Source organism: Enhygromyxa salina, from assembly GCF_002994635.1.
Classification (GTDB): Bacteria; Myxococcota_A; Polyangia; order Nannocystales; family Nannocystaceae; genus Plesiocystis; species Plesiocystis salina_B.
This window is the reverse complement of the sequence record NZ_PVNL01000118.1, coordinates 1-57,671: the sequence shown is the minus strand read 5'-3', so window position 1 is coordinate 57,671 and position 57,671 is coordinate 1. Positions and strand designations below refer to the sequence as shown.

43 protein-coding genes and 1 pseudogene (1 of these 44 running past the window's edge) are annotated in these 57,671 nt (G+C 68.2%); 23 read left to right on the top strand and 21 right to left on the bottom strand.

Annotation, left to right across the window (positions count from 1 at the left end):
• Positions 1-5,019: the 5' portion of a condensation domain-containing protein gene (locus ENSA7_RS30000; RefSeq protein ID WP_181234254.1), read on the bottom strand. Its footprint begins 2,124 nt before the window's first position; only the first 5,019 of its 7,143 coding nucleotides appear in the window; it begins with the start codon at positions 5,017-5,019; its stop codon lies off the left edge, out of view.
• Positions 5,020-5,117: 98 nt separating this feature from the next.
• Here ENSA7_RS30000 and ENSA7_RS29995 point away from each other — a divergent pair, with 98 nt between their 5' ends.
• On the top strand, positions 5,118-6,941 hold the full coding sequence (locus tag ENSA7_RS29995; RefSeq protein WP_106092813.1) for a DUF6798 domain-containing protein: 1,824 nt from the start codon (positions 5,118-5,120) through the stop codon (positions 6,939-6,941).
• Here ENSA7_RS29995 and ENSA7_RS29990 read toward each other — a convergent pair.
• Positions 6,911-7,633, bottom strand: a complete 723-nt coding sequence (locus ENSA7_RS29990; RefSeq protein WP_181234253.1) for a PrsW family glutamic-type intramembrane protease — start codon at positions 7,631-7,633, stop codon at positions 6,911-6,913. The genes ENSA7_RS29995 and ENSA7_RS29990 overlap by 31 nt on opposite strands.
• Positions 7,634-7,755: 122 nt before the next feature.
• On the opposite strand from ENSA7_RS29990, the gene rfbB reads away from it, so the two are divergent.
• Genes rfbB through ENSA7_RS29975 form a run of 3 tightly spaced genes read left to right on the top strand, consistent with a single transcriptional unit; the run spans position 7,756 to position 10,399 of the window.
• The gene (gene rfbB / locus ENSA7_RS29985) at positions 7,756-8,772 is read left to right on the top strand and encodes a dTDP-glucose 4,6-dehydratase (RefSeq protein WP_106092811.1); all 1,017 of its coding nucleotides are present in this window, start codon (positions 7,756-7,758) and stop codon (positions 8,770-8,772) included.
• Between the two features lie 50 nt (positions 8,773-8,822).
• Positions 8,823-9,356 (top strand): MbtH family protein, encoded by a 534-nt coding sequence (locus tag ENSA7_RS46365; RefSeq protein WP_106092810.1) that lies wholly within the window; start codon positions 8,823-8,825, stop codon positions 9,354-9,356.
• A 47-nt stretch (positions 9,357-9,403) separates the two neighbouring features.
• Positions 9,404-10,399: an FkbM family methyltransferase gene (locus ENSA7_RS29975; protein ID WP_106092809.1), complete on the top strand. Its 996-nt coding sequence runs from the start codon at positions 9,404-9,406 to the stop codon at positions 10,397-10,399.
• 4 nt (positions 10,400-10,403) lie between these two features.
• On the opposite strand, the gene ENSA7_RS29970 is transcribed toward ENSA7_RS29975, so the two are convergent.
• Entirely contained in the window at positions 10,404-11,336 is a 933-nt protein-coding gene (locus tag ENSA7_RS29970; RefSeq protein ID WP_181234252.1) for a M28 family peptidase, read from the bottom strand.
• An 87-nt stretch (positions 11,337-11,423) separates the two neighbouring features.
• On the opposite strand from ENSA7_RS29970, the gene ENSA7_RS29965 reads away from it, so the two are divergent.
• Entirely contained in the window at positions 11,424-12,161 is a 738-nt protein-coding gene (locus ENSA7_RS29965) for an FkbM family methyltransferase (protein WP_181234251.1), read from the top strand.
• Positions 12,154-14,472, top strand: a complete 2,319-nt coding sequence (locus ENSA7_RS29960) for a hypothetical protein (RefSeq protein WP_106092806.1) — start codon at positions 12,154-12,156, stop codon at positions 14,470-14,472. Before ENSA7_RS29965 ends, ENSA7_RS29960 begins: the two co-directional genes overlap by 8 nt.
• A gap of 12 nt (positions 14,473-14,484) precedes the next feature.
• On the opposite strand, the gene ENSA7_RS29955 is transcribed toward ENSA7_RS29960, so the two are convergent.
• Positions 14,485-14,904 (bottom strand): hypothetical protein, encoded by a 420-nt coding sequence (locus ENSA7_RS29955; protein WP_146158279.1) that lies wholly within the window; start codon positions 14,902-14,904, stop codon positions 14,485-14,487.
• A gap of 79 nt (positions 14,905-14,983) precedes the next feature.
• Positions 14,984-15,757: a PrsW family intramembrane metalloprotease gene (locus ENSA7_RS29950; RefSeq protein WP_106092804.1), complete on the bottom strand. Its 774-nt coding sequence runs from the start codon at positions 15,755-15,757 to the stop codon at positions 14,984-14,986.
• A gap of 120 nt (positions 15,758-15,877) precedes the next feature.
• Here ENSA7_RS29950 and ENSA7_RS29945 point away from each other — a divergent pair, with 120 nt between their 5' ends.
• The 6 genes from ENSA7_RS29945 to ENSA7_RS29920 all read left to right on the top strand — a co-directional run bounded on the left by ENSA7_RS29945 (position 15,878) and on the right by ENSA7_RS29920 (position 24,388).
• The gene (locus ENSA7_RS29945; RefSeq protein WP_146158278.1) at positions 15,878-16,879 is read left to right on the top strand and encodes a hypothetical protein; all 1,002 of its coding nucleotides are present in this window, start codon (positions 15,878-15,880) and stop codon (positions 16,877-16,879) included.
• Positions 16,876-18,774: a 2OG-Fe(II) oxygenase family protein gene (locus tag ENSA7_RS29940; RefSeq protein ID WP_106092802.1), complete on the top strand. Its 1,899-nt coding sequence runs from the start codon at positions 16,876-16,878 to the stop codon at positions 18,772-18,774. The genes ENSA7_RS29945 and ENSA7_RS29940 overlap by 4 nt, the downstream gene beginning before the upstream one ends.
• A 3-nt stretch (positions 18,775-18,777) precedes the next feature.
• Entirely contained in the window at positions 18,778-19,845 is a 1,068-nt protein-coding gene (locus ENSA7_RS29935) for a cupin-like domain-containing protein (RefSeq protein WP_106092801.1), read from the top strand.
• A complete protein-coding gene (locus ENSA7_RS29930) occupies positions 19,842-21,266 on the top strand; it encodes a DUF885 family protein (protein ID WP_181234250.1) in 1,425 nt (474 codons plus the stop codon). Before ENSA7_RS29935 ends, ENSA7_RS29930 begins: the two co-directional genes overlap by 4 nt.
• A gap of 229 nt (positions 21,267-21,495) precedes the next feature.
• The gene (locus tag ENSA7_RS29925; RefSeq protein WP_106092799.1) at positions 21,496-22,998 is read left to right on the top strand and encodes a hypothetical protein; all 1,503 of its coding nucleotides are present in this window, start codon (positions 21,496-21,498) and stop codon (positions 22,996-22,998) included.
• Positions 22,999-23,155: 157 nt separating this feature from the next.
• The gene (locus ENSA7_RS29920) at positions 23,156-24,388 is read left to right on the top strand and encodes a cytochrome P450 family protein (protein WP_106092798.1); all 1,233 of its coding nucleotides are present in this window, start codon (positions 23,156-23,158) and stop codon (positions 24,386-24,388) included.
• 60 nt (positions 24,389-24,448) lie between these two features.
• On the opposite strand, the gene ENSA7_RS29915 is transcribed toward ENSA7_RS29920, so the two are convergent.
• Positions 24,449-25,333 (bottom strand): LysR family transcriptional regulator, encoded by an 885-nt coding sequence (locus ENSA7_RS29915; protein ID WP_106092797.1) that lies wholly within the window; start codon positions 25,331-25,333, stop codon positions 24,449-24,451.
• 75 nt (positions 25,334-25,408) lie between these two features.
• On the opposite strand from ENSA7_RS29915, the gene ENSA7_RS29910 reads away from it, so the two are divergent.
• The 3 genes from ENSA7_RS29910 to ENSA7_RS29900 all read left to right on the top strand — a co-directional run bounded on the left by ENSA7_RS29910 (position 25,409) and on the right by ENSA7_RS29900 (position 29,136).
• Positions 25,409-25,825 carry a VOC family protein gene (locus ENSA7_RS29910; RefSeq protein WP_106092796.1) on the top strand — a complete coding sequence of 139 codons (417 nt, stop codon included), beginning with the start codon at positions 25,409-25,411 and terminating at the stop codon, positions 25,823-25,825.
• Entirely contained in the window at positions 25,822-26,394 is a 573-nt protein-coding gene (locus tag ENSA7_RS29905; protein WP_106092795.1) for a pyridoxamine 5'-phosphate oxidase family protein, read from the top strand. The genes ENSA7_RS29910 and ENSA7_RS29905 overlap by 4 nt, the downstream gene beginning before the upstream one ends.
• 327 nt (positions 26,395-26,721) lie before the next feature.
• On the top strand, positions 26,722-29,136 hold the full coding sequence (locus ENSA7_RS29900) for an EF-hand domain-containing protein (protein ID WP_106092794.1): 2,415 nt from the start codon (positions 26,722-26,724) through the stop codon (positions 29,134-29,136).
• 169 nt (positions 29,137-29,305) lie between these two features.
• Here the strand turns inward: ENSA7_RS29900 and ENSA7_RS29895 are convergent, their stop codons facing one another.
• Together ENSA7_RS29895 and ENSA7_RS29890 are read right to left on the bottom strand one after the other, a co-directional pair.
• Entirely contained in the window at positions 29,306-29,692 is a 387-nt protein-coding gene (locus ENSA7_RS29895) for a hypothetical protein (protein ID WP_181234249.1), read from the bottom strand.
• Positions 29,693-29,827: 135 nt separating this feature from the next.
• Complete coding sequence (locus tag ENSA7_RS29890) at positions 29,828-30,793, bottom strand: hypothetical protein (protein WP_146158276.1); 966 nt, start codon at positions 30,791-30,793, stop codon at positions 29,828-29,830.
• A 330-nt stretch (positions 30,794-31,123) separates the two neighbouring features.
• On the opposite strand from ENSA7_RS29890, the gene ENSA7_RS29885 reads away from it, so the two are divergent.
• The gene (locus ENSA7_RS29885; RefSeq protein WP_106092791.1) at positions 31,124-31,624 is read left to right on the top strand and encodes a hypothetical protein; all 501 of its coding nucleotides are present in this window, start codon (positions 31,124-31,126) and stop codon (positions 31,622-31,624) included.
• Positions 31,625-32,480: 856 nt separating this feature from the next.
• Positions 32,481-33,572, top strand: a complete 1,092-nt coding sequence (locus ENSA7_RS29875) for a serine hydrolase domain-containing protein (RefSeq protein WP_106092789.1) — start codon at positions 32,481-32,483, stop codon at positions 33,570-33,572.
• Between the two features lie 247 nt (positions 33,573-33,819).
• On the opposite strand, the gene ENSA7_RS29870 is transcribed toward ENSA7_RS29875, so the two are convergent.
• The 5 genes from ENSA7_RS29870 to ENSA7_RS29855 form a co-directional block, all read right to left on the bottom strand.
• Positions 33,820-34,986: a PQQ-binding-like beta-propeller repeat protein gene (locus ENSA7_RS29870; RefSeq protein ID WP_146158275.1), complete on the bottom strand. Its 1,167-nt coding sequence runs from the start codon at positions 34,984-34,986 to the stop codon at positions 33,820-33,822.
• Complete coding sequence (locus ENSA7_RS42630; RefSeq protein WP_146158274.1) at positions 34,983-35,489, bottom strand: hypothetical protein; 507 nt, start codon at positions 35,487-35,489, stop codon at positions 34,983-34,985. Before ENSA7_RS42630 ends, ENSA7_RS29870 begins: the two co-directional genes overlap by 4 nt.
• A gap of 365 nt (positions 35,490-35,854) precedes the next feature.
• Positions 35,855-38,782 (bottom strand): hypothetical protein, encoded by a 2,928-nt coding sequence (locus ENSA7_RS29865; RefSeq protein ID WP_106092787.1) that lies wholly within the window; start codon positions 38,780-38,782, stop codon positions 35,855-35,857.
• A 20-nt stretch (positions 38,783-38,802) separates the two neighbouring features.
• Positions 38,803-40,836, bottom strand: coding sequence for an OmpA family protein (locus ENSA7_RS29860; protein ID WP_106092786.1), 2,034 nt, complete (start codon positions 40,834-40,836; stop codon positions 38,803-38,805).
• A gap of 228 nt (positions 40,837-41,064) precedes the next feature.
• Positions 41,065-41,967: an SDR family NAD(P)-dependent oxidoreductase gene (locus ENSA7_RS29855; RefSeq protein WP_106092785.1), complete on the bottom strand. Its 903-nt coding sequence runs from the start codon at positions 41,965-41,967 to the stop codon at positions 41,065-41,067.
• A 395-nt stretch (positions 41,968-42,362) separates the two neighbouring features.
• Here ENSA7_RS29855 and ENSA7_RS29850 point away from each other — a divergent pair, with 395 nt between their 5' ends.
• Together ENSA7_RS29850 and ENSA7_RS29845 are read left to right on the top strand one after the other, a co-directional pair.
• On the top strand, positions 42,363-43,682 hold the full coding sequence (locus ENSA7_RS29850) for a hypothetical protein (RefSeq protein WP_106092784.1): 1,320 nt from the start codon (positions 42,363-42,365) through the stop codon (positions 43,680-43,682).
• 5 nt (positions 43,683-43,687) lie between these two features.
• Positions 43,688-44,764, top strand: a complete 1,077-nt coding sequence (locus ENSA7_RS29845) for a hypothetical protein (protein ID WP_106092783.1) — start codon at positions 43,688-43,690, stop codon at positions 44,762-44,764.
• Positions 44,765-44,887: 123 nt separating this feature from the next.
• Here the strand turns inward: ENSA7_RS29845 and ENSA7_RS29840 are convergent, their stop codons facing one another.
• From ENSA7_RS29840 to ENSA7_RS29830, 3 genes are all read right to left on the bottom strand, one after another.
• Complete coding sequence (locus tag ENSA7_RS29840) at positions 44,888-45,379, bottom strand: hypothetical protein (protein WP_146158273.1); 492 nt, start codon at positions 45,377-45,379, stop codon at positions 44,888-44,890.
• A 344-nt stretch (positions 45,380-45,723) separates the two neighbouring features.
• Positions 45,724-46,335: a class I SAM-dependent methyltransferase gene (locus ENSA7_RS29835; RefSeq protein WP_106092781.1), complete on the bottom strand. Its 612-nt coding sequence runs from the start codon at positions 46,333-46,335 to the stop codon at positions 45,724-45,726.
• A gap of 13 nt (positions 46,336-46,348) precedes the next feature.
• The gene (locus ENSA7_RS29830; RefSeq protein WP_106092780.1) at positions 46,349-47,443 is read right to left on the bottom strand and encodes a glycosyltransferase family 2 protein; all 1,095 of its coding nucleotides are present in this window, start codon (positions 47,441-47,443) and stop codon (positions 46,349-46,351) included.
• 293 nt (positions 47,444-47,736) lie between these two features.
• On the opposite strand from ENSA7_RS29830, the gene ENSA7_RS29825 reads away from it, so the two are divergent.
• Positions 47,737-48,696 (top strand): calcium/sodium antiporter, encoded by a 960-nt coding sequence (locus ENSA7_RS29825; protein WP_106092779.1) that lies wholly within the window; start codon positions 47,737-47,739, stop codon positions 48,694-48,696.
• Positions 48,697-48,699: 3 nt separating this feature from the next.
• Here the strand turns inward: ENSA7_RS29825 and ENSA7_RS29820 are convergent, their stop codons facing one another.
• A complete protein-coding gene (locus ENSA7_RS29820) occupies positions 48,700-49,368 on the bottom strand; it encodes a hypothetical protein (protein ID WP_106092778.1) in 669 nt (222 codons plus the stop codon).
• Positions 49,369-49,465: 97 nt separating this feature from the next.
• On the opposite strand from ENSA7_RS29820, the gene ENSA7_RS29815 reads away from it, so the two are divergent.
• Positions 49,466-51,469: a hypothetical protein gene (locus ENSA7_RS29815; RefSeq protein ID WP_106092777.1), complete on the top strand. Its 2,004-nt coding sequence runs from the start codon at positions 49,466-49,468 to the stop codon at positions 51,467-51,469.
• Between the two features lie 162 nt (positions 51,470-51,631).
• Positions 51,632-53,449 carry an acyl-CoA dehydrogenase family protein gene (locus ENSA7_RS29810; protein ID WP_106092776.1) on the top strand — a complete coding sequence of 606 codons (1,818 nt, stop codon included), beginning with the start codon at positions 51,632-51,634 and terminating at the stop codon, positions 53,447-53,449.
• Here the strand turns inward: ENSA7_RS29810 and ENSA7_RS29805 are convergent.
• The 3 genes from ENSA7_RS29805 to ENSA7_RS29795 all read right to left on the bottom strand — a co-directional run bounded on the left by ENSA7_RS29805 (position 53,436) and on the right by ENSA7_RS29795 (position 56,054).
• Positions 53,436-54,353 (bottom strand): Dickkopf N-terminal cysteine-rich domain-containing protein, encoded by a 918-nt coding sequence (locus ENSA7_RS29805; protein ID WP_146158272.1) that lies wholly within the window; start codon positions 54,351-54,353, stop codon positions 53,436-53,438. The two genes, ENSA7_RS29810 and ENSA7_RS29805, sit on opposite strands and share 14 nt — an antisense overlap.
• Positions 54,354-54,463: 110 nt before the next feature.
• On the bottom strand, positions 54,464-55,483 hold the full coding sequence (locus ENSA7_RS29800; protein WP_181234248.1) for a succinylglutamate desuccinylase/aspartoacylase family protein: 1,020 nt from the start codon (positions 55,481-55,483) through the stop codon (positions 54,464-54,466).
• A 103-nt stretch (positions 55,484-55,586) separates the two neighbouring features.
• Positions 55,587-56,054: a hypothetical protein gene (locus tag ENSA7_RS29795; protein WP_146158271.1), complete on the bottom strand. Its 468-nt coding sequence runs from the start codon at positions 56,052-56,054 to the stop codon at positions 55,587-55,589.
• Between the two features lie 197 nt (positions 56,055-56,251).
• On the opposite strand from ENSA7_RS29795, the gene ENSA7_RS29790 reads away from it, so the two are divergent.
• A complete protein-coding gene (locus ENSA7_RS29790; RefSeq protein WP_106092772.1) occupies positions 56,252-56,884 on the top strand; it encodes a peroxiredoxin in 633 nt (210 codons plus the stop codon).
• Between the two features lie 77 nt (positions 56,885-56,961).
• Here ENSA7_RS29790 and ENSA7_RS44350 read toward each other — a convergent pair.
• Positions 56,962-57,671 (bottom strand): annotated as a pseudogene (locus ENSA7_RS44350) (hypothetical protein); the annotation flags it as partial.

Genomic DNA, 57,671 nt, shown 5'->3' with positions numbered 1-57,671 from the left:
GTGGCTGGCGTGGGCCTGGATCCGCGCGTCGATCGCTTGTTCGAGCGTCGCCTGTTCGAGCTCGTCGAGCGCGACGACGGGCAGGGGCACGGGCGCAGGCGGAGCGATGCGCTGCTCGGGGCCGAGCTCGCCGATCACGAAGGTCGTGCGCAGGATCTCGTGGCGCTCGACGAGCGCCGAGAAGGCCTGTCGAAGCGCCGCGACGTCGAGCGCCCCCCGCAGCTCCACGGCCGCGGGGATGTTGTAGGTTGGATTGCCGGGGTCGAGCTGGTCGAGGAACCACAGCCGCTCTTGCGTCGACGAGAGCGGGGCCCTGGCTGGTTGGGGCCGCGGGCCGATGGCGTCGTCGTTGGCCGCCGCGCCCGGCCCAGTGCCCGCGCGAGCGTCGACCAGCGCGCGGGCGAGGTCGCCGAGCCGCGGCGCCTCGAACAGCGCGCGCAGTGGCAGCGCGACGCCGAGCCGTCGCTCGATCCTGGCGATGAGCATCGCCCCGAGCAGCGAGTGACCGCCCAGGGCGAAGAAGTCGGCCTCGGGGGTGAGCGCCGCGGCGTCACGCTCGAGCAGCTCGGCCCACAGCCCGCGCAGCTCGGCCAGCGCGTCGCCGTCACCGTCACTGCCACCGTCACCTGCACTGGAGTCGGGGTCGGGGGCCTCGGTGATCGTCGACGCGAGCAGCTGCTCGGCCTGGACCCGCAGCTGCGCGCGGTCGAGCTTGTCGCGGGCCGTCAGCGGGAGGCGCTCGAGCCAGACCCCGCGCAGCGGCACCCCGGGCGGCGCCAGTCGGGCCGCGAGCTCCGGGGCCGGAGGCGGAGGCAGGTCGTCCTCGGCGGCGACCATGAACAGCCACAGCAGCGCCCCGGCCGGCTGCGCCGCGCCCGTCACGACGAGCGCGGCGGCGCGGACCTGGGGGAGCGCGACGGCGCGCGCCTCGATCGCGTCGGGCTCGACCCGAACTCCTCGGATCTTGAGCTGGCGATCGGCGCGGCCGCGGTAGATCAGCTGATCATCGTCGTCGAGGCTGACTCGATCTCCGCTCCGATACTGACGCGCGCCCGGCTGTCCGTGGGGATCGGGGACGAAGCGCGCGGCCGTGAGCCCGGGGCGCTGGGCATAGCCCACCGCGACCGCGACCCCGCCGATCAGCAGCTCGGCCGGGACGCCGCGCGGGGCCGTCGCCCAGAACCTGTCGAATGGACTCAGGCTCACGCGCACACCCGGGAGCGGGCGCCCGATCGGGAGCTCGCGATCGCCGGCGAGCGACGTCGGCCCCAGGGTGTGGGCCGTGGCGACCACCGTCGCCTCCGTCGGCCCGTAGGTGTTGATCAAGGTCGCCGCGTCGCCGATCTCGCTGGACCAGCGGGCGACCGCGTCCCGCTCGGCCCGCTCCCCACCGATGACCACGAGCCGCACGGATCCGAGCACGGCGGGGTCGAGCTCACCCTCGCGGACGAGCACGTGCCAGTACGCCGTCGGGAGATCGACCACCGTAACGCCCGCTCGACGACACCGCAGCCAGAACTCGCGGGGGCTGGCCAAGCCCGGCTCGCGCAGGACCAGGGTCGCCCCCGCCATCAAGCTGCCAAACAGCTCCTCGACCGCCGTGTCGAACCCGAGGCTGGCGAACTGCAGGACCCGCTCGCCGGGCCCGAGGCCAAAGCTCGCGCCAGCCCAGCGCGCGTGGTTGGTGAGCCCGGCCAGCTCGACGATCACGGCCCGCGGCGCGGCGCTGGTCCCCGAGGTGAACATCACGTACGCGGGCGAGCGGGGCACACACGGCGCCAACCCTCGCCACGGGATCGGTGTCGCTGTAGACAAGGGGTCAATCGACTCGAGCTCGCGGAGGGTCAGCAGCTCGAGGCCCGCCGTCGCGAGGGCTTCGCGATCGGGCGCGGCGACGAGCGCGTGCCGGACTCCAAGTCGCACCGCGTGCGCGAGGTCGGCCTGGGCCTGAACACACGAGCGCGCCGGGTCGATCGGGAGGTACGCGGCGCCGCTGGCCCCGACCGCGAGCACGGCCATGACCTGCTCGAGGCTGCGAGGCAGCGCGACGCAGACCGTGGTCCCGACCCCGAGCCCGCGGGCGCGGAGGGCTTGGGCGAGCGCGCGAACCCGACGGCGCAGGGCGGCCCAGCTGAGCTGGCGGGGGCCGTCGATCACCGCGACGGCGTCGCCCTGGCGCTCGGCGTGAGCCTCGATCGCCGCCCACGGCGAGTCGCAGGCGCCGCTGAAGCAGGCGGCCTCGGCCCCGCGGTCGAGCTGTGCGAGGTCGTGCTCGCCGGAGCAGGGCGGATCGAGCGGGGCGTCGACGTTCGCGAGGCAGCCGTCGATCAGGGCGCGCAGCTCCGCGCGCAGTCGTGCCCGCCGGACATCGTCGAACACCGCCGCGCACAGGTCGAGGTCGAGGCGCAGCTGCTCAGCGTGGTCGTGGACGTTGACGGTGAGCGTGTCCAACGCGTGGCCAGGCGTCCGCATCTCGACCCGGGTCGGCAGCCCAGCGAGCGGGGGAAACTCCAGGTCGAGGTAGTTGAGGACCACGTCGTAGGGCCGCCGACCGCCAGGCAGCGCGTCGAGCCCCGAGAGGTTGCGCAGCCCCGCCGTGAACGCGGCGTCGACCGCCGCGGCGACGCTGGCGAAGCTCGGCCGAGCCGGGATCCGCAGGCGGATCGGGCACACGACCATCAGCGCGCCGACGGTCTGCTTGGCGAGCGCCGAGCTGCGACGATGGAGGGGGACGCCGATGCACAGCTCGTGCTCGCCGCTGAGCCGATGGACGAGCGCGGCGACCAGGGTCAGCCACAGCTTGGTCCGCGCCATGCCGGTCGTGAGGCTGCGCAGCGGAGGGTGCTCGCACAGGCCGCTCAGCGCTCGCCCGCGCTGGGCGTCGAGCTCGAGCTCGAGGCGAACCACCGCGGTCTGGTCGACCGGGCGTCGCCGAGCAAAGAACGCCGGGAGCGGAGCAGGCTCGAGCGCACGAAAGCAGCTGCGCGCCCGCTCGAGGCGCTGGCCCGCCCGCGGCGGCTCGGCGGCTGCCCGCAAGGCTGCCGCGCCCAGCGAGGGGCGCGGCGCCTGCAGCGGTCTCGCGGCGGCGAGGTCTTCGTAGGCTTGGGCGGTCTGCTCGAGGATCAGCGCGAACGACCAGCCGTCGGTGATCAGGTGGTGGAGCGTGAGGCACCAGTAGCCACGTTCGGCACCCGCGCGAACCAGGACGCTGTCGACGAGGCTGGTCTCGAGCTCGAAGCGTCGCGCGCTGCGACGCTCGAGCAGGCGAGCCGCGCGGGCGTCGAGGTCGGGCCCGGGTCGCAGCTCGAGGACCTCCAAGCTGGGTCCAGCGTCAGGCCCCCAGTCAGGCGCGAGCCATCGCTGCTGCGGGGCACCATCGACGACCTCGATCACCGTGCGCAGCGCGTCGTTGGTGGCGACGACTCGCGCGAAGGCCCGCTCGAGCAGCCCCGGATCGAGCGGCCCGTCGACCGTGCAGATCAGCTGTTGGTTGTAGATCGGCACGTCCGGGCGCAGGCGCTGGCCCATCCACATGGCGAGCTGCGTCGGACTCAGGCGGGCGGCCTCGGTCGCGTCCGCGCGGCCCTCGACCCGCTCGGCCTGGCGAGGTGGGCCAGCCAGCGGGGACACGAGCTCGGCCAGCGGCGCGTGGGGTCGCTGGGTCGAGGCCCGCAAGATCGCCATGAAGCGCTCCGCGATCCGAGCGACGGCGGTCGCGTCGACGACCGCCGACGCGTACTCGAAGCTGGCCGTGAGCCCGTCGTCCTGCGGACGCAGGACCAAGATCAGCTCGAGGGTCACGCGCTCACAGAACACCGGGACCAGGCTGCCCTCGAGCGCGGGTCCGAGCGCGAACGGAGGGGCCGGCTCCTGCAGGCTGATGGCAGCTTGGATCAGCGGCGTATCGCCGACGCCGGTCGATCGCACCGCCTCGACGATCGCTTCGAACGGCTGCGTGGCCCTGACCAGGGCGTCTTGGATGCTGGTGCCCAGCTCACGCACGAAGTCCTCGAGCGGCTGGTCACGATCGATCGCCGCGCGCAACACCACAGTGTTGACGAACAGTCCGATCAAACCCTCGAGCTCGGGCCGCTCACGGGTTGCGACGGGGGTGCCGAGCCACTGCTCGCCGCGCGGCGCGTGAGACTCGAGGGCCAGCATGAAGGCCGCGGACAGCAGCGCGAACCGGGTCGTCGCCAGCCGCCTCGCTCGCCCATCGAGCTCGACGAGGAGCTCGGGCTCGACGCGCAGCTGCATGCGGGCGCCGGCGTACTCACCGGTGCTGCGGGCGAAGGCCGGGGCCGGTGGACCCCCCGCGAGCCGGGACAGCCACCATGCGCGCTGCTCGACGAGCGCGGGGCTGGCGAGGTGGGCCTGCTCCCAGCGCGCGTAGTCGCCGTAGCTGACCGCGAGCGGAGCCAGGCTCGCGGGCGCCTGGGTCTGGGCGAGGGACCGATAGTGAGCGGACAGCTCCGCGGCGAAGATCGCCAGCGAGCCCCCGTCGCAGATCAGGTGGTGGGCGACGAGCACGAGCTGGTGGGCGCTCGGCCCGGTCGAGCACAGGGCGATCCGCAGCAGCGGCTCGCGCTCGAGATCGAATGGGCGATCCGCGAGGGCGCGGGCGACCTCGGCCGGCTCGGCGGTGCGCACGGACAGCTCGGGGGTCTGGGCGTCGGCGATCCAGACATGGGGCTCACCGTCCTCGTCGACCCCAAACCGGGCACGCAGGATCGCCTGGCGATCGAGGAGGGCCGTCAGGGCGTGACCGAGGCGCTCGGGGTGCAGCGCCCCGTCGAGCCGCAGGTATCCGGCGAGGACGTAGTCGCGACGCTCGGGCACCAGTCGGCTGAGAAACCACAGGCGACGCTGCGCCGCGGACAGGGGCCAGCGATCGCCACTCCCAAGCTCGGGCCGTAGCTCCCGACGACGCTCGGCGAGCAGCTGCTCGAGCAATCGCCTTCGCTTGGGCGGCAGCGCGTCGAGGCGCGCCGCGATGTCCTTGCCTGCGTTCGAAGTCACCTCGGCCGCTCGGCATGGAAACACAGCGGCGACGCGACCGCAATCACAGCCCCGGTTGTGTCGCCCGACGAGCCGGATGTAGATTGGGCCGCTCGCAGATGACGGCGTCAAAACCCAGCTCGTGGGCGGCGGGAGGCCTGCTCGTGGCTGTCGCGTGCGGGCTGTTCGCGACGGCGTGGCGCTATCAGTTCCTCGAGCCCGGGACCCTGCAGCTGCTCGCCCCGGTCATGCGCGCCGCCGATCCACAGTTCCTGGCCGGGGACTTCTACACCTGGGCGGGCTCCGTGTTTGGGCCGCGCACGCCCCTGATCACGCTGCTGGGCATGCTCGCCCGGGTGATCCCCTACGACCGCCTGTATCTCGGCTTGACGGCGCTCGCCAACGTCGGGCTCGCGCTGGTCAGCTACGCGAGCGCGCGCGCGCTGGTTCCCGACGCACCATGGGCCCCGCGGATCGCCGCGGCGTTGGTCTGCTGCGCGCCCATCCCCGCGATCGGGGGCCCGTCGATCTGCGCTGCCACGGCGCTCACCCCCGAGGGACTCGCGCTCCCGCTGCTCGCCGCGTCGCTGTACTTTGGACTGCTGGCGTTCGACGACGGCCAAGCCTGGCGGCGGGGCGTGGCGGCGGGGATTCCGGCGAGCCTCGCGGTGTTGCTCGCACCCGGCCTTGCGGTCCCGAGCGCGGCGCTGCTCGTGAGCATGCTCCTCGTTCGGCGGCAGGGCGCCGACATCGGGGCTGCGCTGCGCTCGAGCGGGGTGACGGCGACCTTGGTGGCGCCGAGCGTGGCGCTGGTCGTCGCGCCGATCTTCACGCACCCGCGCTCGCTGGCCGACGAGACCTTCGTCGCGCTCGCGGCCTTGCAACGAGATCCCGGCCGCTACAGCCCCAGTCACGTGTTCGCCGACTGGACGACGTGGGCGACGTTGCTGAGCCTGGTCGTGGTCACGCTGATCTGTGCCCGCCGTTCGAGCCGGCCCGAACCACCGCCCGAGAGGCACCTGGTGCGGAGCTACCTGATCCTCGCTGCCGGCCTCGCGCTGCTCGTGCTCTTGTCCCACGTGTTCGTGGATCGCTGGGCATGGCGCGCGTGGTTGCTGTTCACGCCGCTGCGCTGCTGCGTGCTGCTGGCCTGGATCGCGCTGCTCGTCGCCGCTGGGCACCTGGCCAGGCTCGCGAGCGATCCGGTCGAGCGCGCGTGGGTGCCCGCGCTGGGCCTGAGCCTGGCGGCGCCGCTGCTCGCCGGGGGCTGCTTCGTGCTCGTCGCCTGGCTCGCGCCAAGGCTCGAGCGCCGACAGACCAGGTTGCTGGTCGCGGCCAGCCTCGCCTTGCTGGTGGCCGTCGCGATCGGCTTGGGGCCACCCGCCCTCGCGCCGACGCTAGTTCTGAGCCTCGTCTGCCTCGCGCTCACGATCGCGAGCTGGCGCGGGTGGAGCCTGGCGCTGGCGCTGGCTGGGGGCATCGCCGGGGTGGCGGTCAATCAGTCGAGTGCGTGGCTCGCCGACGACTTCCGTCCGCGCTGGCGCTCGAGCGACTACCAGCGCGACGCCTTGATGCTGGCCCGCGACGTCGCCCGCTACACCCCGCCGGCCAGCGTCATTCTCACGCCCCCCGCCTTCGGTGACTTCCGACTCATCGCCACGCGGGCGATCGTCGTCGATTTCGATGGCGTCCCAGATCACGATCCCGGCGTCGCCGAGTGGGGCACACGCATGTTCGACTGCTACGGCCCACCCGAGGGGCCGGGTCGCGCGGCGATCCCCGGCTACGAGCGCCGCTATGCCGCGCTGACCGACGCCGAGCTGGCGGTGATCGGCGGCCGCTATCGCGCGAACTTCGCGGTCGTTGCCAGCGATCGGGCCACGACCATGCGCGTGCTCTACGTGTACGGAGACTACGCGCTCGTCGTGCTTCCGCGTCGCTGATCCACGCACTGCCGTCGCGCGCGACGGACCAGGGCCAGCGCAGCCAGCAACGTCAGGCCAAACACGGCGTAGCTAACCGAGGCGAGCGCGACGGTCTCGCCGCTGCTGGCCTTGTGGTTGGTCTCGTAGAGGATCAACAGCGGCGCGTCGTAGGCCCCGTGCAGCGCGGTGACCAGGCCCAGCGCGAGGATCAGGCGTCGCCCCACGTCGAGCAGGCCTCGCCCACGCGCGAGCGCCTCGCCCACGCACGCGCCCGCGATCACGCCCAGCGCCGCGTTGAACGGCAGCGCCGTCAGCATCCGGCCCGAGAGCACCTCCCAGCCGCGGTTGTGGACATACACACAGTTCTCGAGGCTCGCGAAGCCGAGCATCACCGCGGCCCCATACACGACCGCGCTGGCGCTGGCGTGTGGCCTGGGCTGCTCGCGCGCGGCCCAGGCCGCGAACGCCCAGACCGCGAGGACCCGACACAGCTCTTCGGGGGCCGACGCGAGCACGAAGCCGCGGTACAGACCCTTGGGGTAGGGGTCCGTGCCGAGCTCGACGTCGAGGAGCTCGTGCAGGTCGAGGAGGCCATAGACCGGCAGCAGCAGGGCCGCCCCACACGCAAAGGCCAGCGCGATCGAGGTCCGCGTGGCCGGAGTGGCCAGAGCTCGCGCCAGCGCGCCGACCAACAGCGCGGGCGGGAGCACAGCGGCGGTTAGCAGCAGCGCATACACTCGAGCCCGTCGTCCCCTCCACGTGGTCCATACCAAGAGGAGGGGCGGCGAGACAAGCGTTGTTCCGACCGCGACAAAGTGGCATCACCCCCTCGATGACGATCCTCGTCACTGGTGCCGCCGGCTTTATCGGCTCGAACCTCGTCAGGCGGCTGCGTCGCCAGTGGCCCACCCGTCAGCTCGTGTCCTTCGACGCGCTCAGCTACTGCGGGTTGCGGGCGAACCTGGCCGCGTTCGACGATGATCCCAACCACGTGTTCGTGCACGGCGACGTCGCCGATCTCGACGCGGTCGAGGCCGTGTTCAGCGAGCACTCGCCGTCCGCCGTGATCCACCTCGCCGCCGAGAGCCACGTCGATCGCTCGCTCGAGCAGCCGCTGAGCTTCGTTCGTACCAACGTGCTCGGAACCGCGGTCTTGCTCGAGGTCGCGCGGCGGGCCTGGGGAACCCGCGAGGACGTGCTGTTCCATCAGGTGTCGACGGACGAGGTGTTCGGCGAACTCGGCGAGACCGGCAGCTTCGACGAGCGCAGCGCGTACGCACCCAACAACCCTTACGCCGCCGTCAAGGCCGGCGCCGACCATCTGGTCCGCGCGTGGGGGCGCTGCTACGGGCTGCCCTACATCATCACGCTCAGCTCCAACAACTATGGGCCTCGGCAATTCCCCGACAAGCTGATCCCCGTCGTGATCACGCGGGCGCTCGCGCGCGAGCCGATCCCCATCTACGGTCGCGGCGCGAACGTGCGTGACTGGCTGTTTGTCGACGACCACTGCGCGGGGCTGGTGGCGGCGTTCCAGAACGGTCGTCCAGGATCCAGCTACTGCTTTGGCGGCCGCTGTGAGCAGAGCAACCTCGAGCTCGTCACCCGGCTGCTCGATCAGCTCGACGTGATCGTCGGCCGCCCGCGCGAGAGCTCCCGGGCGCTGATCGAGTTCGTCAGCGACCGCCGCGGCCACGACTTTCGCTACTCGCTCGACACCACCCTCGCCGAGCGCGAGCTCGGGTGGCGGCGAGCCACCACGCTCGACCGCGGGCTCGAGCAGACGATCCGCTGGTACCTCGAGCACGAGCAGTGGCGGGAGACCGCCCTCGCGGCCCTCGCCAAGTGAGGCCGAAACTCGGTTGAGCCTCGCCGTGCCCCGTGCGATGGTTGCCGTCGATGTCCACGGCTGAGTCCTATTTTGTGGTCGTGAACCACGAGGAGCAGTACTCGATCTGGCCCAACGAGCAGCCTCCTGCAGGGTGGAGCGTCGTTGCCGGGCCCGACACCAAAGCTGCCTGTCTCGCCCGCATCGAGGAGCTGTGGACGGACATGCGGCCTCGGAGCCTGCGCGAGTTCATGGCCGCCGCACCCGAGCCCGCGCCCGAGCCCGAGCCCGAGCCCGATCCGGGCCCCGACCTCGTCACGCGGCTGTGCGTCGAGCAGGACGTCGAGCTCGAATTGTTCGCCGAGCGCAGCCCCGAGCGCGTGGCCGAGGCGCTCAGCGGGGGCACCATGCACCTGCGGTTTCCCAACACTCGCGGGGGAACGCTGCTCGCCGTGGCGCTCGACGATCACAGCCGTCAGCAGACGATCGAGGGCGCGACGTTGCGCGTCAGCGGCACCCTGGAGCTCGACTTCGTCGCGTGTGCGTGTGAGGCCACCATCTCGCTGCCAGACGGTGGCGGGCGCGGGGCCCTGCGGCGGCTCTGAGCGCTCGGCCCGAGCGAGCGCGCGCGTCATCGTCTACATTCGCGGCCATGGGTGACAGTGACAGTGACGTCGATCAGGCGGCGAAGGAGCGCGTGGCGGCTGCGCTGGTCGCCGCGGTGGCCAGCGACACCCCCATGACCCCCACGCAGCGACACGCGTTTGGTGTGCTCACGAGCCTGCATGAGGGGGTGCTGCGGCGGCTGGTCGAGACTGGCGAGCTCGGTCTCGCCGAGCTCCGCGCCCTCGCCTGGAACCGTGACGGTCTCGCGGCCCTCGGGGGCCACCGCGCCGCGCTCGAGCTGGTGTTCGACACCAGCCTCGGCTACGCGGATCAGCAGGGCGTCGAGGCGCCAGCCCTGCGCCTCGACGAAGCGGTGTCCGTGGGTCCGCTCCGCGTCCGGATCCAAAACGCGGTCGAGCTGTGGCGCGCGACCATGACCGCCGCGCTCGAGCCCGAGACCATCAGCTGGCTCCAAACCAGCGTCGACGCCGAGAGCGTCGTCTACGATGTCGGGGCAAACATCGGGATCATCGCCCTTCATGCGTGGCTGCGTCAGCCCAGGCAGGTCGTCGCGTTCGAGCCGGAGCCGCTCAACTTTGCGCGGCTGGTCGAGAACCTCGCCCTCAACGGTGCAGACACGGTCCTCGCGCTGCCGGTCGCGCTGGCCGAAGACAGCGGCCTCGCGGCCTATCACTACCGCGACTTCGTGCACGGAGCCGCCTCGCCCCGAGCGCTCGACGAGGGCGGCGCGACCGGCCGGGCGAGGACAGCCTGCGTCCGTCGCAGCCTCGACAGCCTCCGCGCCGAGCCCATGCTCTGTCCGCCCACGCACATCAAGATCGATGTCGACGGCCACGAGCCCGAGGTCCTCGCGGGCGCGCGCGAGACCCTGGCCAGCGAGACCCTGCGCCACCTGTTGATCGAGCTTCAGCTCGAGCACAGGCCCGCCATGTTCCGGCTGCTCGCCAACGCGGGCTTTCGCCACGTCGGCGGTCGCGAGCACGGCGCGGGGGTCGGCAACTATATCTTCGAGCGCTGGTGATCGATCACAGGCGACGCCACAGCGCCGTGAGCAGGAGCTCGCACACGCGGGCCATGAACTCGTAGTCCAGGGTGTCCGGGGTGTCGCTCGGCGCGTGGTAGTTGGGGTTGCGCAGCTCGGCGGTGTCGGTCCACATCATCGCGACGTAGCCCGCCCGCCAGAACGGAGCGTGGTCGCTGCGAACGATGTCGGGCAGCTGGGCCTCCCCGCCCGGCGGGATCGCGAGGCCGAGGGTGGCGGGCCGCGGACGGGGCTGCGCAGCGCTGCCCGCTGTCGGGGCCTCGGCGGCCGCGAGGATGTCCCCGAGCAGCGCGGCGCTGTCCGGGTTGGCGGCGAGCAGCACGAAGTCCCCCCGCGTCGGCGCCGTCACGCCGAGCGCCGCGAGCAGCTGCGCCGCGGCCTCGGGAAGCTGCTGGGTGGCGCTCGTATACCCGAGCATCTCGAGCACGTGGACCTCGTTCAGCGTGAACGCGTAGCGCTCGCCGAGCTCGGGGAGCGCGGCGACAAACTCGGCGCTGCCGAGCATCTGTTCTTCCTCGCCGTTGAACGCGATCAACGCGAGCGGGTGGCCAGCCGCGGCGCTGGCTGCCGCGACCTCGAGCAACACCGCGAGGGCGCTGGCGTTGTCGTCGGCGCCCGGCGTCGCCGCGACGCTGTCGTAGTGGGCCGCGACCGCAGGCAACACGATCGGCCCCGAGCTGTCGGCGTGACGACGGGGGAGCGCGAGCAGGTTGCGCAGCTCGCCTTGCTCGATCACCTCATAGCCGAGCGCGCGCAGCCGCTCGGCGAGGGCGTCGCGGATCTCGGCGTTGGCGTCGGGCTGGGCCCAGATGTGGCGGGGCACGGCGAGGGTCTCGACGTCCGCGCGGAGCCTCGCGGGGCGCGTCTCGAGCGATCCGGCGATCGACCCAGCGGCGGAGAGATGACGAGCGAGCATCGACGCCATCATAGCCGGGTTTCGACTCGCGCTGGCGCGCCCGTGTAGTATGCGGGCGCGCTCGGGATCGCAGCGCGAGGAGAGGGCGTGCGCGCTGCAAATTTGATCTTCGACGTCGGCTGTCACCGCGGAGACGACACAGCTTACTATCTCGCCAAGGGCTTCCAGGTCGTTGCGATCGAGGCCAACCCGGCGCTCTACAACGCCTGTCTGGCTCGGTTTCCACACGCCCTCGCGGATGGCTCGCTGCGGCTGCTCCACGCGTGTGTGTCCGACCGCCGCGAGTCCGTGCGGTTCTTCGTCAACGAGAACGACGGGTGGAGCTCGTTCGTCGAGCCGATCGGCACCCGCGGCGACAGCTACGAGATCCTCGAGCTCGACACCGTGCCGCTCGACGAGCTCATCACCGAGTACGGCGCGCCCGTGTTCATGAAGATCGACGTCGAGGGCGCGGAGGACCGGCTGCTGCGCGCGTTGACCCGCTGCGAGCAGCAAGCCGCCGTCATCGCGCTGGAGGTCGACTTCTACGAGGCCGATCCCATCACCGATCTCGAGCGGCTCGGCTACGACAGCTTTCACCTGCTCCGCCAGCCCCACCTCGTCGCTGACGAAGCGCTCCCGAGCTGGACGTTCACCCGCTGCTCCTCGGGCCCCTTGACCGCGCAGCTGCTCGCGGACGCGGTCCCGGCCGCGGACGCGCGCGCGGCCTTCGAGGCGCTGCGCGGCGAGTCGTACCGCTGGCACGATCTCTACGCCGCCCGGACCGGGGACCCGCTGCTCGACGGGTGGCCTAATATTCACGCGCGAGGGGGCGCGAATGCCTGAGTCGCTCGATGCTCCCGCGATTCGGTTGATCTGCTGCGACAGCCTCGAGACCTACGCCCGGGTCGCGGCCAGCTGCTCGCGCGGGCAGGGCGAGGCGCCCGTGCTCGGTCGCCCGCCGCTCGCTCGCGGGTTTGGGCCTGCGGTGGGGCCAGGACCCCAGCTGGTCGACGCGTCGCAGTGGGAACCACAGAACTCGGGCGAAGCTCCGTCCGCGCTGCCCCCGTCGCCGGGTCGGCTGTGCGTGGCGCTCGACGAGCCCAGCTGCCGGGTGATCGCCGGCTGCCTCGCGGCGGCGACCCAGCGGGAGCTCGCGCTGCTCGACCCCGCGGACTGGGTCGCTCAGCTCGAGGCGTTGCTGGGCCGAGGCGAGCTCGAGAGCCTGACCTTGGTGCTGCCGCTGTGGTCGGGCGCGGGTCTGGATCCGAGCTGGCTCGGGCGCGCGCTGGGGTTCGCCCGCACCCACGAGCGAGCGCTGGCCGGGCTGCCCTGGGGGATCCTCGCGGCCAGCGACCCCACCCGCCTGAGCGTGGTCGTGGCCAAGTCGCTGGTCCAGCATCAGATCATCGCGGCCTACGCCGAGGCGCCTGCTGTGATGTTCGCGGCGGCCACGGCCGAGGCCCTCGACTGTCGCCTCGCGACGCTGGACGCCGACGCTGGCGAACCAGCTGGTGAAGACTCCGGCGGCGGGCTGCGGGTCATCGATCATCGCCACCTGCGAAGCGCGACCGCGCGGGTGCTCGCTCGACGAGCCGCGAGCCTGCTCTACTTTCGCGGGCACGGGCGGTTCTACTGCGGCCTCGAGGGCCATCTGTGCGGCGCCCGTCCGCTGTCGGTCGCGCCCGAGGCCCCGATCGAGCGCTGCCTCGACGGCCTCAGCTGCGCGAGCCCACGCGACGGCAGCTACGACGTCGACCTGCGGGCGTTCCCGCGGATCGACCCGCGCAGCTACGACACGCCGCTGATGGTCCTCGACTCGTGCGCGGCCGGGGGCTGGTCATCACCGGACTGGGAGCAGGGCATCCCCTCGCTGGCGATCCTCGCCCTCAGCGGTGCGCCGAGCGGGGTCGTGTGTGGCGACTACGTGACCATTGCGACCCCGCTGTCCCACGTGGAAGTGTTCGCGGTCCTGCACAGCTCGGCCAACCTCGGCGAGGCCGTGTCGCGCCTGAACCGGGCTCGACCTCAGGCTGTCGCCGAATTCCCCTACTTTCTGCTTGGAGATCCCGAGCTCCCGGTCGGCCCGGGGCGCTGGCCGGGGTGGGCCGCCGAGCCTGTGGAACTGGCCCGTCAGCAGGGGCCCATGTCTCAACACATTCGCGCCCGCGTCCCGGTTGATCGTCCGTTTGTTCGGGTCCCGCTCGGGATCCAGGGGGCCCACGCCGCGACGACCTTCGTCCGCCATGCCGACCCCGGCCTCGATCTGCACACCCTCCATCTGTTGACCAGCGATCCGCCGGAGCTGTGGGTCGCCCTCGAGCGGCCGGCGGGCGGGGACGACCTGGCGACCCTCGATATCCTCACCGTACCCGCGCCGCGGCTCCCCGCAGGTCTGCTCGAGGCGGCGGTCCTGACACCGTTGCGGGTGCGCGCGTGGACCGAGGCGTTGAGCCCCGGCGTCGAGCCCCTGCTCGCTGCTGCCGCCAACCTCGAGCGCGTCGAGCAGCTGTGCAGCCAGGTCGAGGGCCGGGCCCTGACGATGGAGCCCCGCGAGATCCTTGCCTGTGTTCCGTCGGCCCGCGACCTGTGGCTCCGGGCCCACGCGGGCGCCCTCGCCCACGCGCTGACGCTGGCGCCGAAGGGGCTGTGGCCGAACAGCTTGTGGAAGGGAACCAACTACGCGGGGTCGACGATCGCCGACGCCTGCCCGCACTGCGGCGTCAGCCCGACGCTGCGTCGGGAGTACGACTCGGGCCCGGCGCTGCGCCGGCGACAGTGGGAGTGTGTCGCCTGCGCGCTGATCCTCGATCGGCCGGTCATGCCGACCATGCCGATGCCCGAGCTGTCCGTCACCATGCCGACCAGCATCGCCCCCGGCCAGACCATCACGGCGACGCTGGTGCTCGACAACAGCGCGCTGGCGCATCACTTCGCGGTCGCTGGCGCGCTGCTGTTCGACCGCAAGGGCCACGGCGTCGCAGCGCCGCCTCCGTTCAGCTTCGAGCTGCATCCAGGAGCGACGCACACCGAGACGATCGAGCTGTCGCTCGACGGTCTCCCAGACATCGCGCACCGCTACTACGCGCGGGCGCTGTTGCTCGTCAACGGCGTGTGGATGATGGCCACGCGGCTCGTGACCGTGCGCGCGTCGTGACCAGGCGTCGGCTCACCAGCACAGCTTCTCTTCGCCGATCATCGTCGTGCTCAGCTTGATGGCCTCGAGCACGCGATCGATGTTGACGAGGAGCTCCTTGTCGCCGGCCTTCTCGGCCGCGACGCGGCGATTGTTCAGGCGCCGGGTCACCTCGTTGCTCACGTTCTCGCTGGGCACGAGCCCGATGTTCTTGCTCGCGAGCTTGGACAGCTCCGCCTCGGACAGCTTGCCGACCACCGCAGGATCGAGCTTGGCAGGATCGAGCCTGCTGTAGTCGATCTTTTGATAATCGATCTTGTTGTAGTCGATCTTTTGATAGTCGAGCTTGCTGTAGTCGAGCGCCTCGGCCTTGCGGTTCTTCGCGTTCTCCAGCGAGCCGCTCTCGGGGGCGTCGCAGCCAATCAGCGAGCCCGCACAGACAGCAGCACCCACGAGGAGCGCGTTACGGTTGACTTGTGTACTTGCCATCGTCATATCCGCGTCAGACGTTAGCAGACCCAAAAATGTCGAGTCAACGTATGTTTGCGCCACCCGACTGCGCGGCCGGGCCATCGGTCACTTCGAGCGAAGCGACGACCTCGGCCTGCTCGCGCTGTAGCTTGCGAAGCCGGTAGTTGACCCAGATGACCTGGATCGTGATCGAACCCAGGATCATGTACACAAACGCAATGTAGACCTGTGTCTCCATCGCGGGGACGGCCTCGGGGGTGGCTTCGAGCACGAGCAGCGGAGCGTTGTACATGCCGTGCAGGATCAGCGGGTAGACCAGGGCGCGGACCAGCAGCGACGTGCGCTGCTCGGGGGCAAACCGCGACCGGGCGATGTAGTCCCCCATGATCGCGCCGAGCATCGCGTGGAGCGGGACCGCCGTCGTGGCCCGGGCGATCGCCGTGGTCCAGCCACCGACGTCGACGTAGATCAAGTTCTCGAGGGTCGCAAAGCCGAGCGAGGCCGAGGCGCCGTACACCAGGCCATCCATTGGCTCGTCGAAGGCGCTGTGCGGCCGGACGTAGAGCATCAAGATCGCGAACTTGCACAGCTCCTCGGGCACGGCCGCGAGGGTGAAGGCGCGGTACAGGCCGTGAAGGTGGGGTCCGAACTCGATGGCCTGAAACAAGTGATGGTGGAGCTCGATGTAGCCCAGGATCGGCGCGACGGCGACGACACCCAGCACGAAGGTCGTCAGCACCACGCGCGGAGGCTCGGGGAACGCGTCGCGGAAGTAGAACAGCGCCAGGAGCAGGGCCGAAGGGATGACGGCGGACGCGAGCAACAAGGCGTACATCGGTCAGACAACGGGCTATCATTGATTTCCACGGCGCCGCAAGCGAGACCGTCGCGCTCGGGCAGGCTCACGTGGGCGGGTGTCCCCGTGGCTGCGCGCTCGTGCTAGCGTGCTTTGGCCATGTCTGCGCCCCGTCGAGTCATCGCCCGTGTGATCGCCCGTGGGGGGGCCCATGGGATCGGGACGAACGCAGCGTTGTTTCGGCTCGCGTGGCTCGAGCCCGAGCCTGCGCGGGTGTTCGCGGGGCTGCGCGGTCCGGACGGCCAGCGCCTGAGCGTCGTCCATCGCGGAGTTGGTGGTGAGGTCGTGGCGATCGCATCCAGCCCAGCGCACGGGCTGGTCGCCAACACAGACTTGGTCGCCGACGACGGGCCACCCGTAGCGATCGCGCCCGAGCGCCTCGGCGCGATCGCAAGCGCCATCGCGGCACAATTCATGGAGTCCACGGGCCGAGATCCCGCGCTGATCGACACCGGCGTCAAGGTCATCGACGTGCTCGCGCCGCTCGTCGACGGCGGGATCGTGTGGGTGTTCGGTCTCCACGACTCCGGGCGCATGAAGTTCATCGAGGAGCTCCACCTCCGGGTGGCACCCACCGGCCAGCGCCTCACGGTGGTGTTTCCGATCATTCCCAGCTACGCGGCCACGATCCCGGCCCATCTCCACGCGCAGCCAAGCTTCCCGCCCGACGTCAACGGCGGCGTCCGATCGGTGTGGCTCGTGAGCGAAGCCGCTGGGGATCCAGGCGCGACCGCGCTGGTGCCCAGCGATCGTGGCAGCCGCTTCGTGTTCAACCCTGCCCTGGCCCAGCGGGGCTGCTATCCAGCGATCGACTGCGCCGCGACGCGGGCGAGCGACGACGCGCTGGCCCGCGTCGAAGCTGGGCAGCGCGAGCTCATCGCTCAAATCCACGCCGCGGCGACAAACCCCGAGGCCAGCGGGATCCTGCCCACGCTCGAGCGCTACTTCGCTCAGCCCTTCGAGTCGGCTCGGGACTTCACGGGTCTCGCCGGCACCCACGTGGCCCGGCGCGAGGCCTGCACCAGCTGCGCGGACATCCTCGCCGGACACGCGCCCCGAGGGGGCTACGATCTCCCGACCGGATCAGACGTTGCGCAATGAAGACCACGCAGTCCATATCAATCGCCGAATTCCTCGCGGCCGCGCCCGACGAGCAGCGCGAGCTCGCGGCCCGAGCAGCTGCGCTCTACGAGCAGCAGCGCTACCTGGTCATCGTCGACCACGGCATTCCAGACGAGCTCTTCACGCGAGTTCCCGAGATCGCGGCCCCGTTCTTTGCGGCGCCGCTCGAGCGCAAGCTCGAGCACCTCGCCCGCACCGGGCTCGGCTATCTGCCCAGCCCCGACTCCCTCGACCTGCCCGTTGCGAACAATCCAAACTCCCCGCACGAGCAGTTCATCCTCCATCTCGATCCCAGCAAGAACCCGTGGCCGACTGAGCCCGCGGACTTTCGCGCCGTCGTCTCGGCCTACAATCGCAAGGCCGAGCAGCTGTGTCGGTTGCTCGCGCGGATCATGGCCCTCGGCGTCGGGATCCCCGTCGAGCGGGTCACGGAGTCCGACGACGCGCCCAACATCTCGTTCTTGAAGTTCATCAACTGGGCCACGCCCGCGCCCGACACCCGCGTCGGCGAGTACCGCCTGGCCCCGCACTTCGACAACGCGGCCGTCTCCCTGCTCAAGAACCCCGCGAGCGCGAACGGCCTGCAGGTTCGTCGCGGCAATGAGTGGGTCGAGGCCTGGGCGCCCCCGGAGGCCCTCGTGGCGCTGTTCGGGGAGCAGCTCGCCAACTGGACCGAGGGGCGGGTGAGCCCGAGCTGGCACCAGATCGTCGAGCACCAGGCCGACTACGACGGACCGCGCTCGCGGCTGTCGTCGTGCTACTTCTACAACCCCGAGCCCATGCTCGAGAGCGTCGAGCTCTACCTCGCGGGTCGCGTCAAGTACTGCCAGGCCTGTGACGCCGCGCTGCGAGGCGAGAGCATCGACAGGCAGACCTGGACGCGCCGGTTCCGTTGGTCTTCCGCCAGCGCCGCCCGCAACACGGCCCCCACGTCCAGCGCCACGCAAAAACCCATGAGTCGTCAGCCTGCCATCTCTCTCGCTCCCCTGTTCGACGGCGACGACCGCCAAAAAAAGCGACTCGCCGACGAGCTCCTGCGGATCTACGAGGCGCAGCGCTACGTGTGCGTGCGCGACCACGGCATGAGCGAGGGCCTGGCCAAGGAGACCGAGCTGGTCGCCCACCGCTACTTCCTCACGCCGCTCGAACACAAGCTCGAGCAGCTCGCACGGACCGGGCTGGGCTACCTCCCGAGCCCCGTGCTGCTCGGGATGCCGGCGTCCAAGGTCTCGCGCAACGAGGTGTTCCTGGCCCATCGTGATCCCGCGCGCAACCCCTGGCCGTCACAGCCGGCCGCGTTCGAGGCGACGGTGGCGGCCTACAACCTCCAGGCCGAAGCGCTGTCCCACGTGCTCCTGCGCGCGTTCGCCATCGCCCTCGGCAGGCCCGAGCATCACTTCAGCGAGCAGGTCAACGCCAGCGCCTCGTTCCTCAAGCTGTTTCGGTTTCCCCGGCCGGCGCCCGACGACAGCGCGGGCGAGTACCGCCTCGCCGGCCATCACGACTACAGCGCCGTCTCGATCATTCGCTGCGCCGAGGCGCCCAACGGGCTCCAGACCCTCAGCGCGAGCAACGAGTGGCTCGACGTCTACCCCGATCCCGACAGCGTGGTCGTGTTCGCTGGCGAGCAGATGACGCGCTGGACCGACGGCCGCGTCCCCCCGAGCTGGCACCGCGTCGAGAACCCCAGCCCCGATCACGCAGGCGACGGCAGCCGAACGTCGACGTGCTACTTCTTCAACCCCGAGTGCATGGCCGGCGACGTCGAGGGCTACTTCGACGGGCGGGCCGAGTTCGCCAAGGCCTGCGCCGACCACCTCAGCGGCCGCGCCGTCGAGCGCAACGACTGGGAGTCTCCCGCCCGTCGGATCTGAGCCATGGACTACACGCCAAGCAACACGCGCGCGCTGCCCCGCGTCGCCAAGATCGACGCCGCGACCCTCGAGGCCGAGTACGTCGGCCGAGGGATCCCCGTGGTCCTGACCGACATGATCGGGGACTGGCCCGCGATGCAGCGGTGGCGAGACCTCGCCTACCTGCGCGAGGTCGCAGGCGACGTGCAGGTCCCCGTTCGGGGCAATCGCTACAATTTTCGCCTGTTCGGCACCGTCGGTCTCGCCGCCTACCTCGACTGGCTCGAGGGCCGGGTCAACGTCGAGCTGCTCGACGCCGTGCTTCATACGGCGCCCTACATCAGTCACAACCGGGGCATGACCCCGCGTCTGCGCGAAGACACCGACTTCTCGCGGTTCGTGGCCGAGGGCTACCAGGTCGGTCAGCCTGCGTTCTGGATCGGCCCGCCGAAGGCCGAGACGCCGCTGCACTACGACTCGGTCGGTATCGTCTACTTCGCCCAGATCGTCGGGCGCAAGCGGGCGATCCTGTTCCCCGCCGACCAGTCCGACAAGCTCTACGAGAGCGACTACTTCGACTTCACCACCTGCTACAGCAAGATCGACCTGCGTGACGTCGACTATGACCGGTTCCCCCGGTTCGCCGACGCCGTGCCCTACATGACCGTGCTCGAGCCGGGCGAGGTGCTCGTGTTTCCCCGGCGCCTGTGGCACGAGTTCCGCACCCTCGACATCTCGGTCTCGGTCACCGCCCACGCGGGCACCGCCGACGACTACTCTCATCGCCGCAACCCCATGCTGCTGCGTGAGCGCGCCCGCCAGGCCCTTCACTGGTTTGGCGTTCACGCTCGCGGTCGCTGCTCGTGTCACTCGAACCCGAGCGACAGCGAGTGGCAGGCATGCATGGGCGCCGTCTCCAACGCCATGTCCGTCCCCCCCTGGATCAACCGAGTCCCGCCGCTGCGCTACCTCGCGCATCGGATCTCCCTCTCCATGCTCCACGGGCACTCGCTCGGCGAGATCCTCGACTGGCGCGAGCCCGACCCGCGCGAGCCCGACTGGCGCGAGGCGGCAGGGGAGGTCGCGCGATGAACCCCGGACAAGCCTGGCTCACGCACCTCGAGTTCGAGCCCGAGGAGGCCCGGATGCTCGGGCTCGAGGCCGAGGGCCGCAAGTCGCTCGCCCGGCTCGGCGAGCAGATCGACTTCTATCGTGGGCTGTGTAACGCGGGGGACGACGAGGTCAGCCCGGCGCTGCGTCGGCTCGCCCGGCTCGCCGTCCGCCGCCATGAGCGGGGTGACGAGCACGCCGAGCTCGAGCGGATCTTGCTCCCGCGGATCGGCGACATGCGCGAGCCCGAAGGTTACGTGCGCGAGCACGTCGCCCTGCTGCGTGAGGGCCTCGAGCGGGGCCACGTCGCGCCCATCGAAGTCCTCCAGCATTTCGGTGGTCACGAGCTGCCCGCGATCGCCGACTCCGTCGACGCCGAGAGCCCGTGGCGGGAGCTCGCGGCGTTGGTCGAGGACGAGCTGATCCCGGCCGCGCGAACGCTGGGCCCGGATCGCTGGCGGCTCGGTGAGGCGGAGTATGCCTGGCGCGTGGCCAACATGGGCCTGCTCCACTCGCCCGCGGCCCTCGCCGAGCTCGCCGAGCGCTCGCTGCGAACCCAGCAGCGCATGATCGCGGAGCTGCTCGGTGCGTCGAGCTTCGCGGCGGCCCAGCCACGGCTCCAGGAGATCACCAGCGAGCGGCTCGCCCCCGGCGAGGTCGTGCCCGCCTACCGCGAGGCCAACGCCCGCTGCGTCGCGTTCGTGCGCGAGCAGGGCCTGTTCGAGCTGCCCGAGGCGTTCGAGGTCAACCTGACCGCCGTGCCGCCCGAGATGGCCGCGGTCACCCACGCGGGCAACGCCCCGGCGCCGCTGTTCGGGTCTGGCGGTGGGTCGTTCTCGGTCCTCGACGACGCTCAGCGCCACCGCAAGGCCTGGGTCGCGCCGCTCGCCGTCCACGAGGGGGTGCCAGGTCACTACCTCCAGAGCATGCTGTGGCAGCGGGAGTTTCGCGCCGCCGGGGTCGCGCCGAGCTTCGTCTCGATCGCCGATGTCTTGGCCGCCGAGCGCCAGGACTGGGGCGCGATGCCTGCGATCGAAGGGTGGGCCGTCTACGCGGAGGACCTCATGCTCGACGCCGGCTTTCACGAGCCGCAGCAGGCCGTCGCGGTCGCCAACTTCCACGCGATCCGCTGCGCTCGCGCCTGGATCGACGTGGGCCTCCACTGTCAGGGCATGACGCGCGAGCGCGCGGCCCAGATCCTCGTCGAGGACGTCGGCCTCGATCCCGCGGACACCGGGCGCGAGCTGCTTCGCTCGATTCGGGTGCCGACCCAGCCGCTGACCTACTTCGCGGGTTGGCAGACGATCGCCAAGCTGATCGCGGACAGCGGGCTCCCGCGAGCCGTAGCCCACGCGCGGCTGCTCGCGCATGGGCCGAGTCTGCCGCGGACGCTCACCGGTTGATGGGTTGACGCCGCTGATCCCAGTCAGCGAACCCGTGTCCAGGGCGTGGTCACGTCATCGCGCGCTGATCGTGATTCCAGACAGCGTCACGAGCAGCGGCACCAACACGCGCTCCGCGACCGCGGCCGGCGCGATGTCGGTGGTGCCTCCACGAAAATTCGTGACGCGCGTTCCTTCCGCACGGCTATACGTAGTAGCGTGTGGCGGTCCGTCTCGTAGGAGCTTTGTCATGACCATCACCGTACCTAGTGGAATCGCGACCGCCAGTCTCACCCTCACCTCCATCGCGTGCCTCCTCGTTGGATGCTCGACGCCCACCGACGACGGGTCGAGCGTTGGGATCGATGACGGTACGGGCGACGGCAGCACGCTCAGCACAACGAGCACGACCGACACCAACAGCACCGGTGATGGCGACGGCGACACGGGGGACGAAGATCCAGAGACTGGCGACGGCGACGGCGACGGCGACGGCGACGACTCGGGCTCGGGTGGCACGACCAAGTTCGATCTGGGCGTGCTCGGGGACGCTGGCGAAGGAACGGGCGGCCCGGGCGGACCAGGCTCGTGCCGCGAATCAGAGATCTACGGCGCCGCTGGAGGCTTCCCGGCCTTCGAAGATCCGGCCTACGCGGACTTCCTCGACAAGACGATCGCGATCGTCACCCACCGGGTCCAGAGCGGCAACTTTGGCCAGCACTTGATGACGATCGTCGACATCTCGGGTGATCCGCCGCCGCCCAGCGTGAACTACATGGCACCGCTCTACACCCGGCCAACTTGGAACGAAGCCAACTTTGGCGGACGGATCTTCGGGATCACTCTCGACTCGGAGGGCAACATCTATGTCGCGCCGTCAACGGTCTACGGCGCCACGCAGAACACCTCGACGATCAAGAAGGTCGACCGGATCACGGGGGAGATCAGCGACTTCGCGACCATTCCCAACAACGGTCCGGCGATGGGCAACCTCAACTACGACTGCGTCAGCGAGACCATCTACGTCTCGAACCACGAAGACGGACGCATCTACCAGCTCGACGTCTATAGTGGCGATATCGTCAGCACCTATCACCACGCGACCGGCGACGTGAGCATGGGGCCCGCCAACGACATGGGTGAGCCAAACGGTGCGTTCGCGCCGCTTGGCCAACGGCCCTGGGCCGTGCAGTCGCACGCGGGCCGACTCTACTACAGCATCTGGGGAGGTAACGGCGCCAACACGGTCTGGTCGGTCGCCTACGAAAACGCCAACGGCGTGCCCGACCCTGCGAGCGCGAAGATGGAGTTTCAGGTCCCGGGCTCGCAGCCGGTCTCCGACCTCAGCTTCGCCCACGATGGTTGGATGCTGATCGCCCAACGGACCATGAGCAGCGACATGTCCACCGGCGCCCACCAGTCGACCACGTACGACTACGACTACATCAACGGCGACTGGGTCTGGCAGGGTACCAACTACGTCGTCGGTGAGCTGATGCCGTACAGCGCCGCGGGTGGCGTGGACCACGACTTCGATCCAGGCGGCTACGTGTGGATGACCGGCGACGCGCTCGACTTCTACACGCCTGAAGTCGTCTACGGCCTGCAGGGCACCCCCTACGGCGGGGGCGACATCAACAACAGCACGGTCATCGATCTCGACCAAGAGGTGGTGTCGCAGGACAAGACCGCGTACGGCGACGTCGAGCTGCCGATCCCCGGTGACGTCTCGCCGGTTCCGCCGCCCGGCTGACTCTGGGGCGGGGCGGTTTCGCCTTCCTAGTTCCGGACGACACCGCACGCCACATGAGATCCAGTTGCGGGCTGCTCGGTCGCCATCCGCGTGCCGGCGGAGCGCCGCCGGCCAGCGGCGATCTCTCGCGCTAGGCTGCCGGGGAGGCAGCGACCCCATGCGCATTCGAGATCGACACCTGGGTATCGACGTGAACTTCGCCAACCCCGCCGCGTGGGCCGACCCTTATCCGCTCTACGCGTGGTTGCGCGAGGCCTCACCAATGGTCCGATGTCGCCAGCCCTTCGTAGGTCGGGCGTGGGCGGCGACCCGCTATGACGACGTCAGCTCGGTGCTGAAGGATCCCAAGCGGTTCAAGAGCAGTCACAGCGGCGCCAACGGCCGCCAAGCAATCTACGAACGCGTGCTCCCCCGTCTCGTCCAAGGCTTCATGAAGTCGATGGTCTCGTCTGACGGAGACGATCACCGACGCCTTCGGGGGCTGGTGGCCAAGGCCTTCACGCCAGCTCGGGTCGAGCAGCTCGAGTCGCGGATTGACGGGATCGTGACCCAGCTGCTCGATCGCGCGATGGCCAGCGCCACCTTCGATCTGATGGCGGCGTTCGCCCTGCCGCTTCCGTTGCGCATCATCTCCGAGCTGCTTGGCGTCGAGGCGCACGAACGGGCCAACTTTCGCCGCGCGATGGTGCGGATTATTGCCGACCGCAGCGAGTGGTCACTGATCTATCGGTTGCCCACCTATTGGGAGCTCCGTCGCATGTTTGATCGCATGCTGGCGCGCAAGCGGGCGCGCCCGACTGACGACCTCACCAGTGACCTCATCGCGGTCGAGCAAGCGGGCGACCAACTCACCGCCGAGGAGCTGGTGAGCATGGTGTTCCTGCTGCTGTTTGCCGGCCACGAGACCACGGTGAACCTGCTCGGCAACGGCACGCTGGCGTTGCTCGAGCATCCCGAACAGTTTGCGCGGCTGCGAGACGACCCCTCGCTGGTGCCGTCGGCGATCGAGGAGATGCTGCGCTTCGACAGTCCCGCACATTTCTCCGCCACTCGCTACGTGGCGGAGCGCTGCGAGGTCGGCGGCATGGTGCTCGAGCGCGGGGACAAGATCTTGCCGATGCTCGGCGCGGCCAACCGGGACGGGCGTGCGTTCGACGAGCCCGACGCGTTCGACGTGGGGCGCGAACCCAACCGTCACGTGGCGTTCGGGGCCGGGCCGCACTTTTGCATTGGCGCTCACCTCAGCCGATTCGAAGGACGGATCGCCCTCACGCGGCTCGTCCAGCGCTGCCCCGGGTTGCGGCTCGCGGTCGGGCGCGACGCGCTGCGGTGGCGGCAAAACAATTCGGGGCTGCGCGGGCTGACGGCGCTTCCGGTGCGGGGCAGCTGAGGGCGCGGTCGATGGCACCACGAGCTTCGGGTGTCATGGTGCCACGTCGAGCTGCTCCGCTCAGGGCGACATCACCGCTGCCAGGTGGTCTACATACGCCCGGACCCGCGCCGACAAGTATTGCTTGCGGGGGTACACCGCCAGCAGCGACCACGTCAGCGCGACCGTCCCGGCGAGCACTTCGACCAGCCGCCCGGACTCTAGCTCGGGCTCGACCAACATCGCGGGGATCAGCGCGATCCCATGCCCAGCCAGCGCGAGCTCGCGGATCGCTGCCGGGCTGTTGACCCGAAACGGCCCGTCGACGCTCACGGTCCGAACGCTCCCATTGACCTCGAACCGCCAGCGCTGCTGATCACGAAAGTTGGTGTCCACCAGGCACTCGTGCTCGCGCAACTGCGTGGGGTCCGTCGGTGTCCCCCGCGCGCGCAGGTAGGCCGGCGAGGCCACCGCGACCAGCGGCGCCGGGGCGATCCGTCGGGCGACCAAGGTCGAGTCGCGCGGTGTCGTCAGCCGGATCGCCACGTCGACGCCATCTTCGACCAGGTCGACCATGCGGTGGGTGAGATCCAGGTCGATCCTCAACTCGGGGTGGTTCGCGACGAAGCTCGTGGTCAGCTGCTCGAGGTAGCGATCCGCCAGACCCGGTGGCGCCGTGACACGCAATGACCCGCGCAGCCGCTGTTGCTCGTCGCGCAGCGAGGACTCGAGCGCATCGATCTCGACAAGCAGCGCACGGCAGCGTGGGTGGTAGGCGCGGCCCGCTTCGGTGAGGCTCAGCGAGCGCGTGGTTCGGCGCAGCAGCTCGACGCCTAGCTCCCCCTCGAGGGCCGAGATGTACTTGCTGACGACGGCCTTCGAGCGCCCCCATTGCCGCGCGGCCGCGCTGAAGCTGCCGGCGTCCACGACCCGAACCAGGGCCTCCATGGCGGTCAGACGATCCATTGTTCACGAATCGTAGACTAAAAGTTGCCAGAAGTACGGATTGTTCATGAAGAGGTGAGTGGCAAGCTCGAGCGAATGAGCACATCCAAGCCCCTCACCCGCGGCGTCCACCACGTTGGTTTGACGGTACCGAACATCCGAGCCACGCGTGATTTCTTCGTCGACACGCTCGGGTTCCAGCAGGTCGGCGAGCAGCCTGCCTACCCCGCGGTGTTTGTCAGCGACGGCAGCGTGATGTTGACCCTGTGGCAAGCCGACGCGGGCGCGGCAGGCTTCGATCGCAAGCGTTGCGTCGGCCTACATCACGTCGCGCTCGCGGCCGCGGACCACCGGGCCCTCGACCTGATCCACGAGACCGTCGTCGCTCGCGCCGATGTCCAGATCGAGTTCCCACCCGAGCCTTTGGGGACCAGCGGCGCGCGTCACATGATGTGCACGGTGCCAGGTGGTGTGCGCGTCGAGTTCATCTCGACGACGGCCGGGGAAGCATGAGCGAGGCAACCATCAAGCGCAGCGATGTCGCGTTCACGTCCGCGGTCAAGCGAGCTCAGGCGACCCGGGGCTCTCGCGCCAGCTACGAGCGCGTCCTCGCCAATCGAGACTGGCCCGGGACCATCACGCCGGAGCTCGCGGCGTTCCTCGCCGAGCGTGACTCACTGTATCTCGGCACGGCCTCCGCCGACGGCCAGCCCTATATCCAGCACCGCGGTGGGCCCAAGGGCTTCGTCAAGGTCTTGGACGAGCACCGGCTGGCGTTCGCCGACTACAGCGGCAACCGTCAGTACGTGTCCCTGGGCAACCTCGACGAGAACCCCAAGGCCTATCTATTTTTGATGGACTACCCCAATCGGCGCCGGGTGAAGATCTGGGGGACCGCGGCGTTCGTCGAAGACGACGAGGCGCTGCTCGAGCGGGTGCGGGATCGTGGCTACCCCGCCGCGCTCGAGCGTGCGCTCGTGTTTCACGTGCACGCCTGGGATCGCAACTGCCCGCAACACATCCAGCCGCGGTACACGATCGAGGAGCTGGGTTTGTTGGGTGTGCAGCTGCCAACGAGCTGACGCACTCGTGGTCGGTCGGGCGACTCGCGTCCTCGTCCAGACCCCGACGCATCGCGTGGGCCCAGCTCCTCGCCCGCGTCTTCGCGCTCGACGTCCCCCGCGGCCGAACATGCGGTGGCCGCATGCGGGCCCCAGTGGCGACGTGTTCGAGCCTGGCCCGGGCGCTTCGTCGTGCTCGCGCTTCCCCTCGCGCCCAGGACTGTGCCAAGGTCTCCCGACCGCGGAGTCACATCCGCTCACCGGGCCGCTCCTTGCCCCCAAGCTCCCACTTTGACCCTCTCGGGCTGAGCGCCTGCTCGGCAAATTCGAACCTCGAAGACCAACCAGATGACCACCGCACCGACTGACGCCCCCGTCGCCGATTCCACCCTGAGCGAGGCGGACGTCGAGAAGCTCTGGAAGGCTTTCAGCGTCTTCGACACCGACGAGAGCGGCGCTGTCTCCGTCGAGGAGATGGGCGCCGTGATGCGCTCGCTCGGACAGAACCCCAGCGCCGCCGAGCTCCGTGATCTGCTCAATGAGGTCGACATCGACCGCTCTGGCAGCATCGACTTTGGCGAGTTCAAGACCTTGATGGTCTCGCGCAGCGGCGACCGCCGGAGCCGCCTCAAGCTGGCCTTCAGCGTGTTTGACAAGGACGGCAGCGGCCACATCACCGTGGACGAGATGAGCAGCGTCATGAGCCAGGTCGGGCTGACCAGGGCCGAGCTCGACGCGATGGTCAAGGAGGTGGACGACGACGGCGATGGCTCGATCGATTTCGCCGAGTTCTGTAAGCTGGCGCCGGAAGCGCCGTCGCCGGGGCCGAGCGGATCGGCGCTCGACCCCATCGCCGCGCCGCTCGACCGCCCTGCCGCGACAGCCGCGGCCATCGTCGGTGGGCTCGCGGTGCGCGAGCGAGCGCAGCCGGTCGCGGAGCTGGTGCCGACGCCGGAGGCCGGTGCGGCCAGGGTGGAGGCCGAGCTCACCCTCATGCGCGAGCAGGTCGCTCGCCAGCAGCAGGAGGACAAGGTCCGCGGGACCTCGATCCTGCAGCTCCAGATTGGCTTCTTCCGCCTGATTCAAGGGGCCGCCTACCGCTGCTTCCGCGAGAGCTTCTCGGCCAACCACGAGACGCACTTGCAGGTGCGTAACCTGCCCTACCGGATCACGGAGTTCGTCCCTTTCGTGCGCGCCGCCATGGCGCTCTACAAGGGGCTCGGGGTCGTCGAGGAGGTGTGCCATCCGATGATCGATGCGGTGGTGCAGTCGCTCGACGAGGAGTACGCGCGGCTCCAGCATCGCATCGCGAACTGGCCGAGCATCCCCAAGACGGAGGAGATGCTCGCCGAGCACAGGGCGATGGTGGAGGCGCGCAGCCGCTCGGCCAACACGCGGGAGAAGTTCGCCGCAGGTATCGAGTTCGCCATTACCATGCAGAAGCAGCGCCTCGATCTGCGCGACGTGGTCGAGGGCGTGTTCGCGGTCAACGAGCTGAACCGGCTGCGCGAGGAAGAACTGCTGCAGGAGCGGGCGCCCCAGCCTGCAAAGCCGGCCGGTGATCCCAGGAACTATCTGACCAAGTGGAACCGCGTCCTCCTCGACAACGCCCTGGAGACGGTGGACGGCGCGATGATGCCAGTCGCGTACTTCTACGAGGACTTCATGCCGAAGCTCCTCACGGCGTTCACCGTCAGCACCGCCGCCCACGTCGCGACCTGCACCAACGTCGACGATGCGGTGTTGAACGCGTGGTTCAAGTGGATGCAGGACGAGGGCGACTTCACGGGCCACGGCGCGGATATCGGCGCGGCTTTCCCCACGTGCTCGCCGGCCGAGAAGCTGTGCCTGCTCCAGGGCTGGTGGCTCTCGCGCCATTACCTCAACGGCGTGCAGAAACGGCGTGAGCGCGCGGAGGCCGGACGGGACACGGGGGGCCTCTCCCAGTACATCGCCTTCATTGATGTGTACCTGGGCCGGAGCGACATCCGAGACTCCCAGATGCGGCTCAGCTTCCCGTACTACATCGGTCCGGCCGTGTGGCGCTCTCTCCATACCACGGCGGAGATCGTCAGCGAGAAGTCCACCGCCGAGCAGCAGGCGCTCGTTTATGGCTTCAAGGACTTCTTCAAGCTGTTCGCCACGATGTACCCCTGTCCGTACTGCCGCCATCATCTCAACGCGTATGTCGTTCAGAACCGGGAGGTGGATATGTACCCGGTCGAGTACCTCCTGCTCGGGCACGATCCCGGCGCGTCCAGCTTCAACATGTCCATCGACGACAAGCTGAAAACGGTGACCGATGGTCCTTCACTGCGGATGTTCCTCTGGAAGCTGCACAACACCGTGTCGTCGTCGATCGCCCGCTCGGAGGAGTGGTATCATCGGGATGACAGCGCATTTTACACGACGCGGTACTGGCCGAGCCTGGCCGCCGAGCTGGCCCGGGCCCGCGCCTTCAAGCACCGCAGCATCTCCATCGAGCGCATCGAGGCCAACTACCAGCTGCTGAAGCCGGTCGGCCGGCTCGCGGGCGTGCGGCTGGAGCTGCAGCGGCTGCTGGCGAAAGGGGACGTCGACAGCATCGGGCAGGCCAAGAAGATCGCCAAGGACTACATCGCGCAGCTCGAGGCGAGCGTGAGCAACGGGCGGTTCCTCCAGGACAACTACCGCCTCGATCCGACGCTGAGCGATCCTCTCAATCCCACCTATTCGGAGGAGGAAGAGGCGCTGGGGCGCAGCGGTCTCTACACCGAGGTTTAGGGGCGTCGTGTCCCGCGGACGACGCGGAGCCGGTCTGCTCGACGGGCTCCGCGTCGGGGTCAGGGGCTTGTCGGTCTCGACCACTGAGGACGAGGAAGTCATGGCTGATCAGCCTGCGATATTGCGCGGGATGCTGGCCGAATGGCACGGGGTGCCCGAGGTTGCAACCTCAGAATACTCTTGCCGTCGACGTTTCGATCTTGAACTGACCTTTTACCCATACCTTGAGTTGCGACGCCCCGTCGTCGAAGTGCAATTCTAAACAATACTCCGAAGCGTCAGGGCCTACGAGTACGCAAGAGGAGGACGAGACGGTTCCCAGGCCGTCGACGCTGAGGTTTCGCCAATCATCGAACGTGACCGTGATTGCCTCACCAAGGCGCGGTTCGAAGTCGATAAAGGACAGCGTGAAACCGTCTTCGATGCTGAGAGAAATAGACATGCAGTCAAGGCCATGAAGTCGGCCGTTGTCGAACTGTGTGATTTTTCGGGAGGTCACCAGTTCATTCACACTACCACGTGCGTGCTCGCGATACGCTGCCTGAAGATTCCGCATACCTCCGTATTCGTTCAGTGGAAGGCGAGACTGGAGGTGGGTCTCCGCAGGGCGCCGCCCGGGGCGAGCCTCGTTTCCTGCGCGCGGAGCGAACCGGGCACTGGACGGGGAGGGAAAACCCTCCTCGCGCTGCGCTCATGGTGACGTCGCGTTCGGGTCGAGCGGTTCGACGCGAAACACCACGCGCATCGCTTTGTCCACGTGGTGGATCGACTCGAGGACGAAGGCGTGGCCCTGCCACTCGCCACGCACCCGAGAGGCCACCCCCGGGCTCGGCTCGGTGAAGTGAAGACGCTCGGTCTGTCCTCCTCGGGAGACGATGAGCTCGACACGCTGTATTGCGATCGCCGGCGAGGAGACGTCGGCGCTCGACATGTCGCGCGCTTCGAAGGGGGTCGCGCCCAGGGTGAGCGTGAAGCCCGAGGCCGAGGTCTGCGACCGCCCCGGGACGAGCACCAGCTTCTCGCCGCCCGTGCCGGGGGCTTCGAACGCCACCCGGTCGAGCACGTGCGGCCAGTCGTCGCCCGCCTCTCGCTCTGCCTGCGGCGCTCCGGAGTCGGCTCCCACGAGCGATGCTCCCACGCGTTTGACCACGCCGCGAAGCTCGAGCACCGGGTGGCCGGGCGCGAGCTCGCCGAAGTCGCGTTCCCACAGCGACTTGCTCACCAGCGTGCCGCCGCGGTTTCGGTAGGAGAAAGTGACCATGACCTCGTCGGGGATCCCCGGCCGCTGGGGCAGCGCCGGCCAGTCCTCCGCCAGCCTCTCGGCCACGGCGACCAGCTCGGCCATGCCGTCCGCGTCGAGCTGGGCCGTCCAGCGCAGGAGCCCCCGCTCGCGGTCGAGCCGCTCATAGAGCACCCGACCGTCGCGCGCGAAGGCGAGGCGCTCGCCGTCACCGTGAAAGACGCTCATGTCGGCGAGCGCGAGATCTGCTTCGTTCGACATCTCGACAGTACCGGCGAAGGGGTGAGGTGTGGCGCCCGGTGAGGTCTCCGCCCCTGAGAGCGCTGGCGTGGCTTGAGGCGTCGGCTCGGCCGCCCCCTGTGGCGCACTGGATGGGCCCGCTCCATGGCAGCCTACGACGATCAGCGCCGAGCCCAACCAGCTCGCCTGTTGTCGCTTGGCCATCGCCGCGACGATACCTCAGTCGGCTCGACCATGGCCGAAGAATTCGTTGGCGAGGCCCACGCGGTGGCGGGCTCCTACGACGGCTCACAAGCGCTCGGGCGCCGGGACCCCGACCAGCGACAGCCCCCAGCTCAGCGCCTCGCGGGTCGCCTGGATCAGCCCACGCCCAGGTCGAGCTGCGCGCGCCGGTGGTGTATGAACTGTGAGCCAAGGGGCTCGAGCGGAACTATGCTACCGGAACGAATTGAATCTTGGCTGAATTCCAGCGAACGGGGTTGGCTGAAACAACTGCAAATACCGGCCGTGGATCAGGCACAGATACGCGGCGAGTATGCGCAGTGGCTGCTCAGCGCGGGGCACACGTGGCGGGCGCGGGTGTTGGTGCTCGAGCAGACGTTGTTCGAGCGGGGCTGGTTGGACGAGGGTGAGCGGGCCGAGCTGGCGACCATGCGTCGGGATGTGGATCCGGGGTGGTGGGCGTTGATTTGGCGGGGCCGTCGGATCTATGGGTGTGGCGAATCTCGCTCGTCCATGCGGGTCCGGTTCCGCTATCTTTGCCCGATGTCATGGGCCGCGCTGGCTCCCTCTGAAGACGCGTCGGTGCGGTCGTGCGTGCAGTGTCACGAGCGCGTGTATCGGTGTGATTCGGTTGATGAGGCGGCGATGCACGCTCAGGCTGGGCATTGTGTCGCGCTCCCGGCTGCTCTGGCGAGCGAGACGGAGCGGCAGTCGGGAAGGCGGATCTTGGTGGGCCGACCCGACTGGGATGAGATGCTCGTGCGCCAGATTTTTGGGGACGGCTGAGGCCATCGAGTGTCGCTGACGAACTCGGGTTCATAGCTGAGGCCGAGGGAGGGCGTCGAGCAGGCCCCGCGGAACACGGGCATGGATGCATCCACTCGGCCACGGCGGATCGGGAAGGTCTGCTCCGGCGAGTCGACTTGACCGGACTCCAATTTGGTCTCACGAGGGTGTCGCCGTGCTCAACCTGTGCCTTCTCAGCTGCGACCCCGACGGCGACGACTACCCGCGAGGCCAAAGCTGTTTTCGGTCGACGACGACTTTGTTTGCGCTCCCGATGCCGGCCTCAACCCTGGTGCACCGGGGACCTCCTGCGAGAACCTCGCGTCCTGCGACCCGGGAGCCTTGTGCGTCACCGCGGCCGCGTACGGTCAACGCTGCGAAGGCTTAGCCTGCTGCACCGAGACGTGCGACCTGACCGATCCGAGCTGTGAGAACCCGAGCCACGAGTGCGAGGCGTGGTTCGAGGAGGGCATGGCGCCCCCCGGGCTACGAGGACGTCGGCGTGTGCGTGGTCCCATCGTGATGACGTACTCCCGCCCGGTGATCGTCTGCGCGCCTCGATGCGCCCCGTAGCGATCTTGCTCAAGCAGCTCGCGCTGTTTGTCCCTCGCGGGCTCATCGAGCTCCTGGCCACCACAACCTTGCTCGAGGCTCAGCTACGTGATGCTGCTCCGTCTCGGCTTTCCTGGATGACGCTGCTGGCCCGCGTCTTTCGCATCGACATCTCCGCGGCTGACACGAGCGCTGGCGCGATGCTCCCGTCGCTGGTATTTGTCGACGCATTCGTACGAGCAAGGCTCCCATCCACAGGCTCCTGACGGGCCTTCTGACGTTCACCGTGGCGAGCTGCGCAACGATGCAGGGCCGTCGCGCTCCTGTCGACTACACGCAGATCGACGCCGAGGCGCAGCAGCTGATGCAGCGCGAGAACGTGCAGGGTCTCGCGCTGGCGATCATCGAGGACGGCGAGGTGGTCCACGTCGCAGCGTTCGGTCACCGCAGCGTAGAGCGCGATCTTCCGCTCACCGTCGACACGATCATGTACGGCGCTTCGCTGACCAAGACCGCGTTCGCCTACATGGTCTTGCAGCTGGTCGACGAGGGGCTGCTCGACCTCGACGCGTCGGTCGTCGATCTTCTCCCCAAGCCGCTCCCCGAGTTTGATGAGGGCGACGACGACTACAGCGATCTGGCCGGAGATGAACGCTGGCGAGCCCTGACGCCGCGCATCATCCTCACCCACACCACCGGGTTCGCCAATTTTCGATGGCTCGAGGCCGACGAGCGCCTGCGCTTCCACCACGATCCGGGGAGCCGTTACGGCTACTCCGGCGAGGGCTTTTATATCCTCCAGCTGGTCTTGGAGCGCGGTCTCGGGCTTGACGTCGGCGCGGAGATGCAGGCCCGGGTCTTCGATCGTTTTGGCATGACCCAGACGAGCATGCAGTGGCGGCCGGACTTCGCCGCGAACCTTGCCGACGGCTACGGCCTCGACGGGAAGATGGAGCCGCATGACGAGCGCAGCAGCCCCAGCGCCGCCGGATCCATGGACACCAGCATCGCCGATCAGGCGCGCCTGTGGTCGGGCATCGTCAGGGGCGAGGGGCTCAGCGAGGCCTCGCGCGCCGAGATGGTCCGGCCGCAGGTGGCGATCACCTCGCCCTACCAATTCCCCACGCTAGAGCAGGCGACCGCGCCGGGCAACGCTGAGATCGGCCTCTCAGCGGGGCTCGGGCTGGTCACCTTTCGCGGCGCGCACGGCCAGACGTGGTTCAAGGGCGGGCACAACCCGTGGACCGGCAATATGGTCATCTGCGAGGAGGCCGGCAGGCGCTGCCTGGTCATGCTCGCGAACGACTCCCGCGCAGAGCGGCTCTACCCCGATCTCGCGCGTCGGGTCCTCGGCGACAACGGCATGCCCTGGGACTGGGAGTACCACTACGAGTGATCGGCAGAAGTCCCTATGAGTGAAGCGTCGAAGTCCCCGTCTCTTCTCCCCGAGAAACTTGGGGCAAGACCAGTTGGTGATGTCATGCACAATGTGGGCATCAAACTCGAGGCGGCGCGTCAGGCGCTGAGGGTTTGGAAGAGGTCTTCGGCCACGTCGATGAGCTTGCCGTTGCGGCGTATCCTGTTGCACACGGTAAACGCGCAAGGTGTCAGCTCCAGCATGGGGCGGAACCTGCCAATGTTCGTTACCGCAGCGCGAGTAGCTTGGTCGCCGTGGCCACGTAGATCGTTGCGTCGGGGCCGATCGCCGGCTGGGTCACGAGCCTCTCGCCGTCGGGTGCATCGAAGCTCTGGGCGATCTTGTCGTCGGCGGTCAGGATCGTCAGACGGCTGCCATGCACGAGCGCCACGCTGCCGTCGCCGAACGCCGTCGCGGCCGCAGCCTCGTCGAGGCTTCGCAGCCAACGCAGCTGACCGTCGGCGGCCGAGACCGACGCCAAGCCCCGGCCGGCGAAGACCAGCGTTCCGTCGCCGCGCTCGAGCGCGGGCTGGTAGACCTCGAAGGGCAAGCTGGTGGTCCACGCGTGCGTGCCGTCGGCCTGCCACGCGATCGCCTTGGTGTGCCAGCGCTGCGCCAGCACACGCCCTGGGGGCAGTCCGCGGCGGCGCGCCCAGTGCTCGGCCGGGACCTGGGGATCGAGATCCTCGGCGAACAGGGCCACCCAGCCAGGCACCGCAGCGCCGACGGCGTAGCCTGTGGGCGGGGTCTCGAGCTGGGTGGACGTGTTGACGCCTTGGTCGTCGGCGCCGGTCGGCTCGAACAGGTGCAGACCCTCCGCGGTGAGCACCGCGAGGCGGTTGGTGTCGTCGATCGCGGCGACGCCGTCGCCCTCGAGCTGAGCGTCCCAGACATCGTGGGTCCTGTCGGCGGCGCGGGAGCGAAGCTCGATGTTGACGACTGGTACGCCCCGCGGCGGCCCGGCAGCGACGGCCGTGAGCCAGTGTGTTGTGCTCGCGGCTACCGCGAGCTGGGTGCGTGGGTCGCCCTCGAGCAGGATCTCGATCGACGCGAGTGACCGCGACGGGCTGCCGTCCCACGGGTGTAGATCTGGACCATAGATGAGGCCCTCTGGCGTGGCGAGGGCTACCCAGCGGCCAAGCTCGTCGCTCCAGTACTGCTGGGGCGGGGAGCTATCGAGACGCAACACGCGATCAGCGAGGCAGGCGATCACGCGCTGGCCGGTCGGATCGATGATGATCGACTGAATCGGTGAGTTGAGACCTCCGCGGGCCGGCTGTCGATCTGGCGAGAAATCGATGGGGTGAAACGAGGCATATCGGCGCGGCTGGACATCGACACGGCTGCGCCGGCCTGGCTCGGCGTGTTGCGTGATGAAGCTCGGCACAGTCACTGGCTGGCTCCGAGCACGCGATACTCGATGGCGACCACGACCCCGGATTCATCGCGTCGCCGTCGATAGTCCTGGTAGCCGTCATCGCCCGGGTTGAGGTGCGGTCCACCAAGATAGTCGAACAGCGCTACGTCGGCGCGATAGATGGCCATGAAGACGGCGATCTCGTCGATGGGCGATACCCACAGCCGAGTTTCTACATGCCATACAAACAATGGGTACCCTGCGACCTCCATTTGCTTCTGAATGGGGAGGTTAAATCGTCGGCCACACCGGCCGGGAATTCGGACTTGGCATTGGCGGCCGCTCGGCACGCAGCCACCTGCGAAAATGTCGCTCGTGGACATCCATAGACCGCTCTCGAGGTCGATCGTCCACGAAGTATCTTTGGGATCCTTGTCGACGATGAGCTGATGCATTGGCTGTGCCGCGTCGATGTCAAAAGGAACACTGGCCGTGTTCTCTGCATCTCGCTGAATGATCTCGCCGTCCGACGCGGACACGAACCTCCATTGGAGATCGCTGTCGGGACGCTCGGGTGGGAACGGGATCGCTACGACTCCTAGAACTGGATCCAACAGTGGAGGCCCGCTCGCATCGAGCAGGTTCTCCAAGGGGTTGTCCGCCGCGCGATCAATCGGGCCCAGAACAGCGATTACGGGGGCCACCTCCAATGTGAGCGCTTCGGTGACGGCGCATGTTGGAAGGCCTGGCGCTGTGTCGACGTACTCGCACTCCCCGGATGTGGTACATCGTTCCCATGTCTGCGGTCGCTCCGCTTGGCGCTGTGGGCCGGCCACGGAGGTGTGGCTCGGTGCGCAGGCGAGTGCCATGGCACCGAGGCAAAGCATCGTTGTGGTTCGCCGCTTCATTTCGAAAATCGTTTCAGCGACCCTGGTGCGCGACCCAAGGTCGAGCCGAGCCAGGTGGCGAGGATGGTGAATTCATTGTCGCGCAGCGGCTTGCCGTCGTGTCGTTTCATCCATCGTTGAGGGTCCAGGGCAACGCGCAGTAGCCACGGGTCGACGTCTGGCCTGTCGATGTGCACCTTCAGTCGTTTGCCCGAGACGCTCACCGTCCGATTGTGCGCGGGGCGCCTGCGCACGGTGACCTCGACGTCAGCGTCTTGGGCGGTAGGTGGATCTGCGTTGACGATGTCGGGCCGGTACGGGTAAGGCTCGTACTCGAAACGGGGCTCGATGCGAAGGAGTACGTTTCTGTATTCGGGCGCCGCTGGAGAATGTATGTAAACTCGTGGTTGTTTCTCGCGCTGTTGGAACTCGAGCCCAAACTGTGTCATGGTGCCCCAGTCGCTCTTTGCGTCGGTCGAGTTTTCGAACGAGAACCAGTACCTGATTGTGACAACCAGTATCCCGTCAAATGGGACGCTCGAGACGCCGTCTTTGGGTTGTGCCATCATGGGCCCCGCGAGTGACTCGTCCCGACGCGCGGCGAACAGATGAGCGGAGCAGTGCCCAATGCGACCGCTGAGTACGGGTGTCCACAGTGGGCCTGACGCGTAGTCTAAGTCGTAGTCGAGTACGCCGTGGTCCGGAGTCGAGAGTTGAGGGAAAAAGGGACCGAGCTGCCCGAACCACTTCGGCGCTTTCTTGGCGCGGTGATGGCAACGCAGTAGTTCCCATGAATACCGCAAGCGTGGCAATATGTTCTTGCACATCAGCGAGATCGTCGCAAGCGCGTACGGGTATGCCTCGTGGGTGAGGAAGAATGGGGGGAGTCGTCCCGCGAGTCCGCGCGTTGGCTGTACGCGTTCGATATACTCGTCGGGTAGGCCCATCTGATGGCCGAGTTCATGGGTGACGGTGCTACTGTGGCCGGCGACGCCATCAACGCGGTCATGAGTCGGCCACGGCGCAGGCTCGAAGCTATGTGGCCTTGGGGCCGGCGCGTGTTCGGGCGTCTCATCGTCATGTGCCTTGGTGTTTGACCCGCGGACAAGATACAGGTGCATGGGGTTGCCGCCAGTCGCCCGCCCTGGTTGCGGATGCACCTGAATGGACGAGTGCGGGCCGTGACCGTCGCGGCCATCATCCGTTTCTCGACAAGAGAAAAAGTGTCGAATTTTCAGTACGGTCACCCCGTCAACGAGCCCGCCGGCCGGCACCGCTAGATACTCCTTCTTGTCAGACGGGTCGCCGTGGGCAGGGTGGCATTGATCCCACGTCAACGCGCTCACGTGGAGGAGGTGTTGGATGAGTGGCACGCCCTCCGTGTTCGCCAGATTCTGCTCCCCACGTGGGTCGTCCGGTTTGTTGTCCTCCGACGGCGCGAGGACGAACGATGAGATGTGGACCACTAGGTGGGCGAGTTTGACCCGGTAGCCTTGCCGATTATAGGATAGGTAGCGTACGTCGATGAGGTGGATCGAGGCTAGATCGCTGGTTGTGAGATCGCCGTGCAGGTGGGGCGGCCGAGCCCAGCGGGCCCCGACCCATTCTTCATTGGCACTCATCGCGTATTTTCGCTGGAAGGCAATCTCCAAGAACGCCCCACCGTAGCCAATCGCGCGCGTCACCTTCTCGATGCCTTCGCCACGCACGAATACAGCCTCCTCCCCGCGCAGCGGAAATCCGGTCACCTCGTGGGTTGACCACGGCACCAGTCCATATTCGTTCGATGCTTGATCACGGATGCCGAGATAGTGATCGAGCAGGGCAATTCGCTTGCCGTGGTACTTACCCGAGAACGTCACCGTATCGTCGAGGTGAAAACAGATCGGTTCAGCAGGATCCTGGCCCGCTGTGCGGAACTCGGCGAAGCTGCGCCGCAACTCGGCGCAGGCCTCACGGTCGCCAACCCACGCCTCCATGCCGCGGCTGCGCCACTCCTCGGGCAAGAAATAGTGCGTTCCAAGCAAGCCTGGCGCCTCGCGTTCGTAGGCGAACGAGGAGGCACCGTCCCGAGCTTTATCAAACTCATCCAACGCGTCATCTTCGAGCCGAAAACGAGCAAACCCGGGCAGGGCGAATTGATACATCAACGCCCCAGCGTTCGCCTCCGTGAGCGCGTGCAACACATAGATGCTGCCTTCAGGCGTGACGACGCTGCTGCGGCCATGGACCGCCCAGGTGTCCTGATCCACCGACGCGAGCAGCACGCCGGCGGGGATCGGACGCTCGACGCGACGCGTATGATCGTAAAACCGGAACTGCACGTGCGTCCGGAGCCACCCGTGATCGATCTGCATGACCCACGGGGCGCTGCGCGACCCGAACGGCCGCAGCTCGGAGGTGCTGAGTTCGCCGTGTGCCTCGAAGCGCTGCAAATCGGGGCCGCCCTGCGCGAAGCCCCCGCCGATCCGCGCCTTGCGACGCGTGGACCACAGCGGAATCCCCAGCAGCGGCCGGGCGGCGAACTTCGCGTACTCGAGGTTGCGGGGTTGGTCGGTCCGCAGCTCCTCGCCGGTCACCCACACGCCGGCCTCCACATCGATCCAGGCCCAGCCCAGCTCCGCGTAGGTGTTGGAGTCCGCGCGGCCCTCGAACAGGGGGATCAGCATCAGCTCCCAGGTGTCGTCGGCCGCCACGCTGTCGAGCGGCGGATCGAAGATCGTGGAGACGCCCTCGACGTCGCTGTCGGTCCCCTCGGAGAAGACCTCGCCGGAGTGGACGAGCACCCAGCGGTGCGGCGGCAGGGGCGTGTCGGATTGCGTGAGTGGGTTCCAGTAGCGCCCTTGAAGCACAAACAGCGCGCGCCGCAGATACAGGACCTCGGCGCTGCCGGGGGATGCCTCGCGCTCGGCGTGCGGCCAGGGGGAAAAGACGATGTCGGACATGACGCGGTTCCGTTCTCGGCTCAGTCGGAGGCTTCGGGGTTCTCGCCGGAGTCGGGGTCGCCATTCCAGCTCTCTTCGTCTGTTGGGGGAGGCGGCGGCGCGGTCAGGATCGCATGGATCGCCGGGAAGCGGAGCGCGCGGTCGATCGAGCTGAGCTGCGAGATCTGATGAAAGCGGGTCTGCACAAATACCGCGTACGGCCCGTCGACGTCGTCGACGCGCAGGCGATAGGCGTGGGCGTCGGGGATGTGGGTGAAGTGCAGCTCGACCATCTCGGGATCAGGCTCGGGATCAGGCTCGGGATCAGGCTCGGGATCAGGCTCGGGAGCCGGCTCGGAGTTGGCGTCGTCGCTCGGCTCGTCACGCACCCACACGCGGGCGTCGGCGCTCAGCGAGCGCGCCTGCTCGAAGCTCGGCGCGTCGTCGCCGTCGCCGGGTTCGTCCTCGGCCTCGAGCGTGAACCGATGCGGCAGCGCGTTGGCCTCGTCGAGGCTCATGAAGAAGCGAACGATGACGTCACGCGCGAGGTCGGGCCCACCAGCGCAGGGGCACGCGCTCGCTATATCTTTATAGTACCGGCAGCGATAGAACGGCCCAGCTTGGCCTTCGGGTGGGGGCTCGTCGAGGCGCGCCTGACAGGGGTTGAGCTTCCCAATTGCACACGGTGGCTCGGCCGGCGCGGCGGCCGGGTCGAAGATGAACACCACATTGCGACGGCTGGCCTCGTCGCGGCCTTCGAGCGACAGCGGATTGTACTCACCGCAACCCATGAACGGCGAGCCGCCCACGGGCACGAACCGCTGGGCGTCGACGGGCGTGCGACACACGAGCTTGGCGTACGCCAAGAACAGCTCGCGGCGCAGGTCTTTGTTCACGCTGTCGGTGTGGGGAAGCTTCGCTTGTTCGGCAGGCTTGCGCGGGTAGTCGCCGGCCTTGAAGCGTCGGATCGCTTGGGATGTTCGTGCGCCGCCGCGACCGTCTTCGGCGAGGACTTGGCCCTGGTCGTCGGCGCAGCGCAGGGCGTTGAGCATGTGTTGGAGCTCGCGGGTGCCCCAGCGCTCGTGCCAGGGCTGCTCGTTGAGCCGCGCCCGCCACAGATCATCCCAGCGCTCGAAATCGTGGGTCAGGAGGGCGAAGACGGCGTGGGCCCGGCGCTCACTGAGGCGCTTGTTGGCGAGCGCGGGGCCCGAGAGATCGGTGTGGCCAAAGATCATGGCCTGCTGCCCGTCGTCTTGCTGCAGCTCCTGGGCGACGGCCGCGAGCGAAGCCACGCCCGCGCTACGCACGAAGCTGCGGCCAAACGCAAAGGTCGTGGCTTCGACCTCGCGGCAGGCGAAGCGCGGCGCGATCACGAGGATCGCCCGCTGCTGGTCACGCAGCTCGACGGGATCGAACTCGCCGTCGAGCTGCTCGACGTGGACGGGGGTGTGCTGGGTGCTCGCGGGGATCTTCGCCTCGCGGCGGGTTTGCCAGCGGGGGGTGAGCGCGTCGCGGAGTTCGTCGTGCGAGACTACGCTGACGCGCGCGACCGGGCCGGCGCCGTGCTCGAGGCGGGCGACGCCCTCGGCGTTGGTGCGCAGCTCGTGCGAGAGGCCGCGTGCGACGAACTCCACGCGCAGCTCGGGGAGCGGCTCGCCGATCTCGTCGATGATCTGGACCTCGAACCAACTGGGCTCGACGTCGTCGCTCGGGAGCGGGGTGGGCTCGGACGCGGGCGGGAGCACGCTGATGTCTTCGCCCTCCGGCAGCTCGTGGCTCAGGCGCGAGAGCGGTCGCGGGCGCGCCACCACGACCAGGCGACCGCGCAGGATCGCGGACTCGAGCGCGCGGCGTAGCTCGGACTGCGTGCTGGGCCGTCCCGGCGAAACCAGCCCGGCCACGACGCGCGACAAGGAGCCCGCTCTGTGCGGGTCCGTGAGGGCCCGACGGGCGATGGCGATCGCCTCGCTCGCCGACAGCGACCGCTCACCTGGTGCAGCCGGCGTCTGCGAGAGCCACCGCGTCTCGCCAGGCCCGTGCTCCAACATGATCTCGGCTGGCGCGCGGCGAAGCACGGCGCGAGGCTAGCACGCGCGGTCGTTGGATCGGAGATTTCCTGGCGATAGGATGCGTGCATGGCTCGCTCCTTGTCATTCGTGACCATCGCCATGTCAACCAGTGCGTGTGGCGACGGGCTGCCGAGCGACCAGGGCGGCGGTGCGCCCGAGGCCACGCGCGAGGATCTGCTCGTGCACAGGCGCGCGCGCCATCCTCTGGATACGCCAAGACGTGGCCACGCGCGCTCAGTGCATGAGCCGGGTCGTCAGCGCGCCGTCGACCATGAGGTTGACGCCGCTGATCGAGCGAGCCAAGTCGCTGACGAGGAACGCGACGACCTGGCCGATCTCCCGTGGGGTCGCGATGCGCCCCGTCGGGATGATGCTCAGGACCCGGGCTAGAGACGCCTCGGGATCCGGTTCGGAGTCGAGCCAGGCGCGGAACAGGGGGGTGTCGACGAAGCCGGGGCTCACGGTGTTGACGCGGACACCTCGGGGACCCAGCTCCTGGGCCAGGCTTCGCGTCATCGCAGCCACGCCCCCTTTGGCGGCCGCATAGGCCGTCATTGTCGCAACCGTCATCACCGAGTGGACACTAGCGATATTGACCACGCTGGCATCCTCGGCGGCCTCGAGCAGCTTCAGGCATGTCCGCGTGACCAGGTAGGGGGCCCGGAGATCGACGGCCATGAGCTGGTTCCAGTCCTCCGGTTGCGTCTCACTGATGCCACCGAAGTACGCGACGCCAGCGTTGTTCACGACCGCGTCGAGGTGGGGGGTGGTGCTCGCCAACCGATCACCGAGGGCTTCGACGGCTTCGACTTCGCGGAGATCGAGCTCGATGAACTCGGCCGACCCCCCGGCGGACTCGATGGAATTCACGACCGCGCGTCCAGCCGCAGCGTCGACATCCACCCCGATCACGTGACCGCCGGCTTCGGCGAGCACCGCCGCGATGCCGGCTCCGATCCCCATCGCCGAACCCGTCACCAGAACTCGTTTTCCCCTGAGATCGAGCTTGATCATACGGGGGGTGTAGCACGGGCATGCGCCCTCGTGCCGACGGTCTTCTCTGACCAGATTCCGCGCGCTTTTTGATGTGCACGCCGGGGATCGCAACTGCCCGCAACACATCCAGCCGCGGTACACGGTCGAGGGGCTGCTATTGTGGTCGACCGGCGACTCGCCAGGAATGCTCGGCGCACCGCGCGGATGTCCGTTGAGGGTGGCCCGCGAGCATGCGGGGGGCTCGAGTGACGACCGGTTTGGACTCACGCCGCCAGGCACATCTGTGGCTGCTCGTCCCGCTGTCGAGTCGGCGCTGACGCTGCCTCCGCATGAGTGAGCACGCGCGAACTGTCCAACTTGTAGGGCGGCAGAGATCGAGCGGTAGCGACGAAGGGTCGGGCTCGGAGTTAGTCGCCGCCGACACGAAAACGTTGCCACCAACACAGTCGGATATCCCGAGTAGACCCTGCGTGTGATGACCACTCACGCTCACGCCAATCTCCACGAGGTACTCCTCGCCGCTCCCCTCGCCGTTTTTGGCGATCGCAGGTTGCAAAGACCCGTATACCGAGGACCCAAGTACGGTCGAGTGCAACCCGCTCGAGGGCGGCGAGAATGAAGGCGGGGAGTGTCCCCCTCCCACCGAAGCGACCGCTGGGGACGAGACCGACGGGCTCGAGACCGGAGCGGGCGACACTGGCGGCGACAGCCCCAACCAGATGGCGTCCGACCAGTGCCAACACAACCCCTCCGGTTCAGGCGATATTGGCATCCAGTACCAGTGCGCAGGAGAGCTGCATACCAGCCTCGACTTCTCACTCGAGGGGAAATCGTGCGTCGACCTGCTCGGGGCCGGGTGGTGCGAGCAGAGCAACTACTTTCACGAAAATGCCCAACCCTACGCGGCGGCCGAAGTCATCGCGTGCTGCGGCGAGTTTGACTATCAAAATGCAGACAAGTACAAGAGGTACTGCGCATACGACGTGTATCAGCAAGTCTGCATCACGCTCGCCGAGCGTCTGCAAGCCGGCGTCAACGACGGCTCGTTCGGTGTGTTCGCCAAGAAGGTCGCGCCGATCCAAGTATGGATTGCCCAAAACTACTCGGCGTGCTTCGACAGCCTGCTGGCGAACAATTCAGCGGAGCTGCCGCAGGTCGTGTCGCACTGGACGCTCGGCGACTTCGGCGACGTCCACGGTGTCGTTCTCAATATCACGGCCCCCACCAAGATCGACGGCGTGAGCTTGCCGAACGACGAGAGTGAATGGATCTCGTGCACCAACGCGCAGGGCAACAACGATCAGATCTTCGAGGACGGACACACCCCCAACGGCGGCGTCTTCGTCGGTGTCGACCTCGCCGTTCCTCTCGACGCTGACCTCGTCGGTCCGTCGATCCTCGGCGGAGCGGTCACGGCGTCGGCGAGCTTCGATGCTGCGTGCGGTCCCCGTGGTTGCCCGGCCGCCGCGTTCTCGTATGACGCCAATGGCACCGAGTTCACCATGGAAGAGTTCGACGTGTTCGACGACGACGGCGTGGTGATCACCAACGGCTTCGCGTCGCTGGTCGCGGAGCGGGTTCAGGTGCGTCTGTGGGGCCAGGCACCCGGGTACGAGGTGATCGATCCGGCCACGGGCCGAGTTTTGGGCTATGAGGTGCCTGCAGGGGCCGCGCACTTTGTGGTCGCGGGTGTCAACGCCCAAGGATCCAACCGCTTCATGGCCTCCAACTCGACCGACATCTGGATCACCAAGGACCACGGGTCTTGGGGCCTCGACAGCTTCGATGTCGAGTTCGAGGACGGCAGCGGCAATGCGTGGGTGATCACGTTCGGGGACAGCCGATGGGACGACTGAGCGCGATGGGGGTGGCGGGAGTCGTCGTGATCTCGCTCGGCAGCAGCGGGTGCGCGGAGGACGAGCCGAACTGGCTGTTCCAGGGCGAGTGGATTGACATTGACGGTCGTGATCGCACCGCGGACGAGACCTGTGGGGGGACCTTCGCATACGTCGACGCCTACGCTGGTGCGCTTGCGGTGGAGTTCGGCGTGACAGATCACCTCGGGCAGTATCGGTGGTACTCATCCGAACAATACGCCGCTGACCTCCCGTGCGGCGAAGACGTCTTCGCGTGCTTCCTCCCGAGTGACCAATGCGTTCACTCGCCGGTGCTCCCGTTTGACCATGAAGTCGTCCATATGGCGACGTTCGCAACGGCGAGCTGCCCACGCGTCCTCAGTGAAGGACTGGCCGTGTTCTATAGTGACGCCTTCGGACGCGACGCGAAGACCAGCAGCTTCGACCGGTTGGTGGCCATCATGCAGACTCCTAGTGAGGCCCGTGAGTACGGGATGCTTGGCCGGTTCGTGGCCTACCTCGTGGAGCGCTTTGGGCTGGAAGCGGTCCTCGATGTCTGCCGGATCACGGGTCCATACCCGGATGGCCCAGCCCTGTCTGCGGCCATGAAGTCGGTGCTCGGCATGACGACCAAGGAGCTGCTCGCGGACTTCCAGCCCGAGCTCGGTTCGTCCTGCAACCGGTTCCGGGACTATCAGTCGCGCGTGTTTGCGTGCGGGACAGCACAGGCAGCGCCCGACCTTGGTCTGGTCAGCGTCGACGGTGAACACACGATTGACGAGACCTTCACGCTGGACTGTGCGAACGACATGATGGTCGGCCCGCTTGGCGATGAGATGTGGCTCCACCGCCGCTTCGACATTGATGCTGACGAGATCTATGTGCTGGGGATGTGGGGCGAAGATGGCGAGGACATATCGGGGGTCGAGATGACCGTGGCGAAGTGTGAGCCCTGCGGGCACCTGCTGACCGAACCAGGTGAATTCATCGGTCCGCAGGACTTTGAAGCGGGTCGGTACGCATTGGAGCTGCGCGCGCCCGCTGACTTTCGCGGCCGCGTGCACGTGAAGTTCACGCACTGAGGTGCCCAGCGGGAACCGTCGTCTCGTACCAGGTTCGCGCGAGTGGAGCGAAGCGACCAGACGCGGGAGCGGCTGCAGTCGGCGAAGTGCCAGACTCTGCGTGGGGGTCATATACCTGCCAGCTCAAACCCGCGGTGGCGCGATGCGAAGCCCACCAGGCCGCGAGCGAAGCGGCGCCGCCACGGGCGGCGGCCCAGTCCGCACCCAGTCAATCGCCTCGCCCTCCGTCAGGAAACACCCCCCACAAATCGGCGCATGCAGGCTGATCAAGTGCTGCACCCGCGCCGCGTGGATCAGATCAGGACCCACGATCGCACAGATCCGCAGCCCCCGTTGCTCGAGCTCCGCAAGCAGCAACCCCGCAGCTTGGGCGGCGACTCCCCCAAGCCGCTCGGCATCACGCAGATCGAGCACAATCGGTCGCAACCGGTGCGTGGTCGAGATGCTGCGGATCGTCCGTAGCAGGTGCGCCCACGTCCGCACCGGATCTTCGGTCTCGCGCCGCAGCGCGACGTGCCAGTTGTCAGCTTCCCCCTCGACGAGCCGCCAGCCCGGCCCGCGAGCCATCATCTGCGTCCGCCGAGCGAGGGGCCGCGCGCGGATCGGTGCCGACACGGGGCGGGGGCGAGCAACGACTGGGCTGAACATGCTCAGTTGTGTGCCACGGGCACCACGGCCGAAGTAAGCCTGCGCGGGTCCGCCAGCGCGTGAGCGTGGCGGCCGGCTTCGCGATGGGGTCTCGCGCTGATCTTCCCAACCTCGAGCCTGGATCGTCGCCGAGCCCCGACGATCGATCGGGGTTCGCGGTGATGTGACCCCAGCGTCGAGTCGGGAACCACTGGCGAAACGATCGCGCGCGTGTCCGTCGGCCCAGGGTGCTTTGTGCACGCCGAGGGTCACAAACGCAGCCCACCCGCGAGGATGGCCGCTCGACTCACGAGGATTCGCGGGGAGATCGCTCAGCGCGAGCGCGCGAGCGCCATCGTCCACGGGAACACCTGCGGCATCGTGATGATGTCGAAGCGCGAGGCGACGAAGCGCGAGAAGCCTTTGCGGCCCCAGTGGTTGACGTGGTCCGGATCATTGCCGAGCCGCGTGAGGTTCTTGCCGCGCATGAAGTTCAGCCCGCGAAACACAGGCTCCCACGGCACGCTGAGCAGCAGCCAGCCGTTGCTGAGCTGATCGAGGATCGGCAGCATCTGCTCGGGCTCCCGGATGTGCTCGAGGACCTCGAGCATCACCACCATGTCGAATCGGCGACCGTCGGCGGCGAGCTCACGCGCGTCGCGGTGCTCGATCGTGGCGCGGTCGCCGAGTCGCCGCTTGGCGACCTCGACGGCGCGGCTGTCGAGCTCGACGCCGTTGAGCTCGGCGTCGATGTTGGCGTCAGCGAGGGCGCTGAGCACGTAGCCCTCGCCACAGCCAAGCTCGAGGATCGTCGATGGTTGGGCGCGACGGATCAGCTTGATCGCCTGGGCGTGAAAGTTGTCGATCAGCGCGCGCTGGATCGGGTTGCGGCTCTCGTGCTTGCGCTGGTTCGAGCTGCGCTCGTCGAGCTGGGGCGAGGACATGGTGGGGGCTCTCTCAGTCGCCAACGTGTTCGGGGCTGATGATCGGGATGTCGTTGCGCGTGGCCGCGGCTGGATCGGGGCGTGGCGCGTCTTCGCGGGTGACGATCTCGGCGGAGGCGTTGCTGGCGGCGGCCGCGTCAGCGATCGCCGCTGGCCGGCCGCGGACCGCCTCGCGGATCGAGTAGATCTCGCGGGGCGCGACGGTGGTGCGGACCAAGAGCTCACCGAGCAGGCCAAAGCACACGAACTGCAAGCCCATGATCGTCAGCAGCAGACCCAGGGTCAGCAGCGGGCGGGTGCCGATCGGCTGACCGATGAACCACAGCACCGACAGGTAGACCAGCAAGCCAACGCCAACGCCGCTGAGCGCCATGCCGGGGACGCCGAAGAAGTGCAGCGGGCGGGTCCGGTACTTGGTGACCAGCAACACCGTGAGCAGGTCGAGGATCCCGTCGAAGAAGCGCTTGACGCCAAACTTGCTGACGCCGTGCTTGCGCGCCCGGTGGTTGACGACGAGCTGCTCGATCCGGAACCCCTTGGCGCCCGCGAGCACGGGCAAGAACCGGTGAAAGCCGCCGTAGACCGACAGCTCGCGGATGCACTCGATGCGATAGGCCTTGAACCCGCAGTTGAAGTCTTGCAGGGGGATGCCGCTGAGCCGACGGACGATGAAGTTGAACACCTTCGAGGGGAAGGTCTTGCCGATCGGGTCGTTGCGGCGCTTCTTCCAGCCCGAGACCAGGTCGGCGCCCGCGTCGATCCGCGCGACGAACTCGGGGATCATCGAGGGGTCGTCCTGCAGGTCCGCGTCGAGGGTGAGCACGACGTCGCCCTGCACGCGCTCGAACGCCGCAGCCAGCGCTGGGGACTTGCCGAAGTTGCGGCGGAAGTGGATGACGTGCACGCGTGGGTCGCGGGTCGCGAGCTCGTCGAGCTTGGCGTCCGAGCCGTCGCGGCTGCCGTCGTTGACGAACACGATCTCGTGACCGCGTCCGATGCGATCGCACGAGGCGGTGATGCCCTGGTAGAGTTCCTCGAGCGAGTCGACCTCGTCGAACACCGGGACGACCACGGAGATACCGGGTCGCGCTGCGACGCTGTCGCTCATCGGCCGGTGGATAACACGTCGGGCGAGACTTGGAAGCAGGCCAGCCGCGCGGCGGGTATCGAGCGGCGCAACAGGCCGTGATCAGGCCGAGATGGGGGCCGAGGCGTGCCCGGTGCGTAAGCTCTCAGATGCTCCTGGGCCCAGAGCGGGGCGCAGACGCGGTTGAAAGCGACCACGACGAGCGCGCGAACGCCACTGGACGGGTCGCGGGCTCACGGCAGGTACGTGGCGTCTGATCAGCGCCGTCGCGGGTGGGGTCGTGGAGCGGGGGACATCGCGTATGCTGACACCCCGTGGACGTCGTGCTTGCCGGAGTTGCAGTGGTGGTCGGGCTCGCGGGCCTGGTGTTCGGCGCCGATCGGTTTGTGTTTGGCGCGTCGAGCCTCGCGCGTCGGCTGGGGGTCTCGCCGCTGTTGGTCGGGATGCTGATCGTCGGGTTCGGGACCTCGGCCCCCGAGATGCTGGTCTCGGCGGTCGCGTCGGTCGAGGGCAGCGGTGGGATCGCGCTGGGCAACGTGGTCGGCAGCAACATCACCAATATCGCGCTGGTGCTGGGCGTCAGCGCGGTGATCAAGCCGATCGGGCTGCACCGAGACATCGTCCGCCGCGAGCTGCCGGTCGTCATCGGCATCACGACGCTGGCGGCGTTGTTGTTGATCGACGGCGCGCTGACGCAGATCGACGGCGGGGTGTTGATCGCGCTGCTGATCGTGTTCTTGATCCGCACGATCCGCACGGGCCGCGCCGCCGAGGAGGTCGAGGACAAGGACAAGGAGCCGGCGGTCGGCTATGGCCGCGCGACCCTGTGGCTGGTGATCGGGCTGGCGCTGCTGATGGCCTCGTCACAGGGGGTCGTGTGGGGCGCGTCGACGATCGCCCGGATCCTCGAGGTCAGCGACCTGGTGATCGGCCTGACGATCGTCGCGATCGGCACGAGCCTGCCCGAGCTCGCGGCCACGGCGGCCGCGGCGTTTCGCGGCGAGCACGAGATGGCGATCGGCAACGTGCTGGGCTCGAACGTGTTCAACCTGCTCGCCGTGCTGCCGTTCCCCGCGTTGCTAGACCCCGGCGAGCTCGAGCCCGGGCTGCTCGAGCGCGACTACGCGGTGATGGCCGCGCTGACAGTGCTGCTGCTGGTGTTCTCGTTCGGGTACGGCAAGCAAGGCCGCATCAACCGGGTCGAGGGCGGCGTGTTCATCCTGATCTACGTCGGCTACCTGACGATGCTGGTGATCTCGGCGTCGGGCGCCTAGCTCTTATCCACAGTTGACGCCGTTGACGACGACCGCGCTGGTCTTCCAGATCGTCGTGGCGGGCGGGTCGCTGTTCATGTCGAGCTCGATGTCGAAGTTGAGCGCGCAGGGGTAGGTCATCAGGGCGTCGTAGCCCGCCACCGAGATCTTCCCGGTGCCCGCGTTGGGGAAGTGCATGGGGTTGGCGTTGTCCATCGGGCAAAACCCCTGCTGCCAGCTGTAGACCTCTTCGATCTGCCATTGATCGGGCATGTCGATGTCGAAGTCGTCGAAGCCCACCGGGCTGTAGATGACCATCCGCGTGCAGTTGGGCTCGTCGATGTTGGTTCGGGTGATCGTGATGCGGTCGAAGTCACCGGGCATGATCACGGCCGAGTAGGTCGAGGTGTCGACGTCGCCATCGCCGTCGCCGTCCCCGGAGTCGCCATCGCCATCGCCGTCGCCGTCGCCGTCGCCGTCGCCGTCACCAGGGTCGCCGTCGCCGTCCCCGGAGTCGCCATCGCCGTCGCCGGGATCGTCGGTGGTGCTGGGGTCGCCATCGCCGGGGTCGGTGTCGCTGGTGTCGACGTTGCCGTCGTCGGGTCCGGTCTCCGCCGTCCCGTCGTCGCCGCAGCCGAGGGAGAGACCAACAAAGGACGCCAGCAGGCAAGTAAGCGCAGTCGAGCGGGTCATGGGCGCGATTCTACCGCAACTGCGAGGGCGCGAGAATCTCGGTGCCACGCGCGGGTGCCAGTCGACACCAGACGGCGGACTGTTACGATGCGCGCGCATGTCCGAGCGCGACGAGAACGACGAGACCAAGCCGGCATCGGCGGCCACCCCCGCCAAGCCCGCCAAGCCTGCGGCCGGCCTGTTCGAGTCGCAGTGGACGTACCTGCTGCTGGTCCCGATCGTCGTGGTCGTGTGGCTGGTGTTCATGCAGAGCGAGAAGAACGCCAAGCTCGCCGACGTCGCACCGAACGCCGACACGGTCGCCCAGCAGCCGCTGCGCGACGCCGACCAAGACGCGCTCGCGGCCGCGTTGGCCAAGGCCTGGGCGGGTGAGGCGGTCGATCGAAGCACGCTGCCGCCGCGCCTGACCGAGCCGGGCCAGGCCGTGTACATCGCGTTTCGCGAGGACGGCAAGCGCCTGTATCAGCTGTGGCGCGCGCCCTCGCAGGTGAGCGTGACCGAGCCGACGATGTGGGACGTGACCTTGCAGGCGCTCGAGGACGGTCGGCGTGGGCTCGGCGACCGGGCCAGCCGGGTCAACCGGCTCGAGATCAACCTGAGTCACTCGTACCGGGTTCACGACTACGCCGACGCGGCCCAGCGCAAGCTGCTGCTCGACGAGGACCGCCACAAGATCCCGCACCACATGGGCATCCGCGGGCTGCGGGTCACCCACGCCGACAAAGAGAAGATCTACGCGCCAACGTGGTTCGTCTCGCAAAACCGCAAGGTCAACAAGCAGCTCAAGCTGATCCGCAACGACTGGAACCTGACCGAGGAGGCGTTCGAGACCTCCACGTTCGAGACCTTCGAGGCCGATCAGGTGTTGGTCCGGCTCGACAGCTCACCCGCGCAGGCCGTGGTCATGACCCGCGGAAACCGGGTCGTGGACATTCGAGAGGTGACCCAGGCCAGCACCGAGGCGCTGGCGACGGGCATGGCCAACTGGCTGATCAACAACGTCCACGAGGACGGCCGCCTGACCTACCACTACTTCCCGAGCCCCGAGAAAGAGGACAAGAACAACAACATGATCCGGCAGTGGATGGCGACCAACGCGATGGTTCGCTGGGCCCACGACCGCCAGGATCAGGCCGTGTTCGACCTGGTCGAGAAGAACATCGACTACAACCTCGCGCACTTCTTCCACTATGAGCGCGACCGCCAGCAGGTGACCTTCACCGAGCTCGAGCCGGTCGCGCCCGACGTGCTGGGCATCATCGAGCACAACCGCAAGACCAAGCTCGGCGGCCTCGCCCTGGCTGGCATGGCCATGTGGCTGCACCCCAAGCGCGAGAAGTGGGCCGACGAGATCGCCGCCCTGCGCCGCACCGTGGACTTCTTGTGGCACGAGGACGGCTCGTTCACCAGCTTCTACAAGGGGTCGGACAAGGAGTACTTCAACTTCTATCCGGGCGAGGCCATGCTGTTTTGGGCCACGATCTACGCCGACACCAAGGATCCGGAGATCCTGCGCAAGTACAAGCTGTCGTTCGAGTTCCACCGCAAGTGGCACCTCGACGAGGCCAACCGCAACCCGGCGTTCGTGCCCTGGCACCTGCAGGCCGACTACGCGATGTGGAAGGCGCTGGGCCCCGACGAGCAGGCGTTCAAGGACGAGCTCCAGGCGTTCTGCTTCGAGATCGCGACCTGGCTGGTCGACAACATGCAGCAGTGGGACCCGGGCGAGTTCGTCTACCCCGACGAGATGGGTCGCTTCTACGCGGTCGCCAAGGGCTGGGGGGTGCCCCACGCCAGCTCCACCGGCGTGTATCTCGAGGGCCTGATCGACGCGTGGCAGCTCGCCCGCGACGTGGGCGACGACCAAAAGCGCGAGTTCTATCGGGTCAGCATGCTCCGAGGGATCCGCAGCATGATGCAGCTGCAGTTCGTGGACGACGTCGACATGTTCTACGTCAGCGATCGCAAGTACGTGGAGGGCGGGATCCGAACCACGGTGTTCGACAACCGGATCCGCTGCGACAACGTGCAGCACCCGATGATGGGCATCATCAAGATCGTTCGGATGTTCGAGGCCAACGAGTACTCGGGCGCGGACTGATCCTCGACCGGGCGCGTCACGCTGTTTGCGCTGGTTCCCCCGCGGCCCCGGCCGGCTGCGCGCGGCAATCGCATGCTGCGCATGCTCACTATTCTAACGCCGTAGCTGCCCGAATTCGCCCGGCTCTGGAAAAGTTGGCGATCGAGGAGTACACCCCGAGCCGTGAGCAGCACCGCGTTTACCTTCGATACCGAGGACGTGTTCTTCACCTACTTCGACCAGCTGCGGATCCATGAGCAGCTCGTCGAGTGTGAGAGGTACGCCGACTTTGACCAGGACACCTACCAGACCACGGTCGAGGAGGCCTACAAGTTCGCGCGCGACGTGTTCGCGCCGCTCAACGCGATCGGTGATCAAACCGGCTGCACGCTCGACGCCGAGGGCAACGTGACCTTGCCCGAGGGCTACAAAGAAGCCTGGGATCAAATGCGCGAGGGTGGCTGGACCGCGCCGCGTGCCGACCCCGACTACGGCGGCTCGGGCATGCCCTACGTGATCGGGGCGTTCCTGAGCGAGGTCATGTCGGGCGCGAACATGTCGCTGCAGATGTACGTGGGCCTGTCCTCGGCGGCAGCCCGGGTGATCAAGAACCACGGCCCCGAGGGGCTCGCGCGACCGGTCGCCGAGAAAATTTTTGCGGGTGAGTGGGGCGGGACCATGTGCCTGACCGAAGCCGACGCTGGCTCCTCGGTCGGTGACAACCGGACCAAGGCCGTGCCCAGCCCCGATCAGTCCGACGTGTGGCTGCTCGAGGGCGAGAAGATCTTCATCACGGGCGGCGACTCGAACCTGGTCGAGAACATCTGCCACCTGGTGCTGGCGCGCACGCCAGGCTCGCCCGAGGGCACCAAGGGCCTGAGCTTGTTCATGGTCCCCAAGTTCTGGTTCGACACCGAGACCCTCGAGCTGCAGGACCGCAACGGCGCCCACGTGCTCAAGCTCGAGCACAAGATGGGGATCAAGAGCTCGGCTACCTGCGTGCTGGGGATCGGCTCGCGCGGCCCGTGTCGCGGGTGGATGGTCGGCAAGGAGCGCGAGGGCATCCGCCTGATGTTCGACATGATGAACGAGGCCCGGATCGGCGTGGGCGTGCAGGGCCTCGCGGCCGGCTCGGCGGCGTTTCAGTACGCGCGGGCCTACGTGCACGAGCGCGTCCAGGGCACCTCGCTCAAGCACCTGCGCGATCCCAACGCCAAGCGCGTGCCGATCGTGAACCACCCGGACGTCCGGCGCATGCTCATGAACCAAAAGGTGCTGGTCGAGACCATGCGCTCAATGGCCTACCGCCTGGCGCTGAGCGCTGACATCGCCGAGTCGCACCCCGACGAAGACCGCCGCGCCAAGCTCCACCGTCGGGTCGAGCTGCTGGTCCCGGTCGTCAAGTCGATGTGCACGGATCTCGGCTTCGACATCGCGGTGACGGCCGTGCAGATCTTCGGCGGCTACGGCTTCACGCAGGAATTCCCGGTCGAGCAGCTGGTCCGTGACGCCAAGATTCAGTCGATCTACGAGGGCACCAACGGGATCCAGGCGCTGGACCTGCTCGGTCGCAAGATGCGGATGGAGGGCGGCCGCCTGTTCATGGAGTGGATGCAAGACGCCAAGGCCGAGATCGAGGCCGCGCAGGTCGAGGGCTTCGACGCCCAGGCCACGGCGCTCGGCAAGGCGATCGACGCGGTCGCGGCCGCGGCCATGCACATCGCCGGGGTCGGGCAACAGGACATCGACGAGGCCATGCTGCAGGCGGTGCCGTTCCTGCAGGCGCTCGGCTACACGGTGCTCGGGCAAGAGGCGCTGGATCAGGCGCGGGTCGCCAAGCGCAAGATCGCCGCGCGAGGCGAGACCAACTTCTTGAAGGGCAAGCTGCTCAACCTCGACTACTTCACCGCCACGTTCTTGCCGCAGGTGACCGCGACCAGCAAGGCGATCCGCAACGGCGACACCAGCTGCCTCGACCCGTCGCTGTTCACGGCCAATTGATCAGGTTGCACACGGCCGGTTGATCGGCCGTACAGATGTTGCTGACACACGAGGCGTCGACCGGGCACACCGCGTCGGCGCCACATCCGTCGCCGAGCTCTCGTCGCGGCTGGCAGGTGAAGTCCTTGCCGCCGTCACAGTAGTTGCCCGGTCCGCACAGGAACTGATCGAAGCAAGGCTCGCCGGTGGTTGGCGCCGAGACGCACGTGGCGGTGGACTCATCGCAGATCAGGTCATGCGACGAGAGCCCGCACAGGTAGTCCTGGGCGGGGTCGCAGGGGTCGCCAGCCTGAGGCACGGCCACGCAGGTAGGCTGGCCCTCGCCGTTCCAGGCGCAGTAGCTGCCGGACTCGCACGGCAGCGTCTCCCACTGAAGTTCACACACGCCGCCGATCGGGACGGGCAAGGTTGGGCTCTCGACACAGATTTGGTCGATGCACGCCAACCCCTCACGACACGGATCACCGATCCTCAGGCGAAAGCAGTTGGCGCCAAGACCCAAGTTGCCTTTGACGATCGGGCACACGCGTGGGTCGTACGAAGACTGGCGCTGGGCCACGGTCGGACCGTGACACGCCCACTTCGTCCAGGTCTTGGAGAGCTCGCCCGCACACTCGGCGTTCCAGGTCGCGCCATCCGCGAGCATCGTGTCGAACTCGATCTGAAGCTGCTCGGTCTCTCGTTCGACGCAGTCGGCTTGATCCAGAAACGCAGCCGTGTTCGCGCACGCGCACTCGAACAGGTCGCCGCAGATCTGCTCGGCCATCACCTGGGCAGCGTCCTCGGCCTCGACCGGCACCGCCGGCAGATCCTCATCTTCGCCTGGCTCGGAGGTCGTGGGCTGACAGCCAAGCAGCAACACCACGCCGAAGCTCACGCACGTCGAGACAAACAATTTAGGCATGCCAAAGCCTACCAGAGCAGACAGCCCCGCACGTGCGCCACCAGCCGCGACGTCTCACTTGAAAAATCAGGCGCCCGCGTGATCGAACCACCGCGTTCGCGGCACAGTGACTATTCGTCCCAGGGGACCAGCTTGCCCAGGTGCACGATCCGGGTGCCGATCGGGGCGACCGGGTCGGCGGTCTTGCCGATCACGATCGCCTTGAACGGCGCCTTGTACTCGCCAACGATCTCGCCAAACAGGTTGACGATGTGGGCGATCGGCTGGCCCTTGCGCACGCGGGCCAGCAGGTCGGGGAACACCTCGAGCAGCCCGCCGTGCTCGCTGTAGACCCAGCTCGACTCGTTGCACAGGGGAGGGCGCCCGCCCAGGCCGAGCGGACGCGAGAGCATCTCGAGGTGACGCGCGATCCGGCGCAGGCCCTTGGTCGCGCGCAGCACGATCTCGGGCTGCAGCACCTGCGGCGCGCCCAGCTCGAGGGTCACGCAGGGGATCCCCAGCGCTCGCGCGGCCCCGCGCAGGGTCTTGGGGCTCGCGGGCTTGTTGACGATCAGGTCGGGCCTCGCCGCGATCCCGAGCTCGACCGAGGCCGGGTCCTCGAGATCGACGCGAGCGTAGACCGGGTTGGTCCGACCCGGGCCCGCGGTGTGGAGGTCGACCAGGTAATTGACGTGGGTCAAGAACTGCTCGCGCAGGCGCATGATCACCAGCTGCGAGTCGGTCCCGCCCGTCTTGCCGGGGAACAGGCGGTTGAGATCGCGGGCGTCCGAGAACCCGCGACGGCGCAGCAAGAAGCCCGGGATGTTGACCACGCTGATCCCGACCACGGTCCCGCGCAGGCGCTTGGGGTCGAGTCCGTGGACAAACCGATGCACCGCCGGGATCCCGTTGAGCTCGTTGCCGTGGATCGCAGCCGTGATCCCCAGCACCGGGCCTGGCTCGGCGCCCTTGACCACGAGCACGGGGATCCGCAGCTGCTGGCCCGCCGGATCACGGAACAGATCCAGGTGCAGGTTGTGCCGGGTCCCCGGCTCGAGCGAGTCGAGGTCGAGGCTCGACACGATCGTGGGCGGGCCGGAGTGCTTCGGCAGACTCGGGGGCTCGGCGGTCAGGGGCGGGGGCGTGCTCACGGCTCGCATCCTAAGCATTGTTCAGACCCGCCGTCGCCTCGCCGCTCGCCTTGCTCGGCTTCGCACGCTCGCGCTGCGAGGGCGCCGAGGCTCAAACCCGCCGCTACTGCTGGAACACGCACACTTCGAGGCCGACCTCGTCGGTGCAGATCATCCCGCTTGGGCACGCCTTCGAGCCCGAGCAGTCGAGCACGCACACGCCCTCGTCACCCGGGATCAGCGACGAGCACGCGACCTCCGCCTCGCCGTCGGCGGGTGGCGCCCAGCAGTCGCAGGTGTCGGAGCAGCGGCGTCCACACACGGCGATCGAAGGCGCGTTCTGGTTGTCCACCACACACAGCTTCGGTCCGTCGGTCATGCACGCGTCCGTGCCCGGCCCGCAGTCACCAAACACGCCGGGCGGCGGCGTGCACTCGCCATCGCCGTCACCGTCACCGTCACCGTCGCCGGTCGAGTCTGTCTCGGTCGCGGTCTCGGTGCCGGCGTTGGTGTCCATCGCGTCGTCGCTCGCACACGCGCCCAGCCACACGAGCGCGGTCAGAACTCCAGCAAGGCTCCGCAGGCTAGTCATGACCACAGACTATCAGCGTGGCGGTCAGCGCTCTACGCCCGGCGATCACTGGCCGACTACGGTGCCCAAGCTCACGCAAAACTCTCCGGCGATCGGGCCGCCGGCTTCGCTGAAGCCGCCCGGCCGACGCGTTATGCTCCGGCCCCGCCAGCTCCGGCTGGAGCGGCGGCCGACCCCGCAACCCTCAGGAGACAACCATGGCCATTCGACTCGGCGACACCGCCCCCAACTTCACCGCCACCACCACCCAAGGCGAGCTCAACTTTCACGAGTGGCTCGGCGACTCGTGGGGCATCTTGTTCTCGCATCCGAAGGACTACACCCCGGTGTGCACGACCGAGCTCGGCGAGGTCGCCCGGCTCAAGCCCGAGTTCGATCGACGCAACGTGAAGGTGGCCGGGCTGTCCGTCGATCCGATCGAAGACCACCACGGGTGGGCCGGCGACATCGAGGAGACCCAGGGCACGGCGCTCAATTTCCCGCTGATCGCGGACCCCAAGCGCGAGATCGCCAACCTCTACGACATGATCCACGAGAAGGCGAACAACACGCTGACCGTCCGCTCGGTGTTCGTGATCGCACCAGACAAGACCGTCAAGCTGACGCTGACCTACCCCGCCAGCACCGGTCGCAACTTTCAAGAGATCCTGCGGACGATCGACAGCCTGCAGCTGACCGCGAACCACCAGGTCGCGACGCCGGTCAACTGGAACCATGGTGACCGGGTGATCGTCGTGCCGAGCCTGAGCGACGCGGACGCCAAGCAGAAGTTTGGCGAGTTCGAGACGGTCAAGCCGTACCTGCGCTACGTCCCCGATCCGACCGCTTGAGCGACCCAGTTCTCGCTCGTGAGCCCCCTGCGCGCCTTCGCACAGGGGGCTCTCGAGTTGTCCGTGCGCGGTTTGGCTCAGCGGAGCCGAAGCGTGTAGACGTGCCCGCCGCCCTCGTGGGTCGCCGGGAACTCGATCTGATAGACCCGCTTGACGACGCAGCGACCGAGCTGGGTGTCGGCGAGGCCGCCGACAACCCGGGCGAAGCTGACCTCGCCGGTGGGCGCCACCTTGAGTGAGACCTTGAGCGTGCGACGCATGCGGGTGTCGAGGCAGCTGGCGACGATGTCGTCGCGGGCGTCGACCATCGCCTCGCGGAAGTCCTTGTCGCTGAGTGACTGGGTCTTGGGCCGGGTCGGTCCAGGCGCGGCTGGTCCGGGCGGGAGCGCAGCGGCGAGGGCATCTTCGACGCTTGTGGGGGCGGTCCTGGGCGCGGGTGTGTGTGGGTCGGGCTCGGGTTCGGCAGCGGCTGGTGAGGGCGCTTCGTTGGGCGCGTGAGCGGGGCTGGCCTTGGCGGCGTCGCTGTCGTTGTCGTCGAGCTCGGCGAGCTGGTCTTCGCCCGCCTCGCTGTCGTCCGCGAGCAGCCGCCACGCGACGAACAACAACAGGTCGAAGCAGAGGAAGCTGATGATCGCCAGCTCGAGCTTGCCGAACCGGCGCTTGGCGGGCGGCGGGGGACCGAGCGCCGCGCCAGTCGACGGCGACAGCGGGACGACGACTGTCTGCGGGGGCTCGGGCGCGGGTGCCGTGGGCTGGCTGACGATCGCAGCTTCGTGAGGCGGGGCGG

What these genes read in the sequence shown, in the direction of transcription:
- ENSA7_RS29820 (WP_106092778.1), bottom strand. Translation starts at nt 49,368, where the DNA reads ATGACCCGCTCGACTGCGCTTACTTGCCTGCTGGCGTCCTTTGTTGGT.
- ENSA7_RS29845 (WP_106092783.1), top strand. Translation starts at nt 43,688, where the DNA reads ATGGGGGTGGCGGGAGTCGTCGTGATCTCGCTCGGCAGCAGCGGGTGC.
- ENSA7_RS29940 (WP_106092802.1), top strand. Translation starts at nt 16,876, where the DNA reads ATGAAGACCACGCAGTCCATATCAATCGCCGAATTCCTCGCGGCCGCG.
- ENSA7_RS29935 (WP_106092801.1), top strand. Translation starts at nt 18,778, where the DNA reads ATGGACTACACGCCAAGCAACACGCGCGCGCTGCCCCGCGTCGCCAAG.
- ENSA7_RS29795 (WP_146158271.1), bottom strand. Translation starts at nt 56,054, where the DNA reads ATGACTAGCCTGCGGAGCCTTGCTGGAGTTCTGACCGCGCTCGTGTGG.
- ENSA7_RS29905 (WP_106092795.1), top strand. Translation starts at nt 25,822, where the DNA reads ATGAGCGAGGCAACCATCAAGCGCAGCGATGTCGCGTTCACGTCCGCG.
- ENSA7_RS29865 (WP_106092787.1), bottom strand. Translation starts at nt 38,782, where the DNA reads ATGTCCGACATCGTCTTTTCCCCCTGGCCGCACGCCGAGCGCGAGGCA.
- ENSA7_RS29995 (WP_106092813.1), top strand. Translation starts at nt 5,118, where the DNA reads ATGACGGCGTCAAAACCCAGCTCGTGGGCGGCGGGAGGCCTGCTCGTG.
- ENSA7_RS29930 (WP_181234250.1), top strand. Translation starts at nt 19,842, where the DNA reads ATGAACCCCGGACAAGCCTGGCTCACGCACCTCGAGTTCGAGCCCGAG.
- ENSA7_RS29830 (WP_106092780.1), bottom strand. Translation starts at nt 47,443, where the DNA reads ATGAGCGACAGCGTCGCAGCGCGACCCGGTATCTCCGTGGTCGTCCCG.
- ENSA7_RS29945 (WP_146158278.1), top strand. Translation starts at nt 15,878, where the DNA reads ATGTCTGCGCCCCGTCGAGTCATCGCCCGTGTGATCGCCCGTGGGGGG.
- ENSA7_RS29975 (WP_106092809.1), top strand. Translation starts at nt 9,404, where the DNA reads ATGGGTGACAGTGACAGTGACGTCGATCAGGCGGCGAAGGAGCGCGTG.
- ENSA7_RS29950 (WP_106092804.1), bottom strand. Translation starts at nt 15,757, where the DNA reads ATGTACGCCTTGTTGCTCGCGTCCGCCGTCATCCCTTCGGCCCTGCTC.
- ENSA7_RS46365 (WP_106092810.1), top strand. Translation starts at nt 8,823, where the DNA reads ATGTCCACGGCTGAGTCCTATTTTGTGGTCGTGAACCACGAGGAGCAG.
- ENSA7_RS29960 (WP_106092806.1), top strand. Translation starts at nt 12,154, where the DNA reads ATGCCTGAGTCGCTCGATGCTCCCGCGATTCGGTTGATCTGCTGCGAC.
- ENSA7_RS29805 (WP_146158272.1), bottom strand. Translation starts at nt 54,353, where the DNA reads ATGCCTAAATTGTTTGTCTCGACGTGCGTGAGCTTCGGCGTGGTGTTG.
- ENSA7_RS29915 (WP_106092797.1), bottom strand. Translation starts at nt 25,333, where the DNA reads ATGGATCGTCTGACCGCCATGGAGGCCCTGGTTCGGGTCGTGGACGCC.
- ENSA7_RS29835 (WP_106092781.1), bottom strand. Translation starts at nt 46,335, where the DNA reads ATGTCCTCGCCCCAGCTCGACGAGCGCAGCTCGAACCAGCGCAAGCAC.
- rfbB (WP_106092811.1), top strand. Translation starts at nt 7,756, where the DNA reads ATGACGATCCTCGTCACTGGTGCCGCCGGCTTTATCGGCTCGAACCTC.
- ENSA7_RS29925 (WP_106092799.1), top strand. Translation starts at nt 21,496, where the DNA reads ATGACCATCACCGTACCTAGTGGAATCGCGACCGCCAGTCTCACCCTC.
- ENSA7_RS29895 (WP_181234249.1), bottom strand. Translation starts at nt 29,692, where the DNA reads ATGCGGAATCTTCAGGCAGCGTATCGCGAGCACGCACGTGGTAGTGTG.
- ENSA7_RS29910 (WP_106092796.1), top strand. Translation starts at nt 25,409, where the DNA reads ATGAGCACATCCAAGCCCCTCACCCGCGGCGTCCACCACGTTGGTTTG.
- ENSA7_RS29875 (WP_106092789.1), top strand. Translation starts at nt 32,481, where the DNA reads ATGCAGGGCCGTCGCGCTCCTGTCGACTACACGCAGATCGACGCCGAG.
- ENSA7_RS29970 (WP_181234252.1), bottom strand. Translation starts at nt 11,336, where the DNA reads ATGCTCGCTCGTCATCTCTCCGCCGCTGGGTCGATCGCCGGATCGCTC.
- ENSA7_RS29815 (WP_106092777.1), top strand. Translation starts at nt 49,466, where the DNA reads ATGTCCGAGCGCGACGAGAACGACGAGACCAAGCCGGCATCGGCGGCC.
- ENSA7_RS29900 (WP_106092794.1), top strand. Translation starts at nt 26,722, where the DNA reads ATGACCACCGCACCGACTGACGCCCCCGTCGCCGATTCCACCCTGAGC.
- ENSA7_RS29790 (WP_106092772.1), top strand. Translation starts at nt 56,252, where the DNA reads ATGGCCATTCGACTCGGCGACACCGCCCCCAACTTCACCGCCACCACC.
- ENSA7_RS29920 (WP_106092798.1), top strand. Translation starts at nt 23,156, where the DNA reads ATGCGCATTCGAGATCGACACCTGGGTATCGACGTGAACTTCGCCAAC.